This window comes from Ruegeria sp. ABD4_443, from assembly GCF_056160865.1.
This window is the reverse complement of the sequence record NZ_JBSWYA010000002.1, coordinates 114,057-170,588: the sequence shown is the minus strand read 5'-3', so window position 1 is coordinate 170,588 and position 56,532 is coordinate 114,057. Positions and strand designations below refer to the sequence as shown.

54 protein-coding genes (2 of these 54 running past the window's edge) are annotated in these 56,532 nt (G+C 61.1%); 24 read left to right on the top strand and 30 right to left on the bottom strand.

The window, feature by feature from the left end:
• The 3 genes in view from ACXAG8_RS04900 to preA are tightly spaced (at most 46 nt apart) and all read left to right on the top strand, a layout consistent with a single transcriptional unit that may run on beyond the window.
• On the top strand, positions 1–17 hold the final stretch of the coding sequence (locus ACXAG8_RS04900) for an NAD(P)-dependent oxidoreductase (RefSeq protein WP_475222625.1). The gene continues 1,318 nt to the left of window position 1, outside the view; the window shows 17 of its 1,335 coding nt (coding positions 1,319–1,335); its start codon lies off the left edge, out of view; its stop codon occupies positions 15–17.
• 46 nt (positions 18–63) lie between these two features.
• On the top strand, positions 64–900 hold the full coding sequence (locus tag ACXAG8_RS04895; RefSeq protein ID WP_475222624.1) for a class I SAM-dependent methyltransferase: 837 nt from the start codon (positions 64–66) through the stop codon (positions 898–900).
• Positions 901–918: 18 nt separating this feature from the next.
• The gene (preA, locus tag ACXAG8_RS04890) at positions 919–2,223 is read left to right on the top strand and encodes an NAD-dependent dihydropyrimidine dehydrogenase subunit PreA (RefSeq protein ID WP_475222623.1); all 1,305 of its coding nucleotides are present in this window, start codon (positions 919–921) and stop codon (positions 2,221–2,223) included.
• 46 nt (positions 2,224–2,269) lie between these two features.
• On the opposite strand, the gene ACXAG8_RS04885 is transcribed toward preA, so the two are convergent.
• Positions 2,270–2,878 (bottom strand): TetR family transcriptional regulator C-terminal domain-containing protein, encoded by a 609-nt coding sequence (locus ACXAG8_RS04885; RefSeq protein ID WP_475223103.1) that lies wholly within the window; start codon positions 2,876–2,878, stop codon positions 2,270–2,272.
• A 166-nt stretch (positions 2,879–3,044) separates the two neighbouring features.
• Here ACXAG8_RS04885 and ACXAG8_RS04880 point away from each other — a divergent pair, with 166 nt between their 5' ends.
• From ACXAG8_RS04880 to ACXAG8_RS04835, 10 genes are all read left to right on the top strand, one after another.
• The gene (locus ACXAG8_RS04880) at positions 3,045–4,295 is read left to right on the top strand and encodes a Zn-dependent hydrolase (protein WP_475222622.1); all 1,251 of its coding nucleotides are present in this window, start codon (positions 3,045–3,047) and stop codon (positions 4,293–4,295) included.
• A gap of 94 nt (positions 4,296–4,389) precedes the next feature.
• Entirely contained in the window at positions 4,390–5,844 is a 1,455-nt protein-coding gene (hydA, locus tag ACXAG8_RS04875; protein ID WP_475222621.1) for a dihydropyrimidinase, read from the top strand.
• Positions 5,845–5,887: 43 nt separating this feature from the next.
• The gene (locus ACXAG8_RS04870; protein ID WP_475222620.1) at positions 5,888–6,685 is read left to right on the top strand and encodes an ABC transporter ATP-binding protein; all 798 of its coding nucleotides are present in this window, start codon (positions 5,888–5,890) and stop codon (positions 6,683–6,685) included.
• A complete protein-coding gene (locus tag ACXAG8_RS04865; RefSeq protein ID WP_475222619.1) occupies positions 6,675–7,118 on the top strand; it encodes an N-acetyltransferase family protein in 444 nt (147 codons plus the stop codon). The genes ACXAG8_RS04870 and ACXAG8_RS04865 overlap by 11 nt, the downstream gene beginning before the upstream one ends.
• Positions 7,115–8,032, top strand: a complete 918-nt coding sequence (locus tag ACXAG8_RS04860) for an ABC transporter permease (protein ID WP_475222617.1) — start codon at positions 7,115–7,117, stop codon at positions 8,030–8,032. The genes ACXAG8_RS04865 and ACXAG8_RS04860 overlap by 4 nt, the downstream gene beginning before the upstream one ends.
• Positions 8,029–8,874, top strand: a complete 846-nt coding sequence (locus ACXAG8_RS04855) for an ABC transporter permease (protein WP_475222616.1) — start codon at positions 8,029–8,031, stop codon at positions 8,872–8,874. The genes ACXAG8_RS04860 and ACXAG8_RS04855 overlap by 4 nt, the downstream gene beginning before the upstream one ends.
• 62 nt (positions 8,875–8,936) lie before the next feature.
• A complete protein-coding gene (locus ACXAG8_RS04850; RefSeq protein ID WP_475222615.1) occupies positions 8,937–9,926 on the top strand; it encodes an ABC transporter substrate-binding protein in 990 nt (329 codons plus the stop codon).
• Between the two features lie 151 nt (positions 9,927–10,077).
• On the top strand, positions 10,078–10,791 hold the full coding sequence (locus tag ACXAG8_RS04845) for an ABC transporter permease (protein WP_475222614.1): 714 nt from the start codon (positions 10,078–10,080) through the stop codon (positions 10,789–10,791).
• Positions 10,784–11,518: an ATP-binding cassette domain-containing protein gene (locus ACXAG8_RS04840; RefSeq protein WP_475222613.1), complete on the top strand. Its 735-nt coding sequence runs from the start codon at positions 10,784–10,786 to the stop codon at positions 11,516–11,518. The genes ACXAG8_RS04845 and ACXAG8_RS04840 overlap by 8 nt, the downstream gene beginning before the upstream one ends.
• Positions 11,519–11,541: 23 nt before the next feature.
• Positions 11,542–12,357, top strand: coding sequence for an ABC transporter substrate-binding protein (locus ACXAG8_RS04835; RefSeq protein ID WP_475222612.1), 816 nt, complete (start codon positions 11,542–11,544; stop codon positions 12,355–12,357).
• 25 nt (positions 12,358–12,382) lie between these two features.
• Here the strand turns inward: ACXAG8_RS04835 and ACXAG8_RS04830 are convergent, their stop codons facing one another.
• The 11 genes from ACXAG8_RS04830 to ACXAG8_RS04780 form a co-directional block, all read right to left on the bottom strand.
• A complete protein-coding gene (locus tag ACXAG8_RS04830) occupies positions 12,383–13,255 on the bottom strand; it encodes a substrate-binding domain-containing protein (RefSeq protein ID WP_475222611.1) in 873 nt (290 codons plus the stop codon).
• On the bottom strand, positions 13,256–13,381 hold the full coding sequence (locus ACXAG8_RS04825; RefSeq protein WP_475222610.1) for a hypothetical protein: 126 nt from the start codon (positions 13,379–13,381) through the stop codon (positions 13,256–13,258).
• Positions 13,382–13,394: 13 nt separating this feature from the next.
• The gene (locus tag ACXAG8_RS04820) at positions 13,395–14,657 is read right to left on the bottom strand and encodes a c-type cytochrome (protein ID WP_475222609.1); all 1,263 of its coding nucleotides are present in this window, start codon (positions 14,655–14,657) and stop codon (positions 13,395–13,397) included.
• On the bottom strand, positions 14,658–15,857 hold the full coding sequence (locus ACXAG8_RS04815; protein ID WP_475222608.1) for a formate dehydrogenase subunit gamma: 1,200 nt from the start codon (positions 15,855–15,857) through the stop codon (positions 14,658–14,660). It abuts the gene before it with no gap.
• Positions 15,858–15,873: 16 nt separating this feature from the next.
• A complete protein-coding gene (locus ACXAG8_RS04810) occupies positions 15,874–16,233 on the bottom strand; it encodes a putative quinol monooxygenase (RefSeq protein WP_475222607.1) in 360 nt (119 codons plus the stop codon).
• Between the two features lie 113 nt (positions 16,234–16,346).
• Complete coding sequence (gene fdh3B / locus ACXAG8_RS04805; protein WP_449320769.1) at positions 16,347–16,940, bottom strand: formate dehydrogenase FDH3 subunit beta; 594 nt, start codon at positions 16,938–16,940, stop codon at positions 16,347–16,349.
• Positions 16,941–16,952: 12 nt separating this feature from the next.
• Complete coding sequence (locus tag ACXAG8_RS04800; RefSeq protein WP_475222606.1) at positions 16,953–19,847, bottom strand: formate dehydrogenase subunit alpha; 2,895 nt, start codon at positions 19,845–19,847, stop codon at positions 16,953–16,955.
• Positions 19,848–19,978: 131 nt separating this feature from the next.
• Positions 19,979–20,167 (bottom strand): twin-arginine translocation signal domain-containing protein, encoded by a 189-nt coding sequence (locus ACXAG8_RS04795; protein WP_475222605.1) that lies wholly within the window; start codon positions 20,165–20,167, stop codon positions 19,979–19,981.
• Positions 20,168–20,225: 58 nt separating this feature from the next.
• A complete protein-coding gene (locus ACXAG8_RS04790) occupies positions 20,226–20,837 on the bottom strand; it encodes a TorD/DmsD family molecular chaperone (RefSeq protein ID WP_475222604.1) in 612 nt (203 codons plus the stop codon).
• Between the two features lie 4 nt (positions 20,838–20,841).
• Positions 20,842–21,489, bottom strand: a complete 648-nt coding sequence (locus ACXAG8_RS04785; protein WP_475222603.1) for a DUF3306 domain-containing protein — start codon at positions 21,487–21,489, stop codon at positions 20,842–20,844.
• Positions 21,486–22,040 (bottom strand): DUF3305 domain-containing protein, encoded by a 555-nt coding sequence (locus ACXAG8_RS04780; RefSeq protein ID WP_475222602.1) that lies wholly within the window; start codon positions 22,038–22,040, stop codon positions 21,486–21,488. Before ACXAG8_RS04780 ends, ACXAG8_RS04785 begins: the two co-directional genes overlap by 4 nt.
• A 260-nt stretch (positions 22,041–22,300) precedes the next feature.
• Between ACXAG8_RS04780 and ACXAG8_RS04775 the strand changes: the two genes are divergently transcribed.
• Complete coding sequence (locus tag ACXAG8_RS04775) at positions 22,301–24,256, top strand: 4Fe-4S binding protein (RefSeq protein ID WP_475222601.1); 1,956 nt, start codon at positions 22,301–22,303, stop codon at positions 24,254–24,256.
• On the opposite strand, the gene ACXAG8_RS04770 is transcribed toward ACXAG8_RS04775, so the two are convergent.
• The gene (locus ACXAG8_RS04770) at positions 24,250–24,981 is read right to left on the bottom strand and encodes a c-type cytochrome (protein WP_475222600.1); all 732 of its coding nucleotides are present in this window, start codon (positions 24,979–24,981) and stop codon (positions 24,250–24,252) included. The genes ACXAG8_RS04775 and ACXAG8_RS04770 overlap by 7 nt on opposite strands.
• A gap of 60 nt (positions 24,982–25,041) precedes the next feature.
• On the opposite strand from ACXAG8_RS04770, the gene ACXAG8_RS04765 reads away from it, so the two are divergent.
• The 4 genes from ACXAG8_RS04765 to ACXAG8_RS04750 are packed head-to-tail and all read left to right on the top strand — an operon-like array spanning position 25,042 to position 27,477.
• Positions 25,042–25,239 carry a DUF6494 family protein gene (locus ACXAG8_RS04765; protein ID WP_475222599.1) on the top strand — a complete coding sequence of 66 codons (198 nt, stop codon included), beginning with the start codon at positions 25,042–25,044 and terminating at the stop codon, positions 25,237–25,239.
• Positions 25,236–26,297 (top strand): Mrp/NBP35 family ATP-binding protein, encoded by a 1,062-nt coding sequence (locus tag ACXAG8_RS04760; protein WP_475222598.1) that lies wholly within the window; start codon positions 25,236–25,238, stop codon positions 26,295–26,297. The genes ACXAG8_RS04765 and ACXAG8_RS04760 overlap by 4 nt, the downstream gene beginning before the upstream one ends.
• The gene (locus ACXAG8_RS04755) at positions 26,294–27,001 is read left to right on the top strand and encodes a biotin/lipoate--protein ligase family protein (protein ID WP_475222597.1); all 708 of its coding nucleotides are present in this window, start codon (positions 26,294–26,296) and stop codon (positions 26,999–27,001) included. The genes ACXAG8_RS04760 and ACXAG8_RS04755 overlap by 4 nt, the downstream gene beginning before the upstream one ends.
• The gene (locus ACXAG8_RS04750; protein WP_475222595.1) at positions 26,998–27,477 is read left to right on the top strand and encodes a DUF6505 family protein; all 480 of its coding nucleotides are present in this window, start codon (positions 26,998–27,000) and stop codon (positions 27,475–27,477) included. Before ACXAG8_RS04755 ends, ACXAG8_RS04750 begins: the two co-directional genes overlap by 4 nt.
• A 67-nt stretch (positions 27,478–27,544) precedes the next feature.
• Here ACXAG8_RS04750 and ACXAG8_RS04745 read toward each other — a convergent pair whose 3' ends face one another.
• The 8 genes from ACXAG8_RS04745 to acs all read right to left on the bottom strand — a co-directional run bounded on the left by ACXAG8_RS04745 (position 27,545) and on the right by acs (position 36,955).
• Positions 27,545–28,045: a flavin reductase family protein gene (locus ACXAG8_RS04745; RefSeq protein ID WP_475222594.1), complete on the bottom strand. Its 501-nt coding sequence runs from the start codon at positions 28,043–28,045 to the stop codon at positions 27,545–27,547.
• 67 nt (positions 28,046–28,112) lie between these two features.
• The gene (locus ACXAG8_RS04740; RefSeq protein WP_475222593.1) at positions 28,113–29,525 is read right to left on the bottom strand and encodes a 3'-5' exonuclease; all 1,413 of its coding nucleotides are present in this window, start codon (positions 29,523–29,525) and stop codon (positions 28,113–28,115) included.
• A 2-nt stretch (positions 29,526–29,527) separates the two neighbouring features.
• Positions 29,528–30,046, bottom strand: coding sequence for a hypothetical protein (locus tag ACXAG8_RS04735; protein WP_475222592.1), 519 nt, complete (start codon positions 30,044–30,046; stop codon positions 29,528–29,530).
• A 62-nt stretch (positions 30,047–30,108) separates the two neighbouring features.
• Positions 30,109–31,932, bottom strand: a complete 1,824-nt coding sequence (locus tag ACXAG8_RS04730) for a DUF294 nucleotidyltransferase-like domain-containing protein (RefSeq protein WP_475222591.1) — start codon at positions 31,930–31,932, stop codon at positions 30,109–30,111.
• Between the two features lie 107 nt (positions 31,933–32,039).
• Positions 32,040–33,824: a sodium:solute symporter family protein gene (locus ACXAG8_RS04725; RefSeq protein ID WP_475222590.1), complete on the bottom strand. Its 1,785-nt coding sequence runs from the start codon at positions 33,822–33,824 to the stop codon at positions 32,040–32,042.
• Positions 33,825–33,829: 5 nt separating this feature from the next.
• Positions 33,830–34,114, bottom strand: coding sequence for a DUF4212 domain-containing protein (locus ACXAG8_RS04720; protein ID WP_475222589.1), 285 nt, complete (start codon positions 34,112–34,114; stop codon positions 33,830–33,832).
• A gap of 185 nt (positions 34,115–34,299) precedes the next feature.
• Complete coding sequence (locus ACXAG8_RS04715; RefSeq protein WP_475222587.1) at positions 34,300–34,983, bottom strand: adenylate kinase; 684 nt, start codon at positions 34,981–34,983, stop codon at positions 34,300–34,302.
• Between the two features lie 7 nt (positions 34,984–34,990).
• Positions 34,991–36,955, bottom strand: coding sequence for an acetate--CoA ligase (gene acs, locus ACXAG8_RS04710; protein ID WP_475222586.1), 1,965 nt, complete (start codon positions 36,953–36,955; stop codon positions 34,991–34,993).
• A gap of 426 nt (positions 36,956–37,381) precedes the next feature.
• On the opposite strand from acs, the gene dctP reads away from it, so the two are divergent.
• Genes dctP through ACXAG8_RS04695 form a run of 3 tightly spaced genes read left to right on the top strand, consistent with a single transcriptional unit; the run spans position 37,382 to position 40,493 of the window.
• Positions 37,382–38,398 (top strand): TRAP transporter substrate-binding protein DctP, encoded by a 1,017-nt coding sequence (gene dctP / locus ACXAG8_RS04705; protein ID WP_475222585.1) that lies wholly within the window; start codon positions 37,382–37,384, stop codon positions 38,396–38,398.
• Positions 38,399–38,456: 58 nt separating this feature from the next.
• A complete protein-coding gene (locus ACXAG8_RS04700; protein ID WP_475222584.1) occupies positions 38,457–39,086 on the top strand; it encodes a TRAP transporter small permease subunit in 630 nt (209 codons plus the stop codon).
• Positions 39,087–39,089: 3 nt separating this feature from the next.
• Complete coding sequence (locus ACXAG8_RS04695) at positions 39,090–40,493, top strand: TRAP transporter large permease (RefSeq protein ID WP_475222583.1); 1,404 nt, start codon at positions 39,090–39,092, stop codon at positions 40,491–40,493.
• A gap of 32 nt (positions 40,494–40,525) precedes the next feature.
• Here the strand turns inward: ACXAG8_RS04695 and ACXAG8_RS04690 are convergent, their stop codons facing one another.
• Together ACXAG8_RS04690 and rocF are read right to left on the bottom strand one after the other, a co-directional pair.
• Positions 40,526–41,566 (bottom strand): ornithine cyclodeaminase, encoded by a 1,041-nt coding sequence (locus ACXAG8_RS04690; protein WP_475222581.1) that lies wholly within the window; start codon positions 41,564–41,566, stop codon positions 40,526–40,528.
• A gap of 2 nt (positions 41,567–41,568) precedes the next feature.
• Positions 41,569–42,489, bottom strand: coding sequence for an arginase (gene rocF, locus ACXAG8_RS04685; RefSeq protein WP_475222580.1), 921 nt, complete (start codon positions 42,487–42,489; stop codon positions 41,569–41,571).
• 87 nt (positions 42,490–42,576) lie between these two features.
• Here rocF and ACXAG8_RS04680 point away from each other — a divergent pair, with 87 nt between their 5' ends.
• Positions 42,577–43,005 (top strand): Lrp/AsnC family transcriptional regulator, encoded by a 429-nt coding sequence (locus tag ACXAG8_RS04680; RefSeq protein WP_475222579.1) that lies wholly within the window; start codon positions 42,577–42,579, stop codon positions 43,003–43,005.
• 146 nt (positions 43,006–43,151) lie between these two features.
• Positions 43,152–45,761 (top strand): bifunctional lysylphosphatidylglycerol flippase/synthetase MprF, encoded by a 2,610-nt coding sequence (gene mprF / locus ACXAG8_RS04675; RefSeq protein ID WP_475222578.1) that lies wholly within the window; start codon positions 43,152–43,154, stop codon positions 45,759–45,761.
• Positions 45,762–45,764: 3 nt separating this feature from the next.
• On the opposite strand, the gene ACXAG8_RS04670 is transcribed toward mprF, so the two are convergent.
• The 4 genes from ACXAG8_RS04670 to ACXAG8_RS04655 all read right to left on the bottom strand — a co-directional run bounded on the left by ACXAG8_RS04670 (position 45,765) and on the right by ACXAG8_RS04655 (position 49,926).
• Positions 45,765–47,351: an efflux transporter outer membrane subunit gene (locus ACXAG8_RS04670; protein ID WP_475222577.1), complete on the bottom strand. Its 1,587-nt coding sequence runs from the start codon at positions 47,349–47,351 to the stop codon at positions 45,765–45,767.
• Between the two features lie 11 nt (positions 47,352–47,362).
• Positions 47,363–48,508 (bottom strand): HlyD family secretion protein, encoded by a 1,146-nt coding sequence (locus ACXAG8_RS04665; protein WP_475222576.1) that lies wholly within the window; start codon positions 48,506–48,508, stop codon positions 47,363–47,365.
• Positions 48,509–48,529: 21 nt separating this feature from the next.
• Positions 48,530–48,892, bottom strand: coding sequence for a DUF3302 domain-containing protein (locus tag ACXAG8_RS04660; protein WP_475222575.1), 363 nt, complete (start codon positions 48,890–48,892; stop codon positions 48,530–48,532).
• Positions 48,893–49,164: 272 nt separating this feature from the next.
• Positions 49,165–49,926: a DeoR/GlpR family DNA-binding transcription regulator gene (locus ACXAG8_RS04655; RefSeq protein WP_475222574.1), complete on the bottom strand. Its 762-nt coding sequence runs from the start codon at positions 49,924–49,926 to the stop codon at positions 49,165–49,167.
• A 241-nt stretch (positions 49,927–50,167) separates the two neighbouring features.
• On the opposite strand from ACXAG8_RS04655, the gene glpD reads away from it, so the two are divergent.
• Positions 50,168–51,763, top strand: a complete 1,596-nt coding sequence (gene glpD, locus ACXAG8_RS04650; RefSeq protein ID WP_475222573.1) for a glycerol-3-phosphate dehydrogenase — start codon at positions 50,168–50,170, stop codon at positions 51,761–51,763.
• A 55-nt stretch (positions 51,764–51,818) separates the two neighbouring features.
• Here glpD and ACXAG8_RS04645 read toward each other — a convergent pair whose 3' ends face one another.
• From ACXAG8_RS04645 to metG, 3 genes are all read right to left on the bottom strand, one after another.
• Positions 51,819–54,956, bottom strand: a complete 3,138-nt coding sequence (locus ACXAG8_RS04645; protein ID WP_475222571.1) for an efflux RND transporter permease subunit — start codon at positions 54,954–54,956, stop codon at positions 51,819–51,821.
• A gap of 3 nt (positions 54,957–54,959) precedes the next feature.
• A complete protein-coding gene (locus ACXAG8_RS04640) occupies positions 54,960–56,045 on the bottom strand; it encodes an efflux RND transporter periplasmic adaptor subunit (protein WP_475222570.1) in 1,086 nt (361 codons plus the stop codon).
• Positions 56,046–56,416: 371 nt separating this feature from the next.
• A protein-coding gene (gene metG / locus ACXAG8_RS04635) for a methionine--tRNA ligase (protein WP_475222568.1) crosses the window boundary here: on the bottom strand, positions 56,417–56,532 show its 3' portion. It continues 1,603 nt past the right edge of the window; 116 of the gene's 1,719 nt are visible here — the last part of the coding sequence; its start codon lies beyond the right edge, outside the window; the stop codon is at positions 56,417–56,419.

Sequence of the window (56,532 nt, the reverse complement as noted above, 5' to 3'; positions counted from 1 at the left end):
CAACGCTCGTTTCGTGATAGGATGGGGTATTCACCCCATTCTATGCGCTGCTGAGGTATCGTCATGTCCCAGATCGAACAAGCTGTTGCCCAACATTATACAACCGGCGCCCTGACCGAGCGCGTCCGCGCGGCGCTTGAGGCCAGCGGCGTCGACCCTGATGCGGCCACTGTTGCCGACCTCAAGGCGGGGGACGAGTTTCACACCGGCGGCGTTCAGGCCACGGACAACCTGTTCGCGCAGTTGTCGCTTACCCACGCGACGCGGGTGCTGGATGTTGGCTGCGGCATCGGCGGGACATCGCGTTATATCGTTGATCGGTACGATGCGACGGTCACAGGGGTCGACCTGACGCCGGAATTTGTTGAAACGGCCAAGACGCTGAGCGATCTCGTCGGCCATTCCGGCAAGTCCAGCTTTGTGGTCGGCAGCGCCCTGAACATGCCGGTCGCGGACGCGGGGTTCGACCTGGCGGTCATGTTTCATGTCGGCATGAACATCGAAGACAAGGCCGGGTTGTTCGCCGAGGTGTCGCGGGCGCTGGCAACCGGTGGCACCTTTGCCCTGTTCGACGTGATGGGCGGGGCCGTGTCCGGGCCGCTGGTGTTCCCGCTGCCCTGGTCGACCGTCGCCGAGACATCCTTTGTCGACCCGCCTGAAGTCTATGTCGAGGCTGCAAATGCCGCCGGGTTGCAGCTGATCACCCGGACCGACCGCACGGATTTTGCACTCGCGTTCTTTGAACAAGCCTTTGCGCGCATGGCCGAAAGCGGTCCGCCCGCGCTGGGTATCCACCTGATGATGGGCGAGACCGCCCCCGAAAAGTTCCAGAACTACGTAACAAACCTAAAGGCCGGGCGGATATGCCCGACCGAAATGATATTCAAAAAAACCGGCTGAGCCGGGAAGGGAGAAGCCATGGCCGACCTGACGACAAACTTTCTGGGCATTTCCAGCCCCAACCCCTATTGGCTGGCCTCGGCGCCGCCCACGGACAAGGAATACAACGTTCGCCGTGCGTTCGAGGCAGGATGGGGCGGTGTCGTCTGGAAAACGCTGGGGTCCGAGGGACCTCCGGTCGTGAATGTGAACGGGCCGCGCTATGGCGCGATCTATGGCGCGGATCGGCGGCTGCTGGGGCTTAACAATATCGAGCTGATCACGGACCGGCCGCTTGAGGTAAACCTCGAAGAAATGGCGCGGGTCAAGGCCGACTATCCCGACCGCGCGCTGATCGCCTCGATCATGGTCCCGTGCGAAGAAGCGGCGTGGAAAGCGATCCTCCCGCGGGTGGCCGAAACAGGAGCCGACGGAATCGAGCTCAATTTCGGCTGCCCGCATGGGATGAGCGAACGCGGGATGGGGGCTGCCGTAGGGCAGGTGCCAGAATATATCGAAATGGTCACGCGGTGGTGCAAGACCTATTATGATCGACCGGTCATCGTGAAGCTGACGCCCAATATCACCGATATTCGCAAACCGGCCGAGGCCGCAAGGAACGGCGGTGCGGATGCGGTATCGCTGATCAATACGATCAACTCGATCACCAGCGTCAACCTGGATACGTTCAGCCCCGAACCCTCGATCGATGGCAAGGGCAGCCATGGCGGATATTGCGGTCCTGCGGTCAAGCCGATTGCCTTGTCGATGGTGTCCGAAATCGCGCGCGCCGAGGCCACGCATGGCCTGCCGATTTCCGGCATCGGCGGCGTGACCACCTGGCGCGATGCGGCCGAGTTCATCTCGCTTGGGTGCGGCACGGTGCAGGTGTGTACCGCCGCGATGACCTATGGTTTCAAGATCATCGACGAATTGACCGCAGGCCTGTCGGAATGGATGGATGAGAAAGGCTATACCAGCGTCGATCAAGTCATTGGTCGGGCGGTGCCGAATGTCACCGACTGGCAGTATCTGAACCTGAACTATGTGGCCAAGGCCAAGATCGACCAGGACCAGTGCATCAAATGCGGTCGTTGCTATGCCGCGTGCGAAGATACCAGCCACCAGGCGATCTCGATGTCGGATGACCGGGTCTTTGAGGTCATGGATGACGAATGCGTGGCTTGTAACCTGTGCGTCGATGTCTGCCCGGTCGAGGGCTGTATCTCGATGGAGCCGATGGCCGCCGGAGCGGTAGACCCCCGTACCGGCAAAGAGGTTGATCCGGCCTATGCCAATTGGACGACGCACCCAAACAACCCCATGGCCAAAGCCGCCGAGTGACCTGAGGGTCAAGATCGTGGAAAGGGGCCGTTTTGTGGCCCCTTTTTCATGGCGTAAGAAGTTTGCGGTACAGCGTGTCCAGAAAGGGCGCGGCGCCTTCGAACGGGTCTTCGTCGCCAAGGATGGCCCGGACCTGAATGTCGAAATCCGCGTAGTGCTGTGTCAGCGCCCAGACCGAGAAAATCAGGTGGTACGGGTGCAGGCGGGCGATCTTTCCCTGATCCATCCAGCCGGTCAGAACCGCCGTCTTTTCGTCCACCAAAGCCTTTAGGTCATTGGACAGCGCGTCATGAATACGCGGCGCGCCCTGTACCAGCTCATTTGCAAACAGGCGGCTTTCGCGCGGCAATTCGCGGCTCATCTGAAGTTTGCGCCCAATATAGGACAGCATCTCTTCCATCGGGTCGCCATCGGCATCCAGGTCATGCAGCGGCGCCAGCCACACATCCAGCAACCCCGACAGCAAAGCCGTGTGAATCGCGTTCTTTGACGGGAAATAATACAGAAGGTTGGGTTTGCTCAGGCCCGCTTCGGCGGCGATCTGGTCCACCGTCGCCCCGCGAAACCCATGTGCGGAAAAAACATTCAGCGCGGCGTCGAGAATCGCTGCGCGGTTTTTCTTTTGGATACGGGTGGGGGCGCGGTCTTTGGGCATTCGTGAATGTCTCATTTTCAGCCAGCTCGGCACCGATTATGCCGAAAAATCGGGCGACACCATGCAATTTCTTGACTGATGCCAGACCCGTGATAGCGTGAGTTTGACCATATGGTCAAATCAAGACACCAATAGCGAGCCAAATCGCAAGCAACAGGGGAAAGACATGGCAGCTCCGGCGCAGAATCTCAGGATCAATGGCGACAGGCTGTGGGACAGCCTGATGGAGATGGCCAAGATTGGCCCCGGTGTCGCGGGCGGCAACAACCGGCAGACCCTGACCGACGCCGATGCCGAAGGGCGCGCCCTGTTCCAGAAATGGTGCGAGGATGCGGGCTGTACCATGGGTGTTGACCAGATGGGCAACATGTTCGCCCGCCGCGACGGGACGGACCCCGAAGCGCTGCCGGTCTATGTGGGGTCGCACCTGGATACGCAGCCGACCGGCGGCAAGTATGACGGTGTTCTGGGGGTTCTGGGCGGGTTGGAACTGATCCGCACGCTGAACGATCTGGGCATCAGGACCAGGCATCCCATCGTTGCCACCAACTGGACCAACGAAGAGGGCACGCGTTATGCGCCGGCCATGTTGGCCTCGGGGGTGTTTGCGGGGGTTCACACGCAAGACTGGGCCTATGACCGCGAAGACGCCGACGGCAAGAGTTTTGGCGAGGAACTGGCCCGCATCGGCTGGCGCGGCGATGAAGAGGTGGGCGCGCGCAAGATGCACGCGTTCTTTGAACTGCATATCGAACAGGGGCCGATCCTGGAGGCCGAAGAGAAGGATATTGGCGTTGTTACCCATGGCCAGGGGTTGAGTTGGACGCAGATCACGGTGACAGGCAAGGACGCCCATACCGGGTCCACGCCGATGCCGATGCGCAAGAATGCCGGTCTGGCCATGGCGCGCATCCTTGAAAAGGTTGATGAGATCGCCTGGTCGCATGCGCCGCATGCCGTAGGGGCCGCCGGGCATATCGATGTCTACCCGAATTCGCGCAATGTGATCCCGGGCAAGGTGGTCTTTACCGTCGATTTCCGGTCGCCCGAACTGGATGTGATAACGGATATGGAGAACCGCCTGCGCGTGGCCGCCGAAGATATCGTCGATGAAATGGGCTTGCAGATCGCGTTTGAAAAAGTGGGTGGATTCGACCCGGTGAAGTTCGATGAGGACTGCGTCTCGGCGGTTCGAAATGCAGCGGAACGGCTGGGGTATTCGCATACGGATATCATCTCGGGGGCGGGGCATGACGCGTGCTGGATCAACCGCGTGGCACCGACTGCGATGATCATGTGCCCCTGTGTGGACGGGCTGAGCCATAACGAGGCGGAAGAGATCAGCAAGGAGTGGGCCGCGGCGGGGGCCGATGTCCTGTTGCACGCGGTCGTCGAGACAGCCGGGATCGTGGAATAGGGGGCGCTGCCCCCGTCGCCCGTTTCGGGCGACTCCCCCGGGATATTTCTGGCCAGATGAAGCAGGCGGCGCGGGCCGCATGAGGGAGTTGAAAATGAGTACTGTGATCAAGAACGGGACCGTTGTGACCGCGGATCTGACTTACCGCGCGGATGTGAAGGTCGAAGGCGGCGTGATTGTCGAAATCGGCCCTGACCTGACGGCGGACAAGGTACTGGATGCGTCCGGATGCTATGTGATGCCGGGCGGTATCGACCCGCACACCCACCTGGAAATGCCGTTCATGGGTACGTATTCCAGCGATGATTTTGAAAGCGGGACGCGGGCCGGTCTGGCGGGCGGGACGACGATGGTGGTCGATTTCGCGTTGCCGAACCCCGGCGAAAGCCTGTTGGACGCGTTAAAGCGCTGGGACAACAAGTCCACGCGGGCCAATTGCGATTATTCCTTTCACATGGCCGTCACCTGGTGGGGCGAGCAGGTGTTTGACGACATGAAAACCGTGGTCGAGCAGCGCGGCATCAACACTTTCAAGCATTTCATGGCCTACAAGGGCGCGCTGATGGTCAATGACGACGAGATGTATGCCTCGTTTCAGCGCCTTGCGGAACTGGGCGGGATTGCCATGGTCCATGCCGAAAACGGGGACGTTGTCGCCGAACTGTCCGCCAAGCTTTTGGCCGAGGGAAATGTCGGGCCCGAGGCGCATGCGTATTCGCGCCCGCCTCAGGTCGAGGGTGAGGCCACGAACCGGGCGATCATGATTGCCGATATGGCGGGTGTGCCGCTTTATGTCGTGCACACATCCTGTGAAGAGGCGCATGAGGCCATCCGGCGGGCCAGGATGCAGGGCAAGCGGGTCTGGGGCGAGCCGCTGATCCAGCATCTGACATTGGATGACAGCGAGTATATGAACCCCGATTGGGACCACGCGGCGCGGCGGGTCATGAGCCCGCCATTCCGTAACAAACAGCACCAGGACAGCCTGTGGGCCGGGTTGCAATCGGGGTCGCTGAGTGTTGTGGCCACCGATCACTGCGCCTTTACCACCGACCAGAAACGCTTTGGCGTGGGAGATTTCACAAAGATCCCCAACGGAACCGGAGGGTTGGAAGACCGGATGCCCATGTTGTGGACGCAAGGTGTCAATACCGGGCGCCTGACGCCCAATGAATTTGTCGCGGTGACTTCGACGAATATCGCCAAGATACTAAATTGTTATCCCAAAAAGGGTGCGGTTCTTGTGGGCGCGGATGCGGATCTTGTTGTTTGGGACCCTGAGAAAACCAAGACGATACAGGCATCGACGCAGCAATCGGCGATCGATTACAACGTGTTTGAGGGCAAGGCGGTCAAGGGGCTTCCGCGGTATACGCTGTCCCGTGGCCAGGTTGCGGTCGATGACGGCGAGATCAAGACGCAGGAGGGTCATGGGCAGTTCGTCGCGCGCGAGGCGAATACCACCGTGAACAAGGCCCTGAGCACCTGGAAGGAGCTGACCGCACCGCGGCCGGTGGAACGATCCGGGATACCAGCTACGGGGGTCTGATCCGGTTGGGTTCCCTAAAGCCAACTCTTTTCAAGGCGATGGAATGAATACTGAAAGTCGAGCCGCGGCCGTCATCGAGGCAAATCACCTGGATCTGACCTTCCAGACCAATGACGGGCCGGTACATGCGCTGAGGGATGTGAACCTGGCGATCAACAAGGGCGATTTCGTCAGCTTTATCGGACCATCGGGATGTGGCAAGACCACGTTTCTGCGCTGTATCGCGGCCTTGGAAACGCCGACAGGAGGAAGCCTAACGGTCAACGGAATGACCCCCGACGAGGCGCGCCGGAACAGGGCTTATGGCTATGTGTTCCAGGCGGCGGGGCTGTATCCCTGGCGGACCATTTCCAAGAATATCAAGCTGCCGCTTGAAATCATGGGTTACTCGGCTTCCGAGCAGGAAGAGCGCGTCAACAAGGTCCTGGAACTGGTTGATCTGGAAGGGTTTGGCGGGAAGTTTCCCTGGCAATTGTCAGGCGGCATGCAACAGCGGGCCAGCATCGCGCGGGCCCTGGCGTTTGATGCGGATATCCTGCTGATGGACGAACCATTCGGGGCGCTGGATGAGATCGTGCGCGACCACCTGAACGAACAGCTTCTGGCCCTTTGGGCGCGCACGGAAAAGACGATCGGTTTCGTGACACACTCCATCCCCGAGGCGGTGTATCTGAGCACCAAGATCGTGGTGATGAGCCCCCGTCCGGGGCGGATCACGGATGTGATCGACAGCCCGTTGCCCAAGGACCGGCCGCTGGATATCCGCGATACTCCGGAATTTATCGAGGTTGCGCATCGGGTGCGTGACGGATTGCGCGCGGGCCATTCCTATGACGACTGATCCTCAGAAACTCGGGATCAGGCGCGCCGTTCGCGATGACGTCCCGGCCTGTGCCGGGGTCATCCATGATTGGGCGGCGCAAACCGACTGGATGACCGAAGAGCTGCCTGTCGAACAGCTGGCGGCGCTGATTTTGAATGCGTTTGATGCGCGCGAGATTTGGGTCACCGGAGAGCCGGTCGATTGCTATATGTCCGTGGACCCCGAGCAAAAGAAGATCGGCGCGCTGTACTGTGCCAGGACCGGGCAGGGGATCGGCAAGGCCTTTGTCGACAGGGCGAAGAAGGGGCGCGATTTTCTTTGGCTGACAACGTATGTTCCGAACACCGCCGCACAACGGTTCTATCGGCGCGAAGGGTTTGATCTGGTCGCCGAGGAACCGCCTGTTCCGCCGGATACGGTGCCGGTCTACCGGATGGAGTGGCACGCATGAAGCAGATAGTTGCTGTCCTGACCGTTTTGGCCGCCATTATCGGCTTGTGGTATGCAGCCTGCGTTCCGATGAATATCAAGGGCGTTCTGACCGAACAGGAGCGCGCAGGCGCCCAGGTGCAACCCCCGTCGGCCAAGGATCGGCGCGACTTGGGTGAATTCGGCCTGATCGCGGGAAACAGCTTTGCCATTCCGGCCACGTGGGAACAGGCCCGGCCCCGGTTGCCCGCGCCGCATCAGGTCGCGGTCGAGATGTGGAAGACAACGGTTCAGAAAAAGATCACGTCTAAACGTTCCCTGATCTATCACGCCTGGGTCACGCTCAGCGCGACGATGCTGGGGTTTGCGATTGGTACCGGGTTGGGCATTCTGCTGGCGGTCGGCATCGTTCACAGCCGGGTCATGGACCTGTCGGTGATGCCATGGGCGATAGTAAGCCAGACGATTCCCATCATTGCGCTGGCGCCGATGATCATCGTTGTCTTGTACTCGGTTGGGATACAGGGAATTCTTCCCAAGGCGGTGATCTCGGCCTATCTGAGCTTTTTCCCGGTCGTCGTGGGGATGGTCAAGGGATTGCGCAGCCCGGATGCGATGCAGCTGGACCTGTTGCGGACCTATAGCGCCAACGGGTCCCAGCGGTTTTGGAAACTGCGCCTTCCGGCATCCATGCCCTACCTGTTCACGTCGCTCAAGATCGGGGTTGCGGCCTCGTTGGTTGGTGCCATCGTGGGCGAGCTGCCGACAGGCGCCGTTGCCGGTCTGGGCGCGCGGCTTCTGGCCGGCAGCTATTACGGGCAGACGGTTCAAATCTGGTCCGCCCTGTTTGCCGCCGCGCTTTTGGCGGCGTGCCTTGTCGGATTGCTCGGGGTGATCGAGCGGTCGGTCCTCAAACGGATGGGGATGGCGCAATGATGGCTGTTCTTGGGGCAATCGCGGTCTGGCTGCTGGGGTGGTGGCTGAACGCTAGGCTGGCCAGCGGGGCCTATGCCGATACGCGCGCCGTGCGTCTGGCGGCGCCACTGATCTTTGGCCTGACGGTCATCGCGATATGGGAGTTGCTGGTTCGTGGATTGGACGTGCCGCTGGTGATCCTGCCTGCGCCCTCGGTGATCTGGGACAGGTTCTGGGACAGCCTTCCGACGTTGTGGGCCGACTTTGTACAGACCATTATCAAAGGGGCGCTCAGCGGATATATCATCGGCTGCGGCTGCGCCTTCGTGATGGCGATTGCGGTGGACCGGTGGGATTTCCTGCGCCTGGGGCTTTTGCCGGTCGGCAATTTCGTCGCGGCCCTGCCGATCGTTGGAACCGCGCCGATCCTGGTCATGTGGTTCGGTTTCGATTGGCACTCCAAAGCGGCCGTCGTGGTCGTGATGGTGTTCTTTCCCATGCTGGTCAACACCGTGGCGGGCCTGCGCGAGGCATCGTCGATGCAGCGCGACCTGATGGAGACATATGCCGCATCCTATTGGCAAAGCTTTGTAAAGCTGCGCCTGCCTGCGGCGATGCCCTTCGTCTTCAACGGTTTGAAAATTTCCACCACGCTGGCGCTGATCGGCGCTATCGTTGCTGAATTCTTCGGCTCTCCGACATTGGGGATGGGTTTTCGTATCTCAACCAGCGTCGGGCAGTTGTCATTGGACATGGTTTGGGCCGAAATCGTAGTGGCCGCCCTGGCGGGCACAGCCTTTTATGGCCTCGTGGCGATCGTCGAAAAGGCGGTGACCTTCTGGCACCCGTCGCAACGCGGATAAACGAACAGAACTCAACAGACCCCGGATAACCGGGGCGCAAATAGCAACTAGGAGAAATGAAAATGAAAAAGCTATTCAGCGGGGCGGTCGCCGCCCTTGGACTGGCAGCCAGCACGGTTTGGGCGGCGGATGACGTGACCCTGCAACTGAAATGGGTGACCCAATCCCAGTTCGCAGGGTATTATGTGGCCAAGGACAAGGGCTTTTACGAAGAAGAAGGTCTGGACGTGACCATTCTGCCCGGCGGCCCCGACATCGCGCCAACGCAGGTGATTGCAGGTGGCGGTGCGGATGTGACCGTCGAATGGATGCCTGCGGCGCTTGCCGCGCGCGAGAAAGGCTTGCCGCTGGTCAATATCGCGCAGCCCTTCAAAAGCTCGGGCATGATGCTGACCTGCTGGAAGGATGCCGGGATTTCCTCGCCCGAGGATCTCAAGAACCGCACATTGGGTGTCTGGTTCTTTGGCAATGAATTCCCATTCATGAGCTGGATGGGCAAGTTGGGGATCGACACGGGCGGCAAAAGCGAAAACGGTGTCGAAGTTCTGAAGCAGGGCTTCAATGTCGACCCTCTGCTGCAGCGTCAGGCGGATTGCATCAGCACCATGACCTATAACGAATACTGGCAGGTCATTGATGCAGGCGTCAGCCCGGATGAACTGGTGACGTTTAAATACGAAGACCAGGGCGTAGCCACGCTGGAGGACGGTCTGTACGTTCTCGAAGAAAACCTGGCTGATGCCGCCTTTGCGGACAAGATGGAACGGTTTGTCCGCGCCTCGATGAAGGGGTGGAAATACGCAGAAGAACACCCTGACGAGGCGGCCGAGATCGTGTTGGAAAACGACGAGACCGGCGCCCAGACCGAAGAGCATCAAAAACGCATGATGGGCGAGATTGCCAAGCTGACGGCGGGATCGAACGGCGCGCTGGACCCTGCGGATTTTGAACGCACGGTCAGCACCCTGCTGGCGGGCGGTTCCGATCCGGTGATCACCAAACAGCCCGAGGGCGCGTGGACGCATCAGATCACGGACGCGGCGCTCAACTAAACCCTGCGCTGTACAATTTCGGAACGCGGCCCCGAAAGGGGCCGTGTTTTTTTGTGCGCTTATCCTGCGATCCGGTCTTGACGCCTGAGTGGTCTGGTATTTCACTGTATTTTACCGCAAATGGTGGCTTGTTTCCAATTTCCAGGATGAAATGCAAAGTTTTGCAGAAGAATTCAGTTTTGCACTGACCTTGATATTTCAGGGCGACGCAGAGCTGTGGGCAATTGTGCTGTTGTCCCTGCAAGTGTCGATATTTGCCGCGCTTATTGCTGCCGCCCTCGGAATGCCGATTGGCGCGGCGCTGGCGGTCGCCCGGTTTCCGGGTCGCCGTGCGTTGATCGTGTTGATGAACGCCCTGATGGGATTTCCGCCCGTTGTGGTTGGGTTGCTTGTATACCTGATGTTGTCCCGCTCGGGGCCGCTGGGTGTGTTGGATCTTCTGTATACGCCCATGGCAATGATCATTGCGCAGGTTGTTCTGGTCACGCCGATCATTGCGGCGCTGACCCGTCAGGTCGTCGAGACCCTGGCCGAGGAATATGCGGAACAGTTGCGGTCGCTGGGTGTATCCCGGCTGGCATCCGTGCCGGTCCTGCTGTGGGATGCGCGCCTTGCGCTGATCACGGCGTTTCTGGCCGGGTTCGGGCGAGCGATTGCCGAGGTTGGCGCGGTGATTATCGTTGGCGGCAATATCAACCACGTCACACGCGTAATGACCACGACGATTGCGTTGGAAACATCCAAGGGCAATCTGGCGCTGGCGCTGGCACTGGGCACCATCCTGATCGCGATTGCGGTGGCGGTTAACGCGGTGGTCAGCACGCTTACCCTGCGGGCCGAGAAGGAAGGGCTGCGGCATGCGTGACCTTGCGCCTTTCTGCCCAGACGGGCTGCATGTCAGCAACCTGCGTATCGCGCGCGAGGGCAAGGTATTGCTGGATGTCCCGGACCTGGCACTGGAAGGTCCGGGGCCGACCATGATCCTGGGGCCGAACGGGGCGGGCAAAAGCCTGTTGCTGCGCTGTCTGCACGGGTTGATCCAACCCGATGCAGGATGCATTCAGATCAACGGGCGCAAGCTGAGCCCCGAAGACAGAACACAGCAGGCAATGGTTTTTCAACGCCCGGTTCTGTTGCGGCGGTCGGTATACGCGAACCTGGATTTCGTGCTGAAACGGATGGGGCTGGGCCGGGGCGCGCGCAGGGACCGGATTGCAGAATTGCTGGTCGAAGGCGGTCTGGGCGGACAGGCCCGTCAGGCGGCGCGCTCATTATCCGGCGGCGAGGCCCAGCGGCTGGCGATTCTGCGGGCGCTGGCCTGCGGCCCCGGAACCCTGTTCCTGGATGAACCGACAAGCGCGCTTGACCCCGCCGCCACCCAAAAGATCGAAGCCATGGTCCTGCGCGCATCGGCGCGCGGCGTGCGTATCGTGATGGTCACCCATGACATCGGTCAGGCCCGCCGGTTGGCATCCGACATCGTTGTCATGCAGGGCGGCCATGTCGTTGAACACGGGATGGCGCAGCACATACTGGACGCCCCCCAAAGCCCGGAGACGCGCCGCTATCTGGCGGGCGGCCTTGTTACCTGACAATCCAAATTAGGAGATAGAATATGATCCGCAGCTATTTTTCAGCGGCACTGATGGTTTTGGGGCTATGGGCCGCACCGGTGTCGGCGGAAGAACCGTTTATTATCGTGCAGTCCACGACATCGACCCAGAATTCCGGATTGTTGGATTACATCCTGCCGGGCTTTGAAGCGGAAAGCGGTATCGATGTCCGCGTCGTGGCCGTGGGCACCGGTCAGGCGATCCGCAACGCGATCAACGGGGACGGCGACGTCCTGCTGGTGCATGCCCGCCCGGCTGAGGAGCAGTTCGTGGCCGATGGCTGGGGCGTTGAACGGCAGGACGTGATGTATAACGACTTTGTACTGGTCGGCCCTGCCGCAGACCCGGCCGGCGTCCGGGGCGGGACGGATATCCTGGCTGCATTCTCGGCTATAGCAGAGTCGCAGGCACCGTTTGCGTCGCGCGGCGATGACAGCGGAACGCACAAGGCCGAGCTTGGCCATTGGGGGGCCGCAGGCATCGATCCGTCAACGGCGTCCGGGACATGGTACCGGGAAACCGGTTCAGGCATGGGGGCCACGCTGAACGTGGCCAGTGGCATGGACGCCTATGCGCTGACGGACCGGGCCACCTGGCTGTCATTTGGCAATCGCGGCGCCCTTGAAATACTTGTCGAAGGCGACCCGCGCCTGTTCAATCAATACGGGGTGATCCTGGTAAACCCCGACAAGCACCCGGGTGTGCGCGCGACGGCTGGGCAGCGGTTCATTGACTGGCTGACCGGCCCTGACGGTCAGGCCGCCATTGCGACCTACAAACTGGATGGTGAGCAGTTGTTCTTTCCAAACGCCAAGTGACAGGCCGGTCTGCCCTGACGGCGTGCTAACCGCTGGCACCGTTGTGGTGGACCGTTCCAAGCTGCGTCAGATCATATCCACCGAATTCGGCCGCGCGCCGGGCAAACCGGTCTGAGTGCAGGAAGTCCATCAGCGATTGCATCGGCGCGTCGAAATAGGCGCGCCGCCAGATGGCAAGGTCCAGACGTTCGGAATGGGTCGGGACGAATTGAACCCCATAAAGCCCGGCCATCGCGACAAGGCCAAAACCGACTTCGGCCTTGCCGTCATGCAGGGCAATCGCCAGCTCTTCTTCGGTGCGGGCGCAAACGGGCAGGGGGTCCAGATCATCCCTGCTTAGCCCATGTTGCGCCAGTTGTGCGTCAAACAGCCTTTGGCTGGCCGCACTGTCCTGACGCAGGATCACACGCCGCCCCGCGAGATCGGCAAACCCTGTAATCCCGGTTGTTCCGGGCGACAGCAGCAACCCGCGCTGACGTTTGGCGATCTCGACAAGAACAACGGGCGCTTCGGCCACGGCATCGCGCAAGGACCGGGTGTTGAAGCCCGTGTCTTCGTGGATATGCAACGCGGCGGCCTGGGCCCGGCGATCTGCCAACCGGGTCAACCCGTCGAACGAACCGTCGTAATAGGTGGCCAGTCCCGATCCGCTTTCGCGCAACGCCCAGTCCAGCAGCGGGTCGTGGCTGCCTGCAACGATCGGCGGCAACGGAGGATCGGCAACATCCGGCCCTGACCGCGAGGCATTCAGCCATGCGATGATGTCCGCCCGGGGAAACAGCAGTTTTCCCATTGCGCGGACACAAGGAACCTCGCCCGAGGAGGCAAGGTCATAGGCCTTTCGCTCGCCAATGCGCAGCAGATCGGCCAGTTCACGCGTTGTCAGGTATTCGGGCATTCAGTCGAGGCGAACAGAGGTGCCGGATCCCGCATCTGCGGCGCTGAACCCCATCTGGCCCAGAACCGATGGCGCGGCGACCGTGATCACGGCCATTGTCAAAACAGCACCAAGAAAGGCTTTCATTCATTCCTCCTGCTCAGTTTTCAGTTGCCGTTGCGCGGCGCAGGAACGCGACCAGGTCAGCCCTGTCCCGAGGCTCGGTTATCCGCTGCATAGGCATCTTGGAACCCGGAATATAATGGTCCGGTCCCTTATCGAACAATGCGTCAATGGTTTCGTCAGTCCAAACGATATCAGAGTCTTGCAGGGTATCCGAGTACAAATATCCCGCAAGCGAGCCCGCCCTGCGCCCAAAGACACCATGCAGGCTTGGCCCCGCCCGCCGACGATCATCAGGCGTCAGGCTGTGGCAGATCGAGCATTTGCGCGCAAATTGCCGTTCGCCGTTGGTCATTTCACTAGGGCTTCTGAGGAAATCCGGTTCGGCCGCAGCCATCAGGTCATGTGTGCCCAGCGTGTCGACGGGCCAGCTGTACATCGCCTGGTCAATGCCGCCCGCATGAAGGTTCTGCCCATCGCGGGAAAAGGCCAGCGCCCAGACCGGGCCGCGCAGCGTTGCGCGAAAATCATGAGCAATGCGCCAGTTCACAGTGTCGATCATCATGATGTAGCCCTCGCCGTCGCCAACCGCCAGCATGCGGCGGTCCGGGCTTAAGGCCAGCGCCAGGATCGGGCGGCGGTCCAGGGTAAAGTCGCGCTCCTCTCCTGTTTGCAGGTTGTGGATGCGCGTCACGCCATCGACCGCGCCATAGGCGATCCAGTTGTCGGTCGCGTTCAAGACCAGCTCGTTGATGCCAAACCCGTGGTCAAGAATGCGCGCGGTTTCACGGCGCTCGGCCACTGACCAGCGGCGCAGGGTTCCGTCAACACCCGCCGAAAACAGGGTTTTCCCGTCGGGACTGAAGGCCACGGCATTCACGCCGCTGCCGGTTGGACCCAGCTGGACAGGTGGTGATCCGTCCACCGGCCACAGGCCTATGGTTCCATCCCAACTGGCGGTTGCGACATGGGTTTCCGAGGTGGCGATCTGCACGATCTTGCCCTTGTGACGCCCGATGATTTCCCCGCCGGGCCAGCGCCGCAGGGTAAAGTCGTCGCCTGCAGAATATATCGCGCTGCCGTTGAAGATGACGGCATTCACCGCTGCCTCGTGCCCCTCAAGCCATTGGGGGGTCTGGCCATTCCAGATACCGACCGAGTTGTCGAAGCTGGCCGTTGCAATCCGTCCGTCCGGGGCAGTGGCGATGGCCATGATGGGGCCGCCATGACCCTTGAGCGTAAAGAACTCGGCCTTTGCGGGCAGGGGCATCAATGCCAGCGCCAACAGCAGACCACGCATTTATTCCGCAGGCGAGGCCGTGCCCTGGCTGGCCTCTTTTTCCTGCACCTCTTCCAACCACAACGAGTGGTGTTCGCGGGCCCATTGTTCTTCGACTTCGCCGCTTCCCATCGCTTCGAACGCGCCTTCCATGCCAACGGACCCAAGATAGATATGGGCCAGGATGATCGCGATGAACACATAGGCGACCATAACGTGCCAGACCTGCGCATATTGCATCTCTTCCTGCGGTGACATCAGCTCTGGCAGGGTCAGGCCCAGCATCTGGGGCAGGCCGGTTGCATTGGCCACCGCAAAGGATTTGGCGAACAGCGGCATCTCAAAGGGAAACAGCAAGGACAGGCCCGACAGGCTGATTGACACACCCAGGACAATACAGGACCAGAAAATGATCTTTTGGCCCGCGTTGAACTTTTTTGCGGGCGGGTGGCTGCCTTTGGTGAACAGCCCGCCGCCCACGGCCAGCCATTTCAGATCGGTTCGGTTCGGAATGTTATGGGCAATCCAGGTGACGGTTACGATCACCAGCCCCAGGATAAAGGCCCAGGCCATGTTGTTGTGCAGCCATTTGCAGCCCTGCGCGATGGTGGCAAAGCCTTCTTTGCCAAGCAGCGGGATCAGAAAATCCCGCCCGTAAAGGGATAGCAGCCCGGTCGCCCCCAGTATCAGGAACGATCCGGCGAACAACCAATGGCCAAAACGCTCGACCCCGGAAAACCGGGTGATCGTGCGGCCGGTTTTCTCTCCATCGATGCGGATGCGGCCGCGGATCAGGAAAAAGGCAAGCAGCGCGACCAGCATCGCGCCCAGTATATAAGACCCATAAACGCGCAGTGGCCCGGTGCGAAAGTTCAGCCACCACATGCCGCCATCCTGGATCAGAACCCCTGCGGCGGGTCCCTGCGCGGACACGGTGACATCGGCCGACCCGTATCGCAGCGCACGGTAGATATCGCTGTCTGATGCGACGCCGCGGGTTCCCAACTGACCCAACAGACCCTCGGCATTGCCTTGGCCGGTATTGCCCGAGCGATAGCTGTTGTCGACGGTTTCGCCGCGCTGCCGGGCCATAATATCTTCGAGCGTGGTCGCACCGCCGGTGGTGCTGCGGTCCTGGTCGGGCACTGTCTCGGCGGTTTCCTGGGCCCAGGCGAAACCGGCAAGAAACAAAGATATCAATAGCATCGGGATCAGGCGCATCAGCCAAACTCCTGTGTCATCTGCCGTTGCGGTCGAAGCCGCCAATCTGGTCGTAGAACATCGCGCCAACAGGGGTAAGTACGGCGCGCAGGTCGTCTTTGACCGGCCCGTATACCTCAAGCCGAACAGGGGTGAGGATCGCCAGGAAACGTTCCGCGAAATTCGCCCCGAAGTTTTGCATATGAATCAGCGCGTCATCCGAACTGGCATATCGTTCGAAAAGATGAACCGCCGACCCTTGGCGGTGCCATTCATAGGATATCGCGCCGGGTTCATCCTGCGTGGCCGAAACCATGTCGTCCATAAGCGCGCTCAAGGCGGCGTCCTGTCCTGCACCAAGCTCAAGCTTGAGCACCCAGTAAATATCGTCAGTCATGAAATGCCGCGCCCCGGTAAAGTTATGTCAATTCTGGTTCGGCCGGAATAACCCTGCCGAACAGGGCAGGCCCCGCGATCAAAACCGCGGGGCCGCCATTTTGCGTGACGGCGTCAACCGTCCTTTTGGTCGTAGGCGGTGCCCCAACCCCAGGCGCCCGAGCCGAACCCGCGCGCCACGACGCGTTCACGGTAGACCGCCGAGACCACGTCACCGTCACCAGCAAGCAGGGCCTTGGTCGAACACATCTCGGCGCAGATGGGCAGCTTGCCCTCGGCGATCCGGTTGCGCCCGTATTTGGCGAATTCTGCGGTCGAGTTGTTTTCTTCGGGGCCACCGGCGCAGAAGGTGCATTTGTCCATCTTGCCGCGCGATCCGAAATTGCCCGCCTGTGGGTATTGCGGCGCACCGAAGGGGCACGCATAGAAGCAATAACCACACCCGATGCACAGGTCTTTCGAGTGCAGGACGACCCCTTCTTCGTTCTGATAGAAGCAGTCGACCGGGCACACCGCCATGCAGGGCGCATCCGAACAATGCATGCAGGCCACCGAGATCGAGCGTTCGCCCGGTTTGCCGTCATTGATCGTCACAACCCTGCGGCGGTTGATGCCCCAGGGCACCTCGTGTTCGTTCTTACACGCGGTTACGCAGGCGTTGCACTCGATGCAGCGTTCAGCGTCGCAGAGAAACTTTGCTCTTGCCATTTGTCGTCCTCCTTACGCTGCCCAGATCTTGCACAGAGTACACTTGGTCTCTTGCATCTGGGTCACTGAATCATAGCCATAGGTCTGGGCGGTGTTGGTACTTTCGCCCAGCACATAAGGGTCGGCGCCTTTCGGGTATTTCTCCCTCAGGTCCTCGCCCTGGAAATGGCCGCCGAAATGGAACGGCATGAAGGCCACGCCGGCACCAACCCTTTCGGTCAGCATCGCCATCACCTTGACCTTGCCGCCTTCTGGACCTTCGACCCAGACCTGGCTCCCGTCGCGGATGCCAAGGTTGTTGGCGTCGCGGGGATTGATCTCGACGAACATGTCCTGCTGCAGCTCGGCCAGCCACGGGTTTGACCGTGTTTCATCGCCGCCGCCCTCGTATTCGACCAGACGACCTGACGTTAGGATTATCGGGTAATCCTTTGAAAAGTCGTTCTTTTGAATCGATGCATAAAGGGTCGGCAGGCGATAGGCCCGACGGTCTTCATAGGTCGGGTAATCCTCGACCAGATCGCGGCGCGGCGTATAAAGCGGTTCGCGATGCAGCGGGATCGGGTCCGGGAATGTCCAAACGACCGCGCGGGCCTTGGCGTTCCCGAAGGGCGCGCAGCCATGGGCAATCGCAACCCGCTGAATACCGCCCGACAGGTCGGTTTTCCAGTTGGTCTTGGGGCCCGCAACGGCGTCGATCGCCGCCCGCTCTTCATCCGTGAGGTCGCCGTCCCAGCCAAGGTCCATAAGCATCTGCATCGTGAATTCAGGATAGCCGTCCTGAATTTCCGATCCGACGCTATAAACCCCTTCGGCCAGCAGGTTGTCGCCATCGCGTTCCACGCCGAAACGGGCACGGAAGGTCAGGCCGCCTTCGGCCACCGGTTTGGACATGTCATAGAGGTTCGGCGTTCCGGGATGCCCCATCTCTGCCGTACCCCAACATGGCCAGGGCAGCCCGTAATACTCGCCGTCATTCGGACCACCAACGGCCTGCAGCGTGGTTCTGTCGAACGTGTGCTGGTTGGCCATATGGCTTTTGATCCGCTCGGGCGACTGTCCGGTATATCCGATGGTCCACAGGCCCCTGTTGAACTCACGCGTGATGCTTTCAACGTTGGGGGTTTCCGGGTCGTCCATCTCGATATTGCGGAACAGCCGGTCCGCCCAGCCGAACTTGTTGGCGAACTTGGCCATGATGACCTCGTCCGGCAGGCTTTCGAACAGCGGCTCGACCACCTTGTCACGCCATTGCAACGACCGGTTCGATGCCGTGACCGAGCCACGGGTTTCAAACTGCGTACAGGCCGGCAACAGATAGACGCCATCGGTGCGGTCATGCAGAACGGCGGAAACGGTGGGGTACGGGTCGATCACGACCAGCATGTCCAGCTTTTCCATCGCCGTCTTCATCTCGGTCCCGCGGGTCTGCGAGTTGGGCGCGTGGCCCCACAGAACCATGGCCCGGACGTTCTTGTCCTGATCCATGTTGGCGGGATCTTCGAGAACACCGTCGATCCAGCGCGACACCGGGATGCCGCTTTCGTTCATCAAGGGCTTGTCCTTGCCGTCCTTGTCCTTGATCGTGGCGAACTGGCCAGCCAGCCATTCCGGGTCTTCGCCCCAGACACGGCCCCAATGGCCCCATGCGCCCTTGGACAGACCGTAATAGCCGGGCAGGGTATGGGACAGAACACCAAGGTCCGTCGCGCCCTGCACGTTGTCATGGCCGCGGAAGATGTTGGTGCCGCCCCCCGAGGTGCCCATGTTGCCAAGCGCAAGCTGCAGCACGCAATAGGCGCGGGTGTTGTTGTTGCCGTTGGTGTGCTGCGTACCGCCCATGCACCAGATCACCGTACCGGGACGGTTGTTGGCCAGGGTGCGCGCGACACGCTTCAGCTGAGACCCCGGCGTGCCGGTCACACGCTCGACCTCTTCGGGGTTCCACTTGGCGACTTCCTCGCGGATCTGGTCCATACCCCAGACACGGGTGCGGATGAACTCTTTGTCCTCCCAGCCGTTGTCAAAGATGTGCCACAGCAGACCCCATATCAGCGCCACGTCTGTTCCGGGGCGGAAGCGGACATACTCATCCGCATGCGCCGCGGTGCGCGTAAAGCGCGGGTCGCAGACGATCAGCGGGGCGTTGTTCTGCTCTTTCGCGCGCAGAACATGCAGCAGCGAGACAGGGTGCGCCTCGGCCGGGTTGCCGCCGATGATGAAGATCGCCTTGGAATTGTGGATGTCGTTATACGAATTGGTCATGGCGCCGTAGCCCCATGTATTCGCAACACCAGCCACGGTCGTCGAGTGGCAGATACGCGCCTGGTGGTCCACGTTGTTCGTGCCCCAATAGGCGGCGAACTTGCGGAACAGATAGGCCTGTTCGTTATTGTGCTTGGCCGAGCCCAGCCAGTACACGCTGTCCGGCCCGCTTTCCTGGCGGATGTTCATCATGCCGTCGCCGATCTCGTCGATCGCCTGTTCCCAGCTGATGCGCTTCCACTCGCCGCCTTCCTTTTTCATCGGATATTTCAGGCGACGCTCGCCATGGGCGTGCTCGCGGACCGAGGCCCCCTTGGCGCAGTGCGCACCCAGATTGAACGGGCTGTCCCAACCGGGTTCCTGCCCGATCCAGACGCCGTTTTGCACCTCGGCCACGACTGTACAGCCGACCGAACAATGGGTGCAGACGGATTTGATGTTTTCGACGGCCTGGTTTACCGCTGTCTGGGCGCTGGCGGGCGTCACGGTTCCACCCGTGGCGCTGATCGCGGCCAAACCGCCGATCGTCAGGCCCGATCCGCGCAGAAACGCGCGGCGATCGACGGTTTTCTCGCCGACCTGGGACAGGATACTTGTCCGCTGGGGGCGTCTCGCAACCCCGTTGGTCTTTTTCCTAAGCATTACGTTTTCTCCCTTGCGTGCCGTGTCAGCCACGGCTGGCTTGGTGCAGTTACTGCCGACGTCAGGGCCAATCGCAACCGTCAGTCGGGGGGGAAGGCGTCCGATCCGGGAACCGGGTGCTTTCAAATGCGCTAGAAGCGTGTGCTTTCGATATACGCGCGGGTATGCGCGGTATCCTGAATCCGGGTTTCGTCCGCAGGCAGCTCGGCTGCTTCGGCCTGTCCGGTCAGTGTCGCGGCGGCAACGGCAGCGGGCGCTGCGGTTCCTGCCAGTTTGAGGAAATCGCGGCGCGTGGCACCTTCTTCCCTTGTCTTGCTCATGGGGTCTCCTTTCCCATTTGCGATGTGACGCCCGGTTGGGGCGCCGGTGAGTGGCGGATCATGCCGCCGTCAATCGGAACGCCTCGCGTTCGATATCCATGAATACCCGGCCCGCAGACCCGACCGAGGCATAAAGGACCGAGTTCTCGGCTGCCTCCAAATCCGAAAAGAAATGCGCAGCCCATGGCCCTATGTGTTTGTTCCAGAACGTTTTCTGGCCCTCAAGCGAGGCAGGCGCGCCAAAGCGGCCCACGATCATGCCTGCCATCATCTCCATGAGCGAGGCGATGTTGTCCTCGGGCTCGAACACGTTTTTTGCGCGGGTGATACCGCTGGCCGCCATATCATTTCGCAGTTGCGCCAACGGTTTTTCGTTCAGGAACCCGGTCAGGTAGAAACTGGCATAGGGCAGCAACTCGCCACGACCCAACCCGATGAACAACGCGTTGAATTCGCGCTCGGCGGCGGCTGGTTTGGTTACCTTCGCGACACGGGAAAGGGCCTTGACCGCCTGTCCCAGATCCGTTTTGTCGCCGCTCAACCCGGCGACCTGATCCAACAGGGTCTGATCCGGCGGAGCAGACAGCAACAGCCCGAGAAAATTGTAGAAATCCGCGCGCAGCCGGTCTTCGCTGGAAACGACCCGTTCCTGAGCATTGGTTGCGGTCATTCTGTCATCCTTCGAATTCGAATTTCATGCGACGCGGGGCAGGGGCAAACTGCATCTCATCCGCTTCGGCAAACGCGGGTGCTGGTTCGGCGTCGACGTCGGTTGGTTGTGTGGCTGGCGGGTCGGCCGGGTAGGGCGCGGCGATGCCTGTATTGTCATCCGCATGCGCGGCGGCGGAGATTTCCTGCTGTTCCGCATCTGGCGCGCCGGTATCGGCGCTGTCATCGTCTTGGTGATCGTCTTGGGCCGCCTCAGCCGCCAAAGCCTCGACATGGGCCAGCATTCCCTTGCCAACCTGATAGGCGGTCTGAATGTTCTCGACGACACAGGCGGCGTCGGTGAAGTCCTCACCATAGTCAACCAGACCGTCCACATTGGCCAGAACGGGGTTCAGCCGCCAAAGGCGGCGCAAGGCCCGGCGGCGCAGGCGGTCCGGGATGGCCTTGCCCATAAAGCCCGAGACATCATCGCCCGGCTGCAGGTCGTCGGGGTCCGGCAAATCGAATTCAGCCAATAGTTCGGCGTCGGTTTTCTGCTCAAGCTCGGCTTGCTGCTGTGTCAGTTCATGCGCTTCGACGGCGGCCTGATCGGCTGCGGCTTCGGCCTCGACGGCTGCCTTGCGGCGGGACCAGAAATCGTCGACGCGGGTCACTGAACAACCCTCCGCGGTGCACGGTAGACGTCAGCGTCCTGACGAATGCGCGCATCCCCGCGCCCGTCTTCGACAAGATCGACGCGCTTTTTGTCCTTGCGGCGTTTGACAAAGGCCTCGTCACGGTGGTGCGTCAGGGTAAAATCCCGGACCCAGGCAATAAGCCCCTCGCTCATCGGGATCTTTTCCACGATCTCTTCGCCGGTATCCGCGTAATCCTGCCCCTCGTAAGGCGAGGCCGTGACCAGCAGTGCGTTCAGGGGGCGGTCATCCTCGGGCTCGTCACGCAGGACGAAATAGACAGAGGGCTGCGCATCCGAGAGGTTGGCCAGATAGGCTTCGGTTTCGTCTGCCCACAGCTTCAGCAGCAAGGTGGCCGCGTGGTATTCGACCGCGTCGCCTTCGCGGCGCAGTTCGACCCAATCGGCAGGCCCCGCACCGGGCAGGGCCGCGACCGCGCGCCACGTCCATTTCGCCCAACGGGTTACCCCGGGGGTTTTGCGCACAACGACGCCAACTGGCATTTCAATCTGGCTGGCGGCTTTTGCCACTGGCTCCTCCCTGCGCGGCGCAGAAGACCGCACCGCTGGCTTCACTATGATACAGTTTTGGCCCGCCTGCCAAGCGTGTCGTGAAAGATAGAAATGCCCCGGGTCTACGACTTTGGTCTAATAGACGGGGCAGGCGGTGGAAACTGGCCACTCCCTGCGGCCAGTTTGCGAAAAAACTGTGTGTTTCTGCGGTCTTCGGATTGCTTGGCGGGATCAGCGCTCTATGCTGCAATTCAGCAAGCATTGTCTCGGGAGGGGATATGGCCAGCAAACTGCTACTGTGTGATTGCGCAGGGACGCAAACGCTGAACCCAGAGCGGATTTCAGAGGCCTGCGGCGTCGAGTGTTCGGCCGTTCACAGCGCGCTTTGTACCGCCCAACTGGGCGCGGCGGCGGATGCGTTGGGCTTGGGCGATCAGGTGGTCGTCGCCTGCGGGCAAGAGCGGGACGTCTTTACCGATCTTGCGCAAGACCTTGAGGTTGCCGAACCCGGTTTCGTTGACCTGAGGGACCGGGCCGGATGGTCTGAACAGGGGCAGGCGGCCGGGCCGAAAATGGCCGCCCTTGCCGCCGAGGCGCTGTTGCCACAGCCGGTGACGCCGGGCGTCGATGTGATCAGCGAAGGCACATGCTGCATCATCGGGCCGGGCGACGTGGCCTTTGATTTGGCGCGCCAACTGGCCGAGGTGCTTGCGGTCACCGTCCTGGTAACCGACGGGACGACCCCGATCGAGCGGCGGTTTGATGTCGTGCGCGGGCGGCTGCGGTCGCTCGACGGGGCGCTTGGCGGGTTCACGCTGAAACTGGATGCCCTGCAACAGCTTTTGCCCGGAGGGCGTGGCGATTTTGGCTGGGGCGCGCCGCGCGACGGGGCGGTGTCGCGCTGTGATATCGTGATTGATGTGGCGGGCGAGGCCGCTTTCGTGACCGCTCCGGCCAAACGCGAAGGGTATCTGCGCTGCGACCCCGGTGATCCGGTTGCCGTTGCCCGGCTGGCTTTCGAAGCGTCACAGATGGTCGGAACCTTTGAAAAACCGCTATACGTGCGTCTCGATGAAACGCTTTGCGCGCATTCGCGATCTCAACAGGTGGGGTGCTCGAATTGTCTGGATATCTGTCCCACTGGCGCGATCACCCCTGCTGGCGATCATGTGGCCATTGACCCGATGATCTGTGCGGGATGCGGTAAATGCGCCGCCCTGTGCCCGTCAACGGCCATCACCTACGAAGACCCGCCGGTGTCGGCCCTGCTGTCGCGCATGCATATTCTCGCGCGCACCTATCGGCGGGCCGGGGGCACCGGGCCGCGGCTGTTGGTGCACGAGGCGCATGGCGCCGAGATGATCCGGCTGTCGGCGCGGTTTGGCCGGGGGATGCCTGCGGATGTCATCCCGCTGGAACTGAACGTCGTATCAGGCTTTGGTCATGCCGAAATGCTGGCGGCGCTGGCCCACGGGTTCGCCCGCGTGGATGTCGTGCTGGCCCCAACAACCGAACGCGATGCGCTGGATCGCGAACTTGCCCTGGCGCAGGCGATCGCCGGTGACGCGGCGTTGGGTCTGATCGATGTGCCCGACCCGGACGCCCTGGAGGCATGGCTCTATGATCAGCCCGTTCCTGAACCCTTGGCAGACCCGGTCTTGCCGCTGGGAAACAGGCGCCAGATCACGCGCCTTGCCGCGCAGGCGCTGAACCCGGACGCCGAGGCGCCGCTGTCATTGCCGCAGGACGCGCCCTATGGCGCCGTGGTCGTTGATACAGGGGCCTGTACCCTGTGCCTCAGCTGCGTATCGCTGTGCCCGTCCGGCGCATTGATCGACAATCCGGATATGCCTCAGCTTAATTTCCAGCAGGATGCCTGCTTGCAATGCGGGTTGTGCCGATCGGTCTGTCCCGAAAACGCCATCAGCCTGTTGCCGCAACTGGACCTGAGCGATGCAGCGCTGTCGCAGCAGGTGTTGAATGAAGAAGAGCCATTTGCCTGTGTCGAATGCGGCGCGTTGTTCGGCGTGAAGTCGACGGTCGAGCGGATCATGGACAAATTGTCCGGCACCCACCCGATGTTTGCCACCTCGCAACAGGCGCGCATGATCCAGATGTGCGATGATTGCCGGGTACAGGCCCATTTCGGGCAGGATGACAACCCGCTGGCCACCCGCCCCAAACCAAGGGTGGTCACTACCGACGATTACATCAGCAAGCGTCGGGATCACTGAAATTGCAAGGGCGCGCCAAGGTCTGCGGCGCTGACGACCGCGACGAATGCAAGGATCGCCTCCAGATCCTCGGGCGTGATCGCAAGCGGCACGATTGGCGAGGGCAGGTTCGGGGCAAACGGGGCGGTGATCCCCTCGATCTGGGTGAACGACGGGTGAGGGTTCAGCACATAGAAGGTCTCGAACCGTTCGGACCAGTCGGGCATTGCACGCAGGACGGCAAAGGATGGCGTCGACCCCAGTCCGCTCATGCGGTTTTCGGGTCCCACGACATGGCAACGTCCGCAATGGATCAGCGACAGCCTGGCGCCCAGGGCCGCGTCGCCATCGATCTGGGTGGGGCTTTCGGCCGTGGCCTCGGGGGTGGTGGCGACAAACGCCGCGCCGGACGCGGGGGCAAAGCTTTCGACGGTCCGCTTGCCGATATCCGAACGCAACCAGTCCAGAAACCTTTGCTGGCGCGGATCATCGGGGCTGATGTTCAGGCTGTATCCAACGCCGTCCCTTGCAAAAACCGGTGCGCCCTGCGGCCCCTGCGACAGCACCATCACGCCCGCAGGGTCCGCGACAACCCGGACACCGGTCTTGAGCGAGAACCGCGGAAGGATATGTTCAAGCAGGCCGGATGCGGTGACCTCGGGGGGGGCGGCAAGCCCAAGGTCCTCCTGCGACCACGAGGGACTGGCGAACAGCGTCAAGCTCAGGCACAAGAACACAAAGCGCATGCTTCAGCCTAGCGGAGATGTGCAGAACACGTCAAACGGACAGAAACGGAGACACGGGCGATGAGCGGCAACTACAACATGTCGATGCGCAAGTTCCTCAAACAGGTCGGAGTGACCAGCCAGCAGGCCATCGAGGACGGGCTGCGCAAGGCGGGGACACCGGCAGGCAAGAGCTTTGAGGCCAAGGTGGTGCTGACCATCGACGGGCTTGAGGTCGAGCATGTCGTGACCGGACTGATCAAGGATGAAACAGCATGACCATTCGCGACGCGGTTTTGGCGAACCTCAAAAAGATCACCGACCCGGTGTCCGGTCAGGATATCGTCAGCGCGGGGATCGTGCGGGCGTTGAATGTCGACGGCGATACGGTCCGTTTCGTTCTGGAGATTGATCCCAAGCTGGCCGAGCGGATGGAACCGGTCCGGGCTGCGGCCGAACAGGCCGCCCAGATGGCCGATGGGGTATCCAAGGTTTCAGCCATGATGACGGCGCATTCGGAAAAAGCGCCGCCTGACCTGAAGCCCAAACCCAAACCATCGCAAACGGGCCCGCAGGCGGTGCCCGGCGTTGACCGGATCATCGCCGTCGCATCCGGAAAGGGGGGCGTCGGAAAGTCCACGGTCTCTGCCAACCTGGCCTGCGCCCTGGCGGCCGAGGGGCGGCGTGTCGGGTTGCTGGACGCTGACGTCTATGGACCATCGCAACCCCGGATGCTTGGGGTTTCGGGGCGCCCGGCCAGCCCGGATGGAAAAACGATCCTGCCGCTTCGCAATCACGGTGTCACCATGATGTCGATGGGCCTCATGACCAATGAAGGTCAGGCGGTCGTCTGGCGGGGTCCGATGCTGATGGGGGCTTTGCAACAGATGATGAGCCAGGTGCAATGGGGCGCACTTGATGTTCTGATCGTCGATCTGCCGCCGGGCACCGGTGACGTGCAACTGACGCTGAGCCAGAAATTCCAGGTGGACGGCGCCATTATCGTCTCGACCCCTCAGGACGTGGCCCTGATCGACGCCCGCAAGGGGATCGACATGTTCAACCAGCTCAAGACGCCGATTGTCGGAATGATCGAGAACATGTCCACGCATATCTGCTCGAACTGCGGGCACGAGGAACATGTGTTCGGTCATGGCGGCGTCGCGTCCGAAGCCGCGGCGCTGGATGTCCCTCTGCTGGGCGAGATTCCGTTGCACCTGGATATTCGCGTGGCAGCGGATGGCGGTGCGCCCATCGTGGTCAGTAAACCAGACAGCCCGCAGGCCGAGGCATTCCGGCGGATCGCCCGTGATCTGATCGCCAAGGGCAACGCATGACGGAACCGGTTTTCCCGCCCCTGTTGACGGGTCACCCGGTACGGCGCGGCGAAGACCCTCTTGATCGTGCGCGGGCCATGGCTGCGTTGGGATGTGATGCGGGGACCGTCGTCTATAACATCCAGGCCGACGGGCTGCGGGTTGCCATCGTGTTTGCCCCCGAGGTGGCGCTTGGGGATGCGATGGCCATGGTCCCGCTTTGCGGGGTGGGCTTCCAGAACGCACTGGGCGCCCTGGCGCCGCCCGAGGTGGCCGTTCATTTGGGATGGGACGGGCAGATCTGGGTCAATGGCGCGCGGTGCGGGCGGCTGCGGGTTGCCGCATCAACCGCTGACGGTACGGCGGTTCCCGATTGGCTTGTCGTGGCCTGGGATCTTGCCCTGCTTCAGACCGGCGACGCGCCGGGCGATACGCCGGATGTCACGGCGCTGTATGACGAGGGATGTGCTGACGTCACTCCGGTCGGGCTGGTTGAAAGCTGGTCGCGCCACATGCTTACCTGGCTCAACCGCTGGCAGGATGAAGGAAATGCACCGCTGCATGCCGAATGGATGGGTCTGCTGCGCGGCGTTGGCGAACAGGCCACACATGATGGGATGTCGGGCGTGTTTCTGGGGACGGATGAACAGTTTGGCATGCTGCTGCGCACCGGCGCAGGCACCCAATTGCTGCCATTGACCACCTTGTTGGAGAACCAAGAATGAAACTGGCGCGCGCGATACATTTCGACGAAAGCGACATGAACGTATTCCATGCGCCGGCCCGAACCGGCGAGTGGTGCATTTCCGGGGGGTTCGAGTTCTCGAACTGGGGCGAGGGCGATCTGGAAGGCAAGGCGCGCCAGGCCTTTGCCAACGGGTGGCTGGGGCTGGAAACCTTCGGGCGCGTCACCTTCGTGGCCGTCACCCAGGTACAAGAGGCCGAGCAGAAAAAGCTGGCGCAGGACCTGGCCGAACATTTCGTGCAATATTACGGGGCCCCATCGGTCGAGGCCGCACTGGATGTCGCGCGCGCGGAAATCGCCCATATGAGCGACCTGTGCGCGGATCACGCAGCCAACACCTTGCTGACGGTCGCGCGATCCTTGACGCCGTCGGGCGTGCACGAGGCATTCCGGGTCATTACCCCGCAAGAGGCTGAATTGGAGGCGCTGGCGGTACACGCAAGCCCCGACACCTGACGCGGCAGACGCTTTGTCCTTTTTTCGGTTTTGACCGGAACCGGTCGCGGCGGGGGCCGCGCGGGTGTCAGATCAGGTCGTTGAATTTTCCGAATTGGCCGCGTTTGAAGATCAGCCCCTGACCCCGGCGATACATCACGGTTTCGACACGGCCGACCAGGATCAGGTGGTCGCCGGCCTCGTGGCAATCGGCAAGTTCGCAATCAAAGCGGGCCAGGCAATCTGTCAGTTGCGGGCGGCCCGCATGATCATGCGCCCAGTCGGCATGCGAGAAATCCTGCCCGTCGCGGGCAAATTTCAGGGCCTGATCCAGTTGATCCTGCGCCATGACGTGGATCGAATAGTGCCGCGCGGCCCGGAACGCATCGTACCGGTTGGACTCTTTGCCAAGACACCACAGCACAAGCGGCGGTGACAGGGATACCGATGCAAACGAGTTCACGGTTATCGCGGCCGGTCCGCTGGCCGTATTGGTCGTCACAACGGTGACGCCTGTCCCGAAACACCCCAGCGCTTCGCGAAAAGCGGGGATTTGGTCCGGTCCGGGTTGGAAGGTCTTTTCTGTCATCGCGCATGAGGTGCCATGCCAAACCCGGATTGTCCACGAAAAGCTGGCACGACGCTCTGTTTCGGGTTCAGTTCAGGTCTTCCAGCAACCGGCCATGCTTGCGCGTTTCGGAAATCACGTCGCCAAAGGTATTCAGGTCGCGGGCCATCAGCATGGGCAGCATCCTGACTAGCGCCTCGGCTGTTGCGACGGCGTCGCCCAGCGCGGTGTGGCGCAGGGTTTCCGGGATGGTGATGCCAAGACGGTCGCACAGGGCATCCAGCGTATGCGTCTCGCTGGCACCGAAAAGGACCGCAGACAGCAGAACCGTGTCCAGGATCGGGTGCTGCCATTCCACGCCCATCCGTTTCGCGTGCCGCCGCAAAAAGGCCATGTCGAACGGCGCGTTATGCGCCACGATGACGGCGTCGCGGGCAAAATGGTGGAACTGGCGCCCGGCCTCGGCAATGTCGGGGGCGCCCAGAACCATCTGGTTGTTGACCTTGTGAACCTTGGTCGAGGCGGCGGGGATCGGAATTCCCGGATCGACCAGCATGTCCAACTGTTCGCCATCGACGATCTTGCCATTTACGACCCGAACGGCCCCGATCTGGACGATCTCGTCCTTGTGGGGCAACAGGCCCGTGGTCTCGGTGTCGAATACGACGAAACACAGATCGGTAAGGGCCAGGTTTTCAAAGGCGTCATCCCCGCGCGTGTCAAGCAGATCGAAATCATAGACCAGCGGGCGCGCCGCTTCGGGCGGGATGCGGGCGACGCTGTCTTCGAAGATCAGCATATATCCCGGCGCATCGCCCAGCGGTTTCATCCGCGCGGTATAGGTCTGCTGCCCATCCGCGCCAGTCAGCGTGCAATAGACATCCATGCCGGTCCGGGCCAGCTTGGCATAGGCGTCAACAACGGGGCCACGTTCGAGATAGTCAAACAGCGACGCGTTCAGCCGTGGATGCGCGATCTGCGCCAGAACCTCGGCGGCTTGCGCATCATACAGCACGATCTGGTGGTTGGGGCTGGCCAGCAGCATGGCCACGGGAATTTCCGTCAGCAGGGCGGTCAGCCGCTGTTTCTCGGCGGCCAGATGCGCGGTTTCGGCGGCGACGGCTTCGGCCGTGCTCAGGGCGGTTTCCGCAAGCTGTTCGGCCAGACCGGCCGCAGCAGGGGCCAGGTCGCCCAGGTATCGCGCGGCCTGAAGGTCAAGATCGGTGCTGACACCCGCATGCGCGCGCGCCCTCAGCTGTGCCGACAAACGTTCGATGGGTTTTGCGACATTGTCGTCGAACAGCAGCCAGACGCCTGCGATCATCGCCAGCAGCCCAAAGGCAATCAGGATTTCGGCAAAGACAAAGGCGTTGATCAGGGCCGGGTCTGCCATTCTGGCATAGCTTAGCCACATCGCAATCGCGCTGACGACCAGCCCGCCGATGGCGAGAAGGCAGAAGAACAGGAATATCCGCAGGCGAAGGCTCAGGGTCTTTAGCATGATCAGACTCCACATGTGGCCGTGATGATCGGGTCCCCTGATGCGGCCTGAATCCAGTCGATGCCGGTCAGCTGGCCGTCATCGGAAAAGGCAACCCCGTCGACCAGGTTGGCCCGTCGGTTCTCGGCGCAGTTGACCGCGACGGGCAGCATGGTCACCGGGGCCCAGCGGCCAAAGAAATACAGATCGACCAGGCGCTGGTCGGGCAGCGTATCCTTGGTCAGGACCGAGTTGGTGTCGATGGCCGCGAACCGATCCACGAAAGGCGCGGCATAGGTCCAGGGGCGATAGAACGCCCGGCTTTCAACCTCTTGAATGACCTCAAGCGTGTCCGGCAGCGATTGCCGCGTCCGATCGTACCAGGAATACTCGCTGATGATCGTCATTCCGATCATTCCGACGCCTGCGGCAACGGGGGCGGCCCACCGGGGCAGGCGGCCGCCTGAAAGGTGGTTCAACAGCATCACGACGCCCGCAAGGGCAAAGCCCGCAAAAATTGTGCCGATCAATTCCAGAAACATCGTGCTTCTCCGTTTGGCGGGCAGGGGGCCCGCTTGGTTCCATTCGCCACAAGACGCGGGGGTTATCCCAGAACGCCTTTGCCGTGCCCAACTGCCGACTGCATCGTTTTTACTACCACAAAGGCGTCCCGCAGATGACTTCGCTCAAAATCCGACAGTTCCGCGGGCAGAAGATAGTTGTCGGGCTTGGCCCGGTTCTTTACCAGCCTGACCTGATGTTCCAGGCGGGTTTCGGCGATCAGGTCATAGGCATCCAGCAGGTCGCGCGCGCCCGAGGGGCTCAGAACACCGGCGGCCTCGGCCGTGCTCAGCCGGGCGCGGGTGTTGGCGTCGGTCAATTGCCCTTGCAGGCTGTAAATGCGGGCCAGGTCCACGATGGGAACCACTCCGTTATGCTTGAGGTCCAGCGTGTTGCGGTGTTCCCCTGAACGGATGGTGGCAAACCCGCGCAGCAACCCCAGCGGCGGCGTGTGTTTCAGTGAATTCGAGATCATATGTGCAACAAAGATCGAATTCGCACTGGCCAGGGCCAGGGTCTCGGCCTGCAGGTTGGCAAACAGTTCAAACTGGCCCCCGATCGGACGCAGGTCGAACATGACCGAAGCAAGCATCTGTGCCTCGGGGTTGGGTTTTGCGATCCAGCCGTTGAAATAGTCCCGCCATACCCGGACTGGCTGTCGCCACCGGGGATTGGTCGCCATCATGTCGCCGGGGCAATAGAAATAACCGCAAGTGTCCAGCCCATCCGACACGAACTTGGCCAGGGCTTCGAAATAGGGCAGGTCGTCCTGGGTTACGCTGTCATCCAGCATCAGGCAGTTGTCCTGATCCGACACACCGGTCTGTTCCTGCCGCCCCTGCGATCCGCAGGCCAGCCACAGATAGGGGACCGGCGGGGGGCCAAGCTTGTCCTCGGCAAGGGCCAGCAGGCGGCGGGTTGCGGTATCTGCGATATCGGTAATCAGGCGCGTCACGATTTCATGGCGGTTGCCGCCTGCCACCAGCTGAACAAGCAGCTGCGGGATCTCGGCGGTGGCCTGCGCCATGGCTTTGGCGGAATGGGCCTGCGCGATACGGCGCACCAGTTCGGCCGAACTGACGGCCTGGAAATGGGTCAGGTCGGTCTGGGTGACGATGCCGACCAATTGCCCGCCATTCGAGATCGGGATGTGCCCGATACCCTTTTCCATCATCAGGTGCAGCACATCCGACCCGATATCGGACGGTGACAGCGTCACCGGGTTCGGGGTCATGATGCCGGATATCGGTGTTGTTGCCGGCATGTCATCGGCCACGAACTTGCCCGCGATATCCCTGAGGGTCGCAATCCCCAGCAGCTTGTCTGCCTCGGTTATGCAAAGCGACGATATCCCCTTGTCCCGCATCATTTGTGCCGCCTGCCGGATGCCGGTTTCCGGCGGGCAGGTGGCCGGGTTGCGCGCCATCAGCACGTCGATCCGGCTGGTTGCAAGGCTGTGCGGGTTGGCCCGCTCGCCGCGTGTCCGGTTGAAGAACTTGGCAACCACGTCGTGGTCGTCGATCAGCCCGCGCACCAGGTCGGGCGGCAACAGGAACAGGACCGAGCGGGTATGCGCATTTGCATGTGTCGCCGCGTTTCCGTCCCGCAGCAGCCCGCGTTCGCCAAAAGAATTTCGCAGCCCCAGATGCGACACCACCGCGTCATTTTCATCGGTGATTTCGACCTGTCCCTCATAGATGACAAAGACCCCCGGCATGGGATGCCCCAGCTGGTAGATGGGCTTGCCTTCCTCGACCTCCCAGACCTCGATCCTGTCGGCGATGGTTCCAAGGGTGTCTGCCGTCAGCGCATCATAGGGGTGAACGGATTTCAGGAACCGGGTGATGTCAGCGTGGGACAGGGGCATTGGTTGTTTCCTGGTTTCCTAAGAAAAATCCCGCCCGGTGGATTGCCGGGCGGGAATAGTAAGTCGAAAAACGCGGCCAATGGCAAGAACCACCGACCGCATCAGGCTCAGTGATCCTGAGCCGCAGCCGCACCACGGGGAACGCGGACGCTTTCGACCAATTCCTTGATCTCTGGCGGGGTTTCCTTGGTCATGCCGGAAACGACATATGCCACACCAAAGTTGATCATCGCACCGATTGCGCCGAACGAGGTCGACTTGATCGGACCCAGCAGCGGGTCAGCATCGGTGAACGAGTTGGTGCCCGGAATGAACAGCCAGCCCTTATGCAGGAAGATATAGACCAGTGTAACGGTCAAACCTGCCAGCATACCGGCAACCGCGCCGGTGTTGTTGATGCGGGTCGAGAAGATCCCCATCATCAGCGCCGGGAAGATCGAAGCCGCCGCCAGGCCAAAGGCCAGAGCAACAGTCTGAGCGGCAAAGCCCGGAGGGTTCAGACCCAGGTAGGTTGCAACGACAATGGCGACGGCCATTGCGATACGCGCTGCCAGCAGCTCGCCTTTTTCCGAGATCGACGGGTTGATCGCACCTTTGACAAGGTCATGCGACACGGCCGACGAAATCGCCAGCAACAGGCCCGCAGCGGTCGACAGGGCGGCGGCAAGACCACCGGCTGCAACCAGGCCGATCACCCAACCCGGCAGGTTGGCAATCTCGGGGTTGGCCAAAACCAGGATGTCACGGTTGAACTTGGTCAACTCGTTTCCGACCCAGCCTTTTTCCTCGGCAAGCGCCTGCATGGCTTCGGACTTGTCGTTATAATACTGGATCTTGCCGTCCTGGTTCTTGTCTTCCCAATCCAGCAGGCCGGTTTTCTGCCAAGTGGCCATCCAGTCATAACGCTGGTCATTGTCGATCTGTTCGACAGTAACCGCGCCGCCTTCGATGCCACCATTGGGCCACATCATGTCGGTGATGTTCAGGCGGGCCATTGCACCAACCGCGGGGGCGGTCAGGTACAGCAGCGCGATGAACACCAGCGCCCAACCTGCGGACCAACGCGCGTCAGCCACCTTGGGAACGGTGAAAAAGCGCATGATGACGTGGGGCAGACCGGCGGTACCGATCATCAGCGACAGCGTGAACAGGACCATGTTCAACGTGTCCGAATGGTGTGCCGTGTATTCGGCAAAGCCCAGTTCGGCCACGATCGCATCAAGCTTGGTCAGCAGCGGTTCGCCACCTGCGGTGTCACCGAACAGGCCCAGGGCCGGAACCGGGTTGCCCGTCAGTTGCAGCGAAATAAAGATCGCCGGAATGGTATAGGCGGTGATCAGAACGCAGTACTGTGCGACCTGGGTATAGGTCACGCCCTTCATGCCGCCGAAAACGGCATAGGCGAAAACCACACAGGCACCGATCAGCAGACCGGTTGTGTTGCTGACCTCAAGAAAGCGGCCAAAGGCCACGCCCACACCGGTCATCTGACCGATCACGTAGGTCACCGACGCGACGATCAGACAGATCACCGCAACGATGCGCGCCGTCTGGCTGTAGAAGCGGTCGCCGATGAATTCCGACACGGTAAACTTGCCGAACTTACGCAGGTAAGGCGCAAGCAGCAGCGCCAGCAGCACGTAGCCACCGGTCCAACCCATCAGGAAGGTCGAGTTGTCATAGCCCGTAAAGGCGATGAGGCCCGCCATCGAGATGAACGAGGCCGCAGACATCCAGTCCGCCGCTGTCGCCATACCGTTGGTGACCGGGTGAACACCGCGACCGGCGGCGTAGAATTCAGATGTGGAACCCGCGCGGGCCCAGATCGCGATGCCGATATACAGCGCAAAGGACGCGCCGACAAACAGCAGGTTGATGGTAAACTGATCCATTGCGCTTACTCCTCGTCGACGCCGTATTCAGCGTCCAGCTTGTTCATGCGCCAGGCGTAGTTGAAGATCAGCACCAGGAAGACCAGGATTGATCCCTGCTGCGCGAACCAAAAGCCCAGGTCGGTGCCGCCCACGGCGATGCCGGACAGCATCGGACGCAGCAGGATGCCGAATCCGAAAGACACCAGCGCCCAGATGATGAGGCTGATGATGATGAGGCGCAGATTGGCCTGCCAATAGCCGCCATCGGCACTGGTGGTCTGCGCGGAGTTTGGTGAATTATCCGCCATCGCGGGGTCCTCCTTGTTGCTCGTTAGGCGGCCCTATGCCCAACTCCTCCAGTGCTTTGGGCCGCATTTCGCTCAGCGTCCCGGCCACTGGGCCCAGGACAAAACTTCTCTGGTCCGCCAAGGCGGGTCCAATGAAGTATTCTGTTGTGGGATCAAAGCCCGTTTCGGGGCTTGGCTCCTCCCCCTTACTTCACCGCGCCGCGGACGATGTCCTCCAGATTGCAGGCGATGTCTTGGATGCTTCCCATGGCGTCGGTGCGTTTGAGAACGCCATGACCCTGATAATAGTCGATCAGAGGCGCGGTCTGCGCGTGATAGGCCGCCAGGCGGGATGCAACTGTTTCGGCGTTGTCATCTGCGCGGCGCTTGAACTCGGTGCTGCCGCACTTGTCGCATTCGCCTTCGGTCGCGGGTGCCTTGAACGTGTCATGATAGCCTTCGCCGCAGCCTGCACAGGTGTACCGGCCCGCGATCCGCGTGACCATTTCGGCGTCCCCCACTTCAAGGCTGATGGCCGCGTTGATCTTTTGACCGGTTTCGGCCAGCAGCGCGTCCAGGGCTTCGGCCTGAACCGTTGTGCGGGGAAAGCCGTCAAGGATCACGCCCTTGGCGCAATCGGCCTGGGCCAGGCGGTCGCGCAGGATGGCGATGACGATCTCGTCGCTGACAAGACCGCCTGCTTCCATGACGGCCTTGGCGGCCAGTCCGGCCTCGGTTCCGGCGGCGACGGCCGCACGCAGAAGGTCGCCGGTGCTGAGTTGGACAAGACCGAACGTGTCTTCGAGCATCCGCGCCTGTGTGCCCTTCCCGGCGCCCGGAGGGCCGAGAAGGATCAGAACAGCGGGAGTTGTGATTGTGGCAGCGTCCATCACATCCTCACTTGTTTGCGCGGTTTTCGATCAGGTCTTCGACCACCGACGGATCGGCCAGCGTCGAGGTGTCACCCAGCGCGCCAAAGTCGTTCTCGGCAATCTTGCGCAGGATACGGCGCATGATCTTGCCCGAACGGGTCTTGGGCAGGCCGGGCGCCCATTGGATCACATCCGGGCTGGCAATCGGGCCAATCTCGGTCCGCACCCAGGTGCGCAGCTCTTTCAGCAGCTCATCCGATGGTTCGCGGCCGTTCATCAAGGTGACATAGCAATAGATGCCCTGACCCTTGATTTCATGGGGATAGCCAACAACGGCGGCCTCGGCCACGGCGGCGTGGGCCACCAGTGCGCTTTCCACCTCGGCCGTACCCATACGGTGACCGGATACGTTGATCACATCATCGACGCGACCGGTGATCCAGTAATCGCCGTCTTCGTCGCGGCGGCAGCCGTCACCGGTGAAGTAATAGCCTTTGTAATCCGAGAAATAGGTCTTCTCAAACCGCTCGTGATCGCCCCAGACGGTGCGCATTTGGCCAGGCCAGCTGTCCTTGATGCACAGAACACCTTCGACGCCGTTGCCGTTGATCTCGACACCCGATTGCGGGTCCAGGACCACGGGCTGCACGCCAAAGAACGGCTTCTGGGCCGAGCCGGGCTTCAACGCATGCGCTCCGGGCAGGGGGGTCATCATGTGGCCGCCGGTTTCGGTCTGCCACCATGTGTCCACGATCGGGCATTTGCCCTTGCCGACGACGTCATTGTACCAGTTCCACGCCTCGGGGTTGATCGGCTCGCCAACCGTGCCCAAAAGGCGCAGGTCGCTGAGGTCGTGCTTTTCTACCCACTCGCTGCCCTGGCCCATCAGGGCGCGGATCGCGGTCGGGGCGGTATAGAACTGGTTGACCTTGTGCTTGGCGCAAACCTCCCAGAAACGGCCTGCATCCGGATAGGTGGGCACACCTTCGAACATCAGCGTGGTCGCGCCGTTGGCCAGTGGGCCATAGACGATATAGCTGTGGCCGGTGACCCAGCCGACATCCGCCGTACACCAGTAGATATCGCCTTCGTGGTAGTCGAAGGTGATTTCATGGGTCAGAGCGGCGTAAACCAGATAGCCGCCGGACGAGTGTACAACACCCTTGGGCTGGCCGGTGGAGCCGGACGTATAGAGAATGAACAGCGGGTCTTCGGCGTTCATCTCTGCCGGGGCGCAATAATCGTCGGCCTCCAGCGCCATCTCGTTATAGTCATAGTCGCGGCCGTCAATCCATGTGGTCTGGCCACCGGTCCGTTTGACAACAAGGCATTTCACCGAATCCTTGCAGTGCAGCAGTGCCGCATCCGCGTTGGATTTCAACGGCGTCTTGCGACCCCCGCGCGGGGCTTCGTCGGCGGTGATGATCACCTTGGCATCGCACCCATTGACGCGCGCCGCCAGCGCGTCCGGCGAGAAGCCCGCAAACACGATCGAATGGATCGCCCCGATGCGGGCGCAGGCCAGCATGGCATAGGCGGCCTCGGGGATCATCGGCAGATAGATCACGACCCGGTCGCCTTTGCGCACACCCATCGATTCCAGGATGTTGGCCATCCGGCAGGTACGGCGGTGCAGTTCGGCATATGTGATATGCTGGGCGGCGTCGCTTGGATCATCGGGTTCCCAGATGATCGCGGTCTGGTCGCCGCGCGTTTTCAGATGGCGGTCCAGGCAATTCGCGGAAACGTTCAGCGTGCCGTCGGCGAACCAGTTGATGCTGACCTCGCCGAAATTGTAATTGACGTCCTTTACGGTCGTGTAGGGCTTGATCCAATCAATCCGCTTGCCATGTTCGCCCCAGAAAGCATCCGGGTCATTGACCGAGGCCGCATACATGCTGGCATAGGTGTCGGCATCAATATGGGCGCGGGAAACAGTTTCGGCGGATGGCGGATAAACCTTGGCATCTGCCTGGGCAGCGGTGGTCATTCTGAGGCTCCTCCCTCTTGACTGGATTTCGATGGGTAACTTTGCCTGCACCACAGACAATGTCGACCCGTTTCCTCCCTAGCGTGATAATACGGAAATCAGAAAAGAAGGAAATAAATTGCCGTAATCCTTGAATTTGTTTGTAAACAACTTTTTCCAGATAGGCTAAATCTGTAAACTTATTTGGCGTTTTTCGTAAATATATAGTAAAAACAGTGTTGTAGCTGTAAGGAAATTTTGGGCAAGCTGGCGCGCTGGTCCGTGAAATTTTCGTGCGCACCCGTGCGGTTTCCTGCCGATCCCATTCAGGGGGGGATGTCCTTTGGTCGCATGCGCAATCGCTGCGGGGGTTGGCACATCCGAATGTTGGCGCTAGCTTGAATCGCAAGCGCCCCGGGAGGGGGTGCGCCAAAGGGAGAATTCATAATGAACAAGATGTTGAACGGTGCGGCTATCGCCGCCCTAACCACCGTCTTTGTGACCGAAGCAGCCGCAACCGAATGGAACGCCTCGGTCTGGGGCAAGCGCCGCGCCTTTACAGAACATGTCGAAAAGCTGGCTGAACTGGTCAGTGAAAAGACCGATGGCGCGTTCACGATCAATGTCAGCTATGGCGGCTTGTCCAAGCCCAAGGAAAACCTGGACGGGATCGAGATCGGCGCGTTTGAGATGGCCCAGTTCTGTGCCGGGTATCACCGTGACAAGAACCGCGCGATCACCGTGTTGGAGCTGCCGTTCCTGGGGGTGAATACGCTGGATGAAGAGGTCGCCGTAAGCCATGCGGTCTATGGCCACCCCGCCGTCATGGACGAGATGGCCCAGTGGAACGCGCGTATTCTGATGACGTCGCCGATGCCTCAGTACAACCTGGTCGGCACTGGCGAGCCGCGCGACGCGCTGGCCGATTTCGACGGAATGCGTGTCCGCGCCACCGGCGGGCTTGGGCAAGCCTTCGAAGCGGTTGGCGGGGTTCCGACATCGGTGCCCGCGACCGAGGCCTATAACGCCATGGAATCCGGCGTTGTCGATACCGTCGCCTTCGCCCAGCACGCGCATTTGTCCTTTGGAACCATCAACGAAGCGGAATGGTGGACCGCCAACCTGAACCCCGGCACAGTGAACTGCCCGGTGGTGGTCAATATCGAGGCCTATGAGGCGCTCTCGCCCGAGCATCGCGAAGCGCTGGACAGCTCGGTCGATGAAGCCATTGACCACTACCTGGCCAATTACGGTGCGCTGCTTGAAAAATGGGACGGCGTGCTGGCCGAGAAGGGCGTTCAGAAAGTCATGATTGATGACGCCGTGATCGAAGAGTTCAAGGCCCAGGCGGCAGATCCCATTCGCGACAAGTGGATTGCCGATATGTCGGCGCAGGGAATTCCGGCGCAGGACCTGTATGACCTGGTTCAGGCGACGCTGAAACAACAGCGCGGCGGAAACTGAGTAACGCTCCCGGACGCCAGGGCGGCGTCCGGGGCATTATCGGGCAGGGGGCAACCGAATGGCGGGACAAGCCACGGTACTGGAGGACCAGAGCCTCCTCAGTCGGCTGGACCGGCGTCTTGTTGGACTTGAACAGGCGATGGCGCTGCTGAGCGGGCTGGCCGTGTTCGGGCTGATGATCCTGGCCGTGGTTTCGGTCAGTGGCCGGAACGCGATCAACGCGCCGCTTCCGGGCTATGTGGACTGGATCGAACAGGCCATGCCCCTGATTGCCTTTCTGGGGGTGTCCTATGTTCAGCGCGGCGGCGGGCATATTCGCATGGATATCGTCATTTCACGGCTGCACGGGCGGGCGCTTTGGCTGTTCGAATTCACCTCGACCATGCTGATCCTGTTTCTGATGTTGGCCCTTGTCTGGGGCAGCTGGTCACATTTCGACCGTTCCTTCGATTTCAGCGCACCTTTGTGGAGCCGGGACAGCTCGATCGATATCGGGATTCCGATCTGGCCGGCCAAGTTGCTGGCGCCAATCGCCTTTTCGGTTCTCAGCCTGCGGCTGATCCTGCAGGCCTGGGGGTTCGGGCGCGCCTTTTTGCTGGGTTTGGATGCTCCGGTGGCGGTGCCGCTGATACAGGATGCCGCCGCGCAGGCCGCCGCAGAGGCCGAGCAATACGAAGGGCAGGACTAGCGCATGGACACGATCGAAATCGGCCTTTGGGTCACGGGTGGCCTTCTGGTGCTGGTGGTTGCTGGGATGCGCGTGGCCTTTGCCGCAGGTCTGGCGGGGCTGGTCGGGCTGATCTGGATTTTCTGGGCCAAGTTCGGATACGATCCGGGCCGGTTCGGCAAGGCGGTGACGGTGGCGGTCAAGACCGCGGGGCAGGTGCCCCATTCCAAGGTTGCATCACATACGCTCAGCCTGATCCCGACCTTTATCCTGATCGGATACCTTGCCTATTACGCGGGCCTGACGCGGGCATTGTTCGAGGCCGCCAAGCGATGGGTTGCCTGGGTGCCGGGTGGCCTTGCGGTTTCGACGGTGTTTGCAACGGCGGGGTTCGCGGCGGTGTCCGGCGCGTCGGTGGCCACCTCGGCCGTGTTTGCCCGCATTGCCATCCCCGAGATGCTGGCCGTGGGATACAACAAACGCTTCGCTGCAGGGGTCGTGGCCGCAGGGGGCACGCTGGCGTCGCTTATCCCGCCCTCCGCGATCCTTGTGATCTATGCCATCATCGTCGAACAGGACGTGGGCAAGCTGCTGTTGGCCGGGTTCATCCCCGGCGCCTTTTCCGCGGTGATCTACGGGTTGCTGATCGTTGGGATCGCGGTGGTTTTCAAGAATGTCGGGCCAAGGGTCACGGGGTTCACCTGGAAACAGCGGTTCGCCTCGCTGCCGGGTGCGCTGCCGATCTTTGCAGTGATCCTGATCATCATTTGCTTTGTCTACAATCCCTTTGGCGATGACGCCTGGGGGACGCCGACCGAAGGCGGTGCCATCGGCGCGTTCATCGTTTTCTGCTTTGCATTGGTCCACGGGATGCGCTGGGCCGAGTTCCGTTCGGCCCTGATTGAAACGGCCAAACTGACGGCGATGATCTTTGCAATCATCTGGGGCGTCCTGATCTATGTCCGCTTTCTGGGCTTCGCTGACCTGCCGGGCGCCTTTTCGGACTGGATCACCGGGTTGGAAACCTCGCCCATGGTGATCCTGATCTGCATCCTTCTGGCCTATGCTGTGTTGGGTATGTTTATGGACGCCATCGGAATGTTGCTGTTGACGCTGCCGGTGGTCTATCCGGCGGTCATGGCCCTGAACGGGGGCGAGGCGGTGAGCGCCGCAGAAAGCACCTTTGGCATGAGCGGGCCGATGTGCGCGATCTGGTTCGGAATACTGGTGGTGAAGATGGCAGAGTTCTGCCTGATTACCCCGCCTATCGGCCTCAACTGCTTTGTCGTTGCAGGTGTTCGCCCGGACCTGAGCGTGCAGGATGTCTTTCGCGGGGTTGCGCCATTCTTCGTCGCTGATGCGGCAACGATTGCACTGTTGGTGGCGTTTCCGGGTATCGTACTTTATCTCCCGTCGCTTGCAGGCTAGGGACAGCCGCCCCCCGACAAGGGGCGGCGGTGTTAGTTGGCGCGCATCAACATGCCATAGAGGTCACGCGGGTCGTCCGGGTCTGCCAGCATGTCCAAGGTCTCAAAGAAATCAGTACCTTCTATGGCGTTCTTTATGTATCTAAGCGCCGAAAAGTCTTCGATCGCAAAGCCGACGCTGTCAAACAGGGTGATTTGCTTTTCGTCACGGCGCCCACGGGCCTGACCGGTCATGACCTGCCAGATCTCGGTCACCGGATGGTCCGGTTCCAATGCCTGAATCTCGCCTTCGATACGGGTCTGGTCGGGATATTCGACAAAGATGTCCGAACGCAGCAGGATGTCGCGATGCAACTCGGTCTTGCCGGGGCAATCCCCGCCGATGGCGTTGATATGAACGCCGGGCCCGACCATGTTGTCGGTCAGGATCGTGGCGTATTTCTTGTCTGCGGTGCAGGTGGTGATGATCTGGGCACCCTCAATCGCGTCCTGGGGGCTGGGGCAGGCAATGACGTTCAGCCCTTTGCCTTGCAGGTTGGCGGCGCATTTCGCCGTGGCCTTCGCGTCGGTGTCATACAGGCGGACCGTGTCGATGCCGCACATGGCCTTGAACGCTAGGCACTGAAACTCGGACTGTGCGCCATTGCCGATCATCGCCATGACGCGAGCGGGTTTCGGCGCCAGATAGCTGCCAACAAGGGCCGAGGTCGCCGCCGTTCGCAAAGCCGTCAGCAGGGTCATCTCGGTCAAAAGCGTCGGATAGCCGGTATAGACATCCGCCAGCAGGCCAAATGCCGTGACGGTTTGCAGCCCCTCTGATGTGTTCTTGGGGTGCCCGTTGACATATTTGAACCCATAGGCTTCGCCATCTGACGTGGGCATCAATTCAATCACACCATGCGGGGAATGGGCCGGTATCCTTGGGGTCTTGTCAAAGCTTTCCCAGCGTTTGAAATCGGCCTCGATCTGGGCTGCGATCTGCAGAATGACCTGCTCGATACCGATATGATGCACAAGGCGCATCATGTTATCGACCGATACAAAGGGCACAAGCGCCTTGTCAGAAGGTTTCATCGTCAAAAGCTCCGGGTTGGGCGGTCAAAGATGCGGCGCCCCAAAAGCGACGCGGCCAGATCCACCATCAGTTTCGCAGTACGGCCGCGCTCGTCCAGGAATGGGTTCAGCTCAACAAGGTCAAGCGAACAGACCAGCCCGCTTTCGTGCAGCAACTCCATTGCCAGATGCGCCTCGCGTTCGGTGGCCCCGCCGGGGACCGTCGTGCCGACGGCCGGTGCGACCGAAGGGTCAAGAAAGTCGACATCCAGCGAAACATGCAACACCCCGTTGGCTGCGCGCACCCGGTTCAAGAACGCCATCAGCGGGGTCTTGATGCCATGTTCGTCAATGCTGCGCATATCGGCCAGTAAGGCGTGGTCTTTTTCCAGTGTTGCGCGTTCCTCGGGGTCGACCGAGCGCAGCCCGATCATGCCGACCCGGTCTGTGGGCACCGGAAAGGGCAGGGGCGGAAACGCATCAAACCCGTCCTGACCGGTGAAATAGGCGACAGGGGTTCCATGCAGGTTGCCGCTGCCACTGCTGTCTGGCGTGTGAAAGTCGCTATGCGCATCCAGCCACAAGACGAATAGCGGGCGGCCAAGCTGATGGGCATGGGCCGCCATGCCCGTCACTGTTCCCATCGACAGCGCGTGATCGCCGCCCATGAAAATGGGCAGGCTGCGCCCTGCCGCCTGCTGGGCCGCGCGGTGCAGGGCCATTGTCCACCCGACACAGTCCGGCAGTGCGAACAGGTGTGGATGTGGCGGCGTGTCCACCGCATCGGGACGGATGTCGCCGCTGTCCAGGACGACATGGCCAAGGTCGCGCAGGGCCTGTTCCAGCCCCGCCACGCGATAGGCATCGGGCCCCATTCGGCAGCCCTGCCGCCGCTTACCGGCGTCCATCGGGGCACCGATCAGAATTACAGTCTTGGTTTCCATATGTCCATTTAGCGAAACAACATGGCTTGTCGGAAGCCATCAAAATGTTCAAAATGGTATTCATTACTTTCAAAATGGGAAAACGCTATGGACGAACTGGACAATCGCCTGCTTAGCGCATTGCACCGGGACGCCCGCGCGTCGCTGTCTGAACTGGCGCAACAGCTTGGTGTTACCCGCACGACGGTGCGAAGCCGGATGCAGCGTCTAAAGCAATCGGGCGAGATCGTGGGCTTTACCGTCCTGACCCGCCGCAACGTGGCGCAAAGCCCGGTCCGCGGCCTGATGATGCTTGAGATCGAGGGGCGCGGAACCGAACGGATCATGGCCCGAATTGCTGCCATGCGACAGGTTCGGGCGGTTCATTCGACCAACGGGGGCTGGGACCTGATCGCCGAAATCGGGGCGGATACGCTTGCGGAACTGGACGAGGTTCTGTTCCTGATCCGGCGCATGGAAGGCGTCACCCGGTCCGAGACCAACCTGCTGCTTTCAACGCGCAAGGGTCGATACTAGACCCGCGCGCAAACCACGGGGGCGCGGTTCTTTGAGCTTGGGTAAAAATGTGCCAGTCTTCGGCAACATGCCAGCAGGGCCTGCAATCGGACGATGAAACAGGTCAACCGGTCACGGATTGGCGATTAGGGGCAGGGACGGTACCGATGACAATGCAAGATCCGGGCGAACAGACGCGGGCACAGAATTTGACGGCGCGCGTCGCGGGCTTGCTGGAAAAGCCGGTGGTGCGTCTTGCCATCCCGATCCTGATCACGCTGATTGCATTGACGGTTCTGCATGACCTGTCCGCGCATGTGAAATGGTCCGACGTCAAGGCGGATATCTCCGGCACGTCGTGGAAACTGATGTTCTTTGCCCTGTGCTGGACCGCGTTCAGTTTTGTTTCGCTGTCCTTGTATGACGTCTTTGCCGTTCAAAGCGTGGCCGGCGGAAAGGTCCCGCTGCCGGTGGCCGGGATGGCCGGGGCAAGCGGGTATGCCGTGTCCAACTGTCTTGGCTTTTCCTATATCACGGGAACGGCAATCCGGTACCGGATCTACGCCTCGCTTGGGTTGGACCTGGCCCGCGTGGCCGGTGTGATCGCGACGTCCTGGGTTGCATTCTGGATGGGGCTGATCCTGGTCCTTGGGATACTGCTTGCGCTGCACCCTGATGGGATTTCGCGGGTTGTCCCGATCTCGGGCGCGGCGGAAACCGCGATTGGGGTTGGTCTGTTGGTGGCGCTGGCGGGGCTGTTTGCCTGGCTGTCTACAGGCGGGCGGCGCCTGTCCGTTGCCGGTATGGGGTTTGACCTGCCCGGCGGGCGGCTTGCCGGTCTGTTGACACTGGCGGCGGTGGGCGATTTGTTCGGGGCCTCGATGGCGCTTTACGTGCTGATGCCCAACGACCTGGGCGTAGGGTTTCCGTATTTCTTTACCATCTACATTGCCGCCATTGCCGTCGGCATCCTGAGCCATGCACCCGGTGGGATCGGCGTGTTCGAGGCGACGCTGATCGCCGGGTTGGGCGCGTCGGGGCGGTCGGACGTCATCGCGGCGCTGTTGCTTTACCGTCTGGTCTACACCTTCTTGCCCTTTGCCGTGGCAAGCCTGTCCATCGCCGTTGCCTGGGCCTTGACCCGGCGGCGGCAGATCGGCGGTGCAGCCACCTGGGTCTATCGCGTCATCCGCCCCATCGTTCCGATGGTTGCAGCGGGCATCGCGGCACTGGCCGGGGTGATCCTGCTTGTCTCGGGCACATTGCCCGCCAGCAGCACGGCGCTGGGCGTTCTGCAAAAGGTCCTGCCGCTGTCCTTTGTCGAGGCATCGCATCTGTTGGGCAGCGCTGTCGGCGTCTTGCTGATCCTGGTGTCGCGCGGATTGTTTCGCAAACTCTACCGTGCATGGGTTGTTGCCATGTTGCTGATGCTTGTGGGGTTCATTGCCTCCCTGACCCGCGGGCTGGACACGCACGAGGCGCTGTCCATGCTGGCAACAATTGCTTTGCTGGGTCTGTTTCGCGGCGCGTTCTACCGCGTCAGCGGCGCGTCGATCTTTCGTCTGAATATCCCATGGCTTGTCAGCGTCATCGCCTTGCTGGCGGTGATTTTCTGGATCGGGCTGTTCGCCTATTCGCATGTGGAATATGACAATGCGCTGTGGTGGCAGTTCGCATGGAATGGGGATGCGTCGCGCTTTTTGCGCTCCAGCCTGGTGGTGGCTGTCATTGTAGGCATCGTCGCCGTCACATCGTTGTTTGGCCGCGACGTTCCGCAGGTGACACGCACCCAGATCCCGCCGGTGGTCGAACGCCTTGTCATGGAAAGCGAAGATACCGAGTCGCAGATATCGCTGACGGGGGACAAGCAGTTCCTGATCGCGCCGGATGACAGCGCCTTTGTTGCCTATGCCGACACGGGGGTTGCGCTGATTTCCAAGGGCGAACCCGTGGGCGATGAAAAAGCCGGTGAGCAGTTGATCTGGCAATTGCGGGAAATGGCCGACCGCGAGGGCAAGCTGTGCGCCTTTTACAGCGTTTCGACCCGCTATCTGCCGACCTTTCTGGATATGGGGCTGTCGATCCTGAAAATCGGCGAGGTTGCCCGCGTGTCGCTGACCGGGTTTTCGCTGGATGGAAAGTCTCGAAAACGCTTCCGCCAGGCCAAGAACCGGGCTGAGCGGGACGGCTATGCCTTCGAGATCATCCCCAAGGAAGACCTGGCGCCGGTCTTGCCCGAACTGCGCGGGATATCCGACAAGTGGTTGTCTGGAAAAGCGGGGGCAGAGAAGGGATTTGCCCTTGGTGGCTTTGACGATGAATACCTGTCCTATTTCGATCACGCGGTTCTCAGGGATGGTGCAACAGGTCGGATCATGGCCTTTGCCAACCTGTTCCAGGGCGGCAATAAATCCGAATTGTCGCTGGACCTGATGCGTTATGACCCCGAAAGCCCCAGTTTCGTTATGGACGCCCTGTTTGCCGAGATGATGGTTTGGGGCGCAGATCAGGGGTTCCGGTGGTTTTCCCTGGGCGCGGCGCCGTTTTCAGGGATCGAAAACCGGCAATTGGCGTCGCTGTGGAACCGCATTGGCGGTTTCGTCTACGAACATGGAGAACAGTTCTATCATTTCGAAGGACTTCGGTCCTTCAAGCAGAAATTCGACCCGGAATGGAGCCCGAACTATCTTGCAAGCCCGGGTGGGCTGGCCGCGCCGCGCATTCTTTACGAGGTCAATATCCTGATCTCGGGCGGATTGCGGGGCCTGACCAAATAGGCGTCAGTTCAGGCTTGCGCGTGTTGGCGATTTCTCAAGCAGGTCGCCCCAATCGGTGCGATAAGCCATTTCCGCCAAAACGGTTTGCGGCAGAAATTCCTGATTTTGGCGGATCTGCCAACCGCCGCCCAGCCCTTTGTAGACGGCCACCAGATTGCTTGAGACCTGCTGACGGGCTTCGATCAGGTTGGCCTGCGACCGCAGCAACGCGGTTTGGGTGTTCAGGATGCGGGAATAGCTGGCAATCCCGTCGCGATATTGACTGACCGCGATTTCCGCCGCCTTGCGCGACGCCGTGACGCTGTTTTGGTAAAACCCGACCTGTTTGCGGGCCTGCGCATAGGCGACCATCGCGCTTTCGACCTCGGAATAGGCGGTCAAAACGGTGTTCTGGTAGTTTGCGATCAGCGCCTGATAGGCCGCATCCTGCGCGCGGACATTGTTCTTGATCCGCCCATAATTCAGGACATTCCAGACGACCCCGGCATTGGCCAGCCCGGTTGTGCTGTTGGAACTGAACAGGTCGCGCCCGCCCGATGCCTGCAACCCGACCGAGCCGGACAGGATGAATTGCGGGTAGAGGTCCGCCATGGCAATGCCCACCTGGGCCGATTGCGTGGCGGCGGCCAGCTCGGCCGCGCGCACGTCGGGGCGGCGGCGCAGCAGCTCGGCCGGAACCCCCACCGCGACATTGGCACGGGCCGATGGGATGCGACCGGAACTGCCCAGCAGGCTGGTCATGCGCGACGGCGGTGCCCCAAGCAACACGGCCAACGCGTTCTTGGCTTGTTGCAGGTCGCTTTCCAGGGTCGGTACCAATGCCTGCGTATTGTTCAGAAACGCGGTGGATTCCTGGACGTCCAACTCGGTCGTGACGCCATTGTTGAACCGCAATTCCGTCAGGTCGGTCGACGCTTGCTGCAGCTGGATGTTTTCGCGTGCAACCGCCAGCGATTCCTGCAAGGCGCGGATGTTGATGTACAGGGCCGCAACGTCACCGGTAAGCGTCACCAGCGCGTCGTCATAATTTGCCACCTGCAGCGCCAGGTTGGACCTTGCCGCTTGTACGCCGCGTCGCTGCGCGCCCCAGACATCCAGTTCCCATTGTGCGTCAAAACCGACTTGCGAGGTCGAAAACTCGGTGTCCAGAGGGATGATCCGGTTGATATCCGCAATCGGCCCCAGGTTGTCGCTGATTTGCCGCCGCTGCAATGACCCGCCCACAGCCTGTGACTGCGGATACAGTTCGCCAAAGGCGATCCCCAGCTGTGCCCGCGCTTGCAGGACACGCGCGCCGGCCACCTGCAGCGACAGGTTCTGGGCATAGGCCTCGGCCACCAACTTGTTCAGGGTGGGGTCGTTGAAGGTCTCCCACCATTTTACGACCGGTGCGCTGCGCGATGTCAGGCCGCTGCCCTGGCTGACGCTGGGGCTGTTCACCTCGATCCATTGTTTGACGACCGGGGAATTGGGGCGTACGAAATCCGGCCCGACGGGGGCGCAGGCGACCATGAACGCCAGGCACAGCGCGCCGCCCAGTCCTGCCCGGAAGTGGCGCTTTTTCGGTCTGGCTGCTGTGGCCCCTGTCATGGTGCGCGTCCTCAGATATCAAGTGGCCGGATGAAATTGGCGAAAGAGTAGAGGCGGATGTTGATGCGCCTCAGGAACTCGAAACTCTTGCCCTGGCCCGTATAGATTGCCACGGCCGCATGGCCCCCGGCGGGAAAAGTGTGCCCCTCGGGGACATCGACCGATATTTGCACCGCAATCCGACCGGGCAGCTTTGGCAGTTCAAAACCCGGCAGGCGGCCTGACGGCAGGTATTGCCCCTGGCGGGTGGCCCACCAAATCGCCTCGACCTTGCCGGTCAGGATTTCACCGGGATAGAGGTCCAGCGCCACTTCGACCGGTTGTCCGGGTTCAACGAATTTCAGGTTCTGCTGCCGATATGTGGCCAGGATATAGGGGTTGTCCTCGGTCACGAAACTGGCGATTGCCCCAAGGCGGACATCCCCGACGACCAGCCCGGGACGCGCCTGTTGCGAGACGATCATGCCGTTTTCGGGGGCATAGATCGTCGTGTTTTCAAGGAAATACTCGGCCTCGGCCAACTGGGCCTGGGCTTGCAGGATACCGGTATTCACACCGTCGATCTGCGAGGCCACGGCCAGGTTGGCCTTTTCCAGATTGGCTTCGGCCTCTTTGACCTGTGCCTCGTCCTCGGTGACCTGCTCGTTCCAGCGGTCCAATTCGTCCTGGCGCGCGCCGCCGGCTGGAACCAGGTTTTCGTACCTTTGCTGCTGGGTCAGCGCATAGGCCAGTTGCGCATTGGCGCGCTCGATCGCCTCGGTCGCGGCCACGACGTCCTGTTCAAGTATTTTGGCATTTTGCTCTGCCGCCACAAGCTGGGCCTTGGCGTTGTCCACCGCCAGCGAAAAGACCGTATCGTCAAAGCGGTACAGCGGATCGCCCTTGGTGATCTGGGTATTGGGTTCGACCAGAACTTCGGTAAGTATGGTCGGCTGGGTCAGCTTGGGCACGATCTGGATCGTTGATCGCACCACGTGACTGTCGACCGAGAAGGGTTGAAAAAACCGTAGCGCAACCAGAAAGATCAGCAAAAGATGGGCGCCGACCCAAAAGGAAACGATCCCCCAGACGATATTGAACTTCAGCCATTGGGCCTTGAAGAAAATGAACCATACGAAAATGATGTAGAACAGCGTGATGCCGACGGCGACGAACATGTTGATCGGTTTCCTTTGGCTTCAGCTTTTCTGATTTTCATCGGTATCCAGGCTGTCCTGGTATTCGGGCTTGACCGTGCCGCCCAGACGCTTGATTTCCTTGCGGATTGCCTCGCGTTCGTCATCGGGCATGCGCCGCATGTCGACCGTGACGCCATCATGGAATGCCCAGATAAAGGCGTGGACCCAGGGCACAATTGCCAGAAACCCCATCCAACCCATGATCTTGACCGCTTCGGCATGGGGATGGTTGCGCTTGATGGCGATCCGGCCCGGCAGTCCCATCAGAAACAGGAACAGGCCCATCACGGCGGCCAGCAGCAGGATAAGCGCCACGAAAGTCAGGTAGTCGTAATAGCCAAGCGGCTGCCCCAAAAGTCCCATTTTCTTGCCTCCTGCCGGATGGTTGTCCCATCCTCAGTTGTTGGTGCCCGGTTCGTCAATGAGTTTATGGCGTGTTGGCGCATCCGCGCAGACGGACGGACCGCATTCAGCGCCGCAAACCCCGTCACGGCTGTGTGCAATGCGATAAAAGCGCCATCATGGCTCGGTCCTCCCCTCCCGTGCGACGATTGCGGAATGACCTGATATTGTCAGGCCCGAAACTGAGTGGCAAGAACAGCCTTCGGTTGAAGGCCTATCGGTGCGATCCCCGGTCAGTCACACAGCGTTACGGTCGTTTTCCATTGCCGGCAGTGCGCCTGCAGATCGCTGGTCAGCGGCAGATCGGTATAGAACGTATCGATCTCGGACAAGGACGCGATGCGCGCCGGGGCGGTGCGCGCGAATTTGGACTGGTCCGCGACCAGGCAGGTCTTGCGCGATTGCGCGATGATGGTCTGGCTGACGTGGACTTCCTGAAAGTCGAAATCCAGCAAATCGCCCTGTTGGTCCAGCGCCGAGCACCCGATGATCGCATGGTCGAATTTGAACTGTTCGATCGTTGAGACCGTCAATTGCCCGATCAGGCCGCCATCGGACCGGCGCAGGACACCCCCGGCCACGACGATCCGGCAATCGGGGTTGGCGACCAGGATATTGGCAACGTTCATGTTGTTCGTCACGACCATCAGGTTCTTGTGCCCGATCAGCTGGCGCGCGACGGCCTCGGTCGAGGTGCCGATATTCATAAAGACCGAAGCGCCATCGGGGATATCGGCGGCGCATCGCTTGGCAATGCGTTCCTTGGCATCTTCGTGCAGACCGCGCCGGTCCTCGTACCCGATATTCGAGACCCCGGACCGCAGCACCGCGCCACCGTGGACGCGGTCCAGTTTTCCGGCTTCGGCCAGTTCCGACAGGTCGCGGCGAATGGTCTGAACGGTGACGCCGAAGGTCTCGGCAAGGTCCTCGACTGCCACGCGCCCCCTGGCCTTGGCGATTTCAAGAATATCCGACTGGCGAAAGGACAAGGACACGAGGGGCTCCGATATGCGACAGGGCGTAGGTTCGTTTTTGTTCGAATTTGGCCGTAAGGCAAGCCCGGTTGGCATTTTTACGGGGAAAGCTGTGATAATTCTGCGCGGAAACAGCCGCGATGGCCGCATGATACGCGCCCCGCGCGGCGCGTAAAGCGAAGATAAACGAAAAACGAGCTTGACGAAACGAAGGTCTGCACAGTTAATGCCCGCGACTTTCCAATCAGGGAATCGTTAAGGAATGGGCGCTCTGGATATGCAGACCACCGATCTTTTCATCATTGGCGGCGGGATCAACGGATGCGGCATAGCCCGCGATGCGGCCGGTCGGGGGCTGTCGGTGACATTGGCCGAGATGAACGACCTGGCCTCGGCCACGTCTTCGGCGTCGACCAAGCTGTTTCACGGCGGCTTGCGGTATCTTGAGTACTTCGAACTGCGGCTGGTGCGCGAGGCGCTGATCGAACGCGAAACGCTTTTGCGGGCCATGCCGCATATCAGTTGGCCGATGCGGTTTGTCTTGCCGTATCACCCCGACATGCGGTTTGACTCGGAAACGCCGACCTCGCGGCTGCTGGGCCTTGTGATGCCGTGGATGCGCGGACGGCGCCCGGCCTGGCTGATCCGGCTGGGGTTGTTCCTGTATGACAACCTGGGGGGGCGGCAAATCCTGCCCGGTACCTCGTCGTTGGACCTGCGGACAGCTCCGGAAGGGCGGCCGCTGAAGGCAAAATACGAAACCGCCTATGAATATTCCGATTGCTGGGTCGAAGACTCGCGCCTGGTGGTTCTCAACGCCCGCGACGCCAAGGCGCGCGGCGCCGAAATCCTGGTGGGAACCCAGGTCGTGGCCGCAGACCGCAAGGACGGTCTGTGGCATGTCACGATCCGGGACGGCCAGAGCGGTGAAACGCGAACGATTGCCGCGCGCATGCTGATCAACGCAGGCGGTCCCTGGGTTGGCGAGATCATTCAGTCCAGGATCAACATCCAGTCCCGCGAAGGCGTCAGGCTGGTTCGCGGCAGCCACATCGTAACCCGCAGATTGTTTGACCATGACAAATGCTATTTCTTTCAGGGCGAGGATGGGCGGATCATTTTCGCAATCCCTTATGAACGCGATTTCACCCTGATCGGAACCACCGATCAGGACCATGGCGACCCGTCGGAACGCCCTGTCTGCACCGAGGCCGAGCAGGATTATCTGTGTCGCTTTGCGTCGCGGTACTTTGAAACGGCCATCACCCGCGCGGATATCGTCTGGACCTATTCGGGGGTGCGGCCTCTGTATGATGACGGGGCGCAAAGCGCCACGGCGGCAACCCGGGATTATACGTTGAAGGTCGACGACAGTGGCGGCGCGCCCGTGCTGAACGTGTTTGGCGGCAAGATCACGACCTATCGCCGGCTTGCGGAAAGCGCGATGGACAAGGTCGCGCAGTATTTCCCCGATCTTCCGGGGCCGTGGACCGCAGGCGTGGCCCTGCCGGGGGGCGATTTTCCGGTTGATGGGGTCGAAGACCTGGTCGCGGCGCTGATGTCAGAGTTCGCATTCCTTGGTCGCGATTGGGCCCTGCGGCTGGTGCGCGCCTATGGCACCGAGGCGCGGTTGATGCTGGGGGATGCCCAGGACACCGCCGACCTGGGCGAGGCCTTTGGCGCAACACTTACTGCGCGTGAGGTCGCATGGCTGATGGACAAAGAATTTGCCCGCACGGCCGAAGACGTGATCTGGCGGCGCAACAAGCTGGGCCTGCGTCTTGATCCGGCTCAGGTCGCCAGGCTGGGCGACTGGATGGCCGCCCGATCCGAACCTGAAGACACGGCGAAAAGCTGAACAAAAAACGCCCCGCAGGATATGCGGGGCGTTTTTCTTTTCGGGGGCTGAAGCGTCAGCCGGGGCTTTGTGTCGGCTCGGTATCCTTGCGGCCGCCCTTCAGCCATTCGCGCAGCCCCTGCATCACCGCATAAAGAACCGGAACAAGGATGACACCGAACAAGGTTGCCGCCAGCATGCCGCCGAAAACGGCGACGCCAATGGCCTTTTGGCTGGCCGCACCGGCGCCGTTGGCGGCAAGCAGCGGGACAACACCCAGAAGAAAGGACAGGGCCGTCATCATCACGGCGCGGAACCGCTGATAGGCGGCCTCGGAGGCGGCGTCCTTGATCGACCGGCCATGCGCCCGTTGCTCCATGGCGAATTCCACAATGAGGATCCCGTTTTTCGAAGCCAGCCCGACCAACATGATCATCCCGATCTGGGTATAAAGGTTGATGTCGCTGCCAGTGATTGCAACGGCGGCCACGGCCCCGAACAGGGCCACGATCACCGACAGCAGGATCGACACGGGCATCGACCAGCTTTCATACTGACCCACCAGGAACAGGTACCCGAACAAAACGGCCAACCCCAGAATGATGACGACCAGACCGCCGGATGCCAGCTGTTGCTGGGCCGTGCCGGTCCATTCAAACGCATATCCCGGGGGCAGGGCGGTGGCCGATTCCTCGGTCATGACGGTAATGGCGTCGCCGGTGGACAGGCCCTCGGCCGGTACGGCCGTAACAGTTGCCGACCGGAACAGGTTGTGCCGTTTCAAAAGCACCGGCCCCAGGACATTTTCGACATCGATCAGCGTCCCAAGCGGAACCATCTCGCCCGTGGTCGAGCGGACATACAGGTTCGCGATATCATCGACATTGTCGCGATAGGAGCCCTCGGCCTGGATCATCACGCGATAGACCCGACCAAACAGGTTGAAGTCATTGACGTAATACGACCCCAGTTGCGCCTGCATGGTCTGGAAAACCTCGGCGACCGAGACTTGCAGGGTCTTGGCTTTCTCGCGGTCCAGATCGACGAACAACTGCGGGACATTGGCGCGGAAGGTCGTATAGGCCTGTCCGATTTCAGGTCGTTGATTGGCCGCGTAAACAAAGGACCCAACAGCCGAGGCCAGATCCTGGGGCGAGCCGCCGCCGGTTTGCTGGACCTCCATCTCGACCCCGGCAGACATACCAAGCCCCTGGATCGGGGGCGGGTTGAAGGCCACGATCGAGGCCGCAGATTCGCCGTTGGCGATGGCCAGGACCTTTTGCAGGATTGCATCGGCGCTCAGGTCCTCTTCTTGCCGCTCATCCCAGTTGAGAAGGTTCACAAACACCGTTGCGCCATTGGTGGTCGTGCCGTTGAGAATGGAATAGCCGTTCACAAGAACCGTGTTGGCCACGCCCGGTATCTGGCGGATTTGTTCGTCGACCCGCTCGGTTACCGTTTCGGTTCGTTCCAGGGTCGCGGCATCCGGCAACTGAATATCAACGAACAGGTACCCGTTGTCTTCCAGCGGCAAGAACCCCTTGGACGTGCCGGACATGATGGTTCCGCCGCCCATGGCAAAGGCGGCGATAATACCAAGCGACACGACGGGCAGGATCAGCAGTTTGCGCACGATCGACACATAGCCGGCGCGGACCGAGCCGATAAGGCCCTCGAACAGGGCCAGAATGCCCTTGGGCGGACCAGAGCGGGCCTTAAGGACCAAGCCGCACAGGGCCGGAGACAGCGTCAGCGCGTTGATCGACGAAATGACCACCGCGGTCGAAATGGTGACCGCGAACTGCGAATACAATCGCCCCGAAATGCCGGGCATGAAGGTCACCGGCACAAAGACCGCAAGCAGGACCAGCGTGGTTGCAATGACCGGGCCGGTGATCTGGCCCATGGCCTTGCGCGTGGCCTCGGCCGGTGGCAGGCCCTCGTCGGCGATAATCCGTTCCACGTTCTCGACAACAACGATGGCGTCGTCCACGACGATCCCGATGGCCAGGACCAGCGCAAACAGCGAGATGGTGTTCAGCGACATGCCAAAGGCCAGCAGGAATGCAAACGTACCGATCAGCGAGACCGGGATCGCCACCGCCGGAATGATCGTGGCCCGCCAACTGCCCAGAAAGATGAACACGACCGAGATCACCAGAATGAAGGTCAGAACCAGCGTCGAGACCACGTCATTCAAAGATTGTTCGACAAAATCCGTGGTGTTGAAGGGGACAGCGTATTCGACATCCGTGGGAAAGGACCGGGACAGGCGTTCCAGTTCCGCCTGAACACGTTCCGACACCGCAAGAGCGTTTGCGCCGGGTGCCTGATAGATGCCCAGGACGGTTGCGGGTACGGCCTGGAAATAGCCCGATGCAGAATAGAATTCGGCGCCAAGTTCAACCTTGGCGATGTCTTTCACGCGGACGATGGCACCCGCGTCGCCGGTTCGTATGACAATGTTGCCAAACTCTTCTGCGGATGTCAGGCGGCCCTTGGTTTTGATCGTGTATTGGAATGTCTGCCCCTTCGGGACAGGCGGCGACCCGATCGAGCCTGCCGAAACCTCGATATTCTGTTCCTGAATGGCACCGATGACGTCAGACGGCGCAATCGACAGCGCGGCCATCTTGTCGGGGTCCATCCAGATGCGCATCGCATATTCCAGATTGGTCAGCACGTCCGCCTTGCCGACCCCCTGAACGCGCGCCAGCGCGTCTTTGAGGTTGATCGACGCGTAGTTGGACAGGAAAACGCTGTCATAGGTTCCGTTTGGCGAGGTCAACGTCACCAGCAGCAACATGTTGGTCGAGGCTTTCTGCGTCACCACCCCCGACGAGGTCACCTCGGACGGCAGCGACGACATGGCCTGAGCGACCCTGTTCTGAACGTTGACCGAGGCAATGTCGGGGTCGGTCCCGACCTCGAATGTCACGTTCAGGGAATAGGACCCGTTATCCGAAGATGTGGACGTCATGTAGATCATGTCGTCCACACCGTTGACCTGCGCCTCGATCGGGGCGGCAACGGTGTTTTCCACGGTTTCGGCATTGGCACCGGTATAGGTGGTCGTCACGCTGACCACGGGCGGCGTGATGTCGGGAAACTGCGCCACGGGCAATACAAGGTACCCGATGACGCCCATGATGGTCAGGACAAGCGAGATGACAAGCGCCAGCTTGGGCCGGCTTATGAACAAGGCTGAGAACATCGGTTATTCTCCTGGCTGTTCAGAAGCGACGACCGCGTCCACCGCGACGCCGGGGCGTACCCTTTGCAGACCCTCTACAATCACGCTTTCGCCTTCGCGCAGCCCGTCCAGAACGATGATCGCGGTCCCGACGGTATCGCCGGTTGTGATGTATCGCTGTTCGACCATTTGCTTGTCGTTGACGACCAGGACAAATTCACCGCGTTGATCGCGCTGCAGCGCCGCCTGCGGGATCAGGACCTGCAATGTGGGCTCCAGCGCTTCGATGTGGACGCTCAGGAAGGCACCGTCAATCAGCAGCCGTCCGGTATTGTCAAATTCGGCGCGCATGGTGATGGCGCCGGTCAGCGGGTCGATCCGGTTGTCGACGAAAACGATCTTGCCGGTCTCGTCCAGGTCGGTTCCGTTTGGCAGGGTAACCTTGACCACCGGGCTTTTGTTGCTTTCGGGCAAAGACGAGGGGTCTTCGCCAATTTGTTCGAGAACCGTGGTGAACTGTTTTTCATTGAGCGAAAAATTGACGTAGATCGGTGCCTCGCTGACAAGGTTCACAAGCGGCGGGTTCGACGGGCCGACAACGTCTCCGACACTGGTTTCGACCCGACCGATGCGCCCGGTGAACGGGGCATGTATCTTGGTATAGCTCAGGTCAAGTTCGGCCTGCTGGATCGCGGCATTCGCGGCTTTGACTTCGGCCTCGGCGACCAGTTCATTGGCCCGTGCGATGTCGCGTTCCGATTCAGGCGTGGCATCGCGCTTGTACAGCTCTTCCTTGCGGGCCAGATCGACCTTGGCCAGTTCCAGGTTTGCCTCGGCGCGATCCAGATCGGCCTTGCGGGCCTCCAACGTGGCCTCGTAAAGGTCCGGCTCGATGGTGAACAACAGGTCGCCTTCCTGGACCAGCGCGCCGTCCTCGACATTCTGGCTGTCCAGAAAACCGCTGACGCGGGCGATGATGTCGACCTTGTCGATGGCTTCGGCGCGGCCGATGAAAACCGCCTCATCCGTGATTTCCTGTGTATAAGCCGCCGCGATTGACACTTTGGGTGCTGGCGCGTCGGACTGGTCCTGAGCCGATGCAGGCTGCATTGCCCCAAGGCCGGTGGCAAGGACCGCTGACCACAGGAGTGTCGATACATGCGGTTTGCGACGGAAACAGGAAAGCTTGGATGCTGGGGACATGGCAATGCGCCTCGTTCAATCTTTGATGTGATGCCCAAGCGGCCTGTACCTCAGACCGAGTCGACGGAATTTACCGGCAGGATGGCCGGTTTGCGACAATTTCTCAAGCGTGCCGGACGCCGCAGCGCCAAATAGCTGCCCGGAAATTATCCATTCGGCAGGCAGGTTTGGACGCGCGCGCGGCTTCTGTGGTCCGGGCGGCACCCCGGACCTGTCGGTCTGTTGCAATGGAATTGGGTGCGCCGGGCTTCGCAGTCTGCGGGCCCTGCGCAACCGGATCAGTCGCGGGTGCCCGCGAACCGGGTTTGCCAGTCTTCACGCTGTTCGTCGGTGATTTTGGCGAACAGAACATCCGGGACGGCAAAGTCGTGCCCGGCGGGCAGGGCGCTGATTG

Excerpts from the sequence above, each read along its gene's own strand:
- ACXAG8_RS04775 (WP_475222601.1), top strand. The coding sequence starts at position 22,301 with ATGGCCAGCAAACTGCTACTGTGTGATTGCGCAGGGACGCAAACGCTG.
- ACXAG8_RS04815 (WP_475222608.1), bottom strand. The coding sequence starts at position 15,857 with ATGCGCCTGATCCCGATGCTATTGATATCTTTGTTTCTTGCCGGTTTC.
- ACXAG8_RS04715 (WP_475222587.1), bottom strand. The coding sequence starts at position 34,983 with ATGGACGCTGCCACAATCACAACTCCCGCTGTTCTGATCCTTCTCGGC.
- ACXAG8_RS04725 (WP_475222590.1), bottom strand. The coding sequence starts at position 33,824 with ATGGATCAGTTTACCATCAACCTGCTGTTTGTCGGCGCGTCCTTTGCG.
- ACXAG8_RS04765 (WP_475222599.1), top strand. The coding sequence starts at position 25,042 with ATGAGCGGCAACTACAACATGTCGATGCGCAAGTTCCTCAAACAGGTC.
- acs (WP_475222586.1), bottom strand. The coding sequence starts at position 36,955 with ATGACCACCGCTGCCCAGGCAGATGCCAAGGTTTATCCGCCATCCGCC.
- ACXAG8_RS04830 (WP_475222611.1), bottom strand. The coding sequence starts at position 13,255 with ATGCCCGAATACCTGACAACGCGTGAACTGGCCGATCTGCTGCGCATT.
- ACXAG8_RS04690 (WP_475222581.1), bottom strand. The coding sequence starts at position 41,566 with ATGAAACCTTCTGACAAGGCGCTTGTGCCCTTTGTATCGGTCGATAAC.
- rocF (WP_475222580.1), bottom strand. The coding sequence starts at position 42,489 with ATGGAAACCAAGACTGTAATTCTGATCGGTGCCCCGATGGACGCCGGT.
- ACXAG8_RS04670 (WP_475222577.1), bottom strand. The coding sequence starts at position 47,351 with ATGACAGGGGCCACAGCAGCCAGACCGAAAAAGCGCCACTTCCGGGCA.
- ACXAG8_RS04860 (WP_475222617.1), top strand. The coding sequence starts at position 7,115 with ATGAAGCAGATAGTTGCTGTCCTGACCGTTTTGGCCGCCATTATCGGC.
- ACXAG8_RS04840 (WP_475222613.1), top strand. The coding sequence starts at position 10,784 with ATGCGTGACCTTGCGCCTTTCTGCCCAGACGGGCTGCATGTCAGCAAC.
- ACXAG8_RS04720 (WP_475222589.1), bottom strand. The coding sequence starts at position 34,114 with ATGGCGGATAATTCACCAAACTCCGCGCAGACCACCAGTGCCGATGGC.
- ACXAG8_RS04645 (WP_475222571.1), bottom strand. The coding sequence starts at position 54,956 with ATGTTCTCAGCCTTGTTCATAAGCCGGCCCAAGCTGGCGCTTGTCATC.
- ACXAG8_RS04885 (WP_475223103.1), bottom strand. The coding sequence starts at position 2,878 with ATGCCCAAAGACCGCGCCCCCACCCGTATCCAAAAGAAAAACCGCGCA.
- ACXAG8_RS04855 (WP_475222616.1), top strand. The coding sequence starts at position 8,029 with ATGATGGCTGTTCTTGGGGCAATCGCGGTCTGGCTGCTGGGGTGGTGG.
- ACXAG8_RS04750 (WP_475222595.1), top strand. The coding sequence starts at position 26,998 with ATGAAACTGGCGCGCGCGATACATTTCGACGAAAGCGACATGAACGTA.
- ACXAG8_RS04665 (WP_475222576.1), bottom strand. The coding sequence starts at position 48,508 with ATGTTCGTCGCCGTCGGCATCACGCTGTTCTACATCATTTTCGTATGG.
- ACXAG8_RS04820 (WP_475222609.1), bottom strand. The coding sequence starts at position 14,657 with ATGCGTGGTCTGCTGTTGGCGCTGGCATTGATGCCCCTGCCCGCAAAG.
- ACXAG8_RS04895 (WP_475222624.1), top strand. The coding sequence starts at position 64 with ATGTCCCAGATCGAACAAGCTGTTGCCCAACATTATACAACCGGCGCC.
- ACXAG8_RS04735 (WP_475222592.1), bottom strand. The coding sequence starts at position 30,046 with ATGTTTCTGGAATTGATCGGCACAATTTTTGCGGGCTTTGCCCTTGCG.
- ACXAG8_RS04850 (WP_475222615.1), top strand. The coding sequence starts at position 8,937 with ATGAAAAAGCTATTCAGCGGGGCGGTCGCCGCCCTTGGACTGGCAGCC.
- dctP (WP_475222585.1), top strand. The coding sequence starts at position 37,382 with ATGAACAAGATGTTGAACGGTGCGGCTATCGCCGCCCTAACCACCGTC.
- fdh3B (WP_449320769.1), bottom strand. The coding sequence starts at position 16,940 with ATGGCAAGAGCAAAGTTTCTCTGCGACGCTGAACGCTGCATCGAGTGC.
- ACXAG8_RS04880 (WP_475222622.1), top strand. The coding sequence starts at position 3,045 with ATGGCAGCTCCGGCGCAGAATCTCAGGATCAATGGCGACAGGCTGTGG.
- glpD (WP_475222573.1), top strand. The coding sequence starts at position 50,168 with ATGGGCGCTCTGGATATGCAGACCACCGATCTTTTCATCATTGGCGGC.
- ACXAG8_RS04790 (WP_475222604.1), bottom strand. The coding sequence starts at position 20,837 with ATGACCGCAACCAATGCTCAGGAACGGGTCGTTTCCAGCGAAGACCGG.
- ACXAG8_RS04640 (WP_475222570.1), bottom strand. The coding sequence starts at position 56,045 with ATGCAGCCTGCATCGGCTCAGGACCAGTCCGACGCGCCAGCACCCAAA.
- ACXAG8_RS04660 (WP_475222575.1), bottom strand. The coding sequence starts at position 48,892 with ATGGGACTTTTGGGGCAGCCGCTTGGCTATTACGACTACCTGACTTTC.
- ACXAG8_RS04695 (WP_475222583.1), top strand. The coding sequence starts at position 39,090 with ATGGACACGATCGAAATCGGCCTTTGGGTCACGGGTGGCCTTCTGGTG.
- hydA (WP_475222621.1), top strand. The coding sequence starts at position 4,390 with ATGAGTACTGTGATCAAGAACGGGACCGTTGTGACCGCGGATCTGACT.
- ACXAG8_RS04825 (WP_475222610.1), bottom strand. The coding sequence starts at position 13,381 with ATGAAAGCCTTTCTTGGTGCTGTTTTGACAATGGCCGTGATCACGGTC.
- ACXAG8_RS04800 (WP_475222606.1), bottom strand. The coding sequence starts at position 19,847 with ATGCTTAGGAAAAAGACCAACGGGGTTGCGAGACGCCCCCAGCGGACA.
- preA (WP_475222623.1), top strand. The coding sequence starts at position 919 with ATGGCCGACCTGACGACAAACTTTCTGGGCATTTCCAGCCCCAACCCC.
- ACXAG8_RS04730 (WP_475222591.1), bottom strand. The coding sequence starts at position 31,932 with ATGCCCCTGTCCCACGCTGACATCACCCGGTTCCTGAAATCCGTTCAC.
- ACXAG8_RS04700 (WP_475222584.1), top strand. The coding sequence starts at position 38,457 with ATGGCGGGACAAGCCACGGTACTGGAGGACCAGAGCCTCCTCAGTCGG.
- ACXAG8_RS04760 (WP_475222598.1), top strand. The coding sequence starts at position 25,236 with ATGACCATTCGCGACGCGGTTTTGGCGAACCTCAAAAAGATCACCGAC.
- mprF (WP_475222578.1), top strand. The coding sequence starts at position 43,152 with ATGACAATGCAAGATCCGGGCGAACAGACGCGGGCACAGAATTTGACG.
- ACXAG8_RS04870 (WP_475222620.1), top strand. The coding sequence starts at position 5,888 with ATGAATACTGAAAGTCGAGCCGCGGCCGTCATCGAGGCAAATCACCTG.
- ACXAG8_RS04680 (WP_475222579.1), top strand. The coding sequence starts at position 42,577 with ATGGACGAACTGGACAATCGCCTGCTTAGCGCATTGCACCGGGACGCC.
- ACXAG8_RS04810 (WP_475222607.1), bottom strand. The coding sequence starts at position 16,233 with ATGACTGACGATATTTACTGGGTGCTCAAGCTTGAGCTTGGTGCAGGA.
- ACXAG8_RS04770 (WP_475222600.1), bottom strand. The coding sequence starts at position 24,981 with ATGCGCTTTGTGTTCTTGTGCCTGAGCTTGACGCTGTTCGCCAGTCCC.
- ACXAG8_RS04740 (WP_475222593.1), bottom strand. The coding sequence starts at position 29,525 with ATGCTAAAGACCCTGAGCCTTCGCCTGCGGATATTCCTGTTCTTCTGC.
- ACXAG8_RS04845 (WP_475222614.1), top strand. The coding sequence starts at position 10,078 with ATGCAAAGTTTTGCAGAAGAATTCAGTTTTGCACTGACCTTGATATTT.
- ACXAG8_RS04745 (WP_475222594.1), bottom strand. The coding sequence starts at position 28,045 with ATGACAGAAAAGACCTTCCAACCCGGACCGGACCAAATCCCCGCTTTT.
- ACXAG8_RS04835 (WP_475222612.1), top strand. The coding sequence starts at position 11,542 with ATGATCCGCAGCTATTTTTCAGCGGCACTGATGGTTTTGGGGCTATGG.
- ACXAG8_RS04865 (WP_475222619.1), top strand. The coding sequence starts at position 6,675 with ATGACGACTGATCCTCAGAAACTCGGGATCAGGCGCGCCGTTCGCGAT.
- ACXAG8_RS04795 (WP_475222605.1), bottom strand. The coding sequence starts at position 20,167 with ATGAGCAAGACAAGGGAAGAAGGTGCCACGCGCCGCGATTTCCTCAAA.
- ACXAG8_RS04755 (WP_475222597.1), top strand. The coding sequence starts at position 26,294 with ATGACGGAACCGGTTTTCCCGCCCCTGTTGACGGGTCACCCGGTACGG.